At 55.9% G+C, this 53,669-nt stretch carries 46 protein-coding genes, 4 tRNA genes and 1 other annotated feature (1 of these 51 running past the window's edge); of the genes, 24 read left to right on the top strand and 26 right to left on the bottom strand.

The features are described 5' to 3' along the window. Nucleotides 1–244: 244 nt before the first annotated feature. Nucleotides 245–1,651: an NADP-dependent phosphogluconate dehydrogenase gene (gene gndA / locus INF73_RS15930; protein ID WP_028013772.1), complete on the top strand. Its 1,407-nt coding sequence runs from the start codon at nucleotides 245–247 to the stop codon at nucleotides 1,649–1,651. A 224-nt stretch (nucleotides 1,652–1,875) separates the two neighbouring features. Next, nucleotides 1,876–3,042, top strand: coding sequence for a UDP-glucose 6-dehydrogenase (gene ugd, locus INF73_RS15925; RefSeq protein ID WP_041909161.1), 1,167 nt, complete (start codon nucleotides 1,876–1,878; stop codon nucleotides 3,040–3,042). Between the two features lie 51 nt (nucleotides 3,043–3,093). Here the strand turns inward: ugd and INF73_RS15920 are convergent, their stop codons facing one another. After that, complete coding sequence (locus INF73_RS15920; RefSeq protein WP_193542009.1) at nucleotides 3,094–4,098, bottom strand: NAD-dependent epimerase; 1,005 nt, start codon at nucleotides 4,096–4,098, stop codon at nucleotides 3,094–3,096. 194 nt (nucleotides 4,099–4,292) lie between these two features. Here INF73_RS15920 and wzzB point away from each other — a divergent pair, with 194 nt between their 5' ends. Beyond that, nucleotides 4,293–5,273, top strand: a complete 981-nt coding sequence (gene wzzB / locus INF73_RS15915) for an LPS O-antigen chain length determinant protein WzzB (protein ID WP_193542011.1) — start codon at nucleotides 4,293–4,295, stop codon at nucleotides 5,271–5,273. 40 nt (nucleotides 5,274–5,313) lie between these two features. Here wzzB and hisIE read toward each other — a convergent pair whose 3' ends face one another. From hisIE to hisL, 9 genes are all read right to left on the bottom strand, one after another. Next, the gene (gene hisIE / locus INF73_RS15910) at nucleotides 5,314–5,925 is read right to left on the bottom strand and encodes a bifunctional phosphoribosyl-AMP cyclohydrolase/phosphoribosyl-ATP diphosphatase HisIE (protein WP_193542013.1); all 612 of its coding nucleotides are present in this window, start codon (nucleotides 5,923–5,925) and stop codon (nucleotides 5,314–5,316) included. Further along, nucleotides 5,919–6,695, bottom strand: a complete 777-nt coding sequence (gene hisF, locus INF73_RS15905; protein WP_193542015.1) for an imidazole glycerol phosphate synthase subunit HisF — start codon at nucleotides 6,693–6,695, stop codon at nucleotides 5,919–5,921. Before hisF ends, hisIE begins: the two co-directional genes overlap by 7 nt. Continuing rightward, the gene (gene hisA / locus INF73_RS15900; protein ID WP_193542017.1) at nucleotides 6,677–7,414 is read right to left on the bottom strand and encodes a 1-(5-phosphoribosyl)-5-[(5-phosphoribosylamino)methylideneamino]imidazole-4-carboxamide isomerase; all 738 of its coding nucleotides are present in this window, start codon (nucleotides 7,412–7,414) and stop codon (nucleotides 6,677–6,679) included. Before hisA ends, hisF begins: the two co-directional genes overlap by 19 nt. After that, entirely contained in the window at nucleotides 7,414–8,004 is a 591-nt protein-coding gene (gene hisH / locus INF73_RS15895; RefSeq protein ID WP_192987625.1) for an imidazole glycerol phosphate synthase subunit HisH, read from the bottom strand. Before hisH ends, hisA begins: the two co-directional genes overlap by 1 nt. Then, nucleotides 8,004–9,071: a bifunctional histidinol-phosphatase/imidazoleglycerol-phosphate dehydratase HisB gene (gene hisB / locus INF73_RS15890; RefSeq protein WP_028013764.1), complete on the bottom strand. Its 1,068-nt coding sequence runs from the start codon at nucleotides 9,069–9,071 to the stop codon at nucleotides 8,004–8,006. Before hisB ends, hisH begins: the two co-directional genes overlap by 1 nt. Next, a complete protein-coding gene (gene hisC, locus INF73_RS15885; RefSeq protein ID WP_028013763.1) occupies nucleotides 9,068–10,129 on the bottom strand; it encodes a histidinol-phosphate transaminase in 1,062 nt (353 codons plus the stop codon). The genes hisB and hisC overlap by 4 nt, the downstream gene beginning before the upstream one ends. Continuing rightward, nucleotides 10,126–11,430 (bottom strand): histidinol dehydrogenase, encoded by a 1,305-nt coding sequence (hisD, locus tag INF73_RS15880; RefSeq protein ID WP_193542019.1) that lies wholly within the window; start codon nucleotides 11,428–11,430, stop codon nucleotides 10,126–10,128. Before hisD ends, hisC begins: the two co-directional genes overlap by 4 nt. Before the next feature lie 5 nt (nucleotides 11,431–11,435). Next, nucleotides 11,436–12,335: an ATP phosphoribosyltransferase gene (gene hisG, locus INF73_RS15875; protein WP_000886595.1), complete on the bottom strand. Its 900-nt coding sequence runs from the start codon at nucleotides 12,333–12,335 to the stop codon at nucleotides 11,436–11,438. A gap of 45 nt (nucleotides 12,336–12,380) precedes the next feature. Further along, nucleotides 12,381–12,504: a sequence feature (His leader region), on the bottom strand. Continuing rightward, complete coding sequence (gene hisL / locus INF73_RS15870; protein ID WP_001364200.1) at nucleotides 12,480–12,530, bottom strand: his operon leader peptide; 51 nt, start codon at nucleotides 12,528–12,530, stop codon at nucleotides 12,480–12,482. (Overlaps the previous feature by 25 nt.) A gap of 175 nt (nucleotides 12,531–12,705) precedes the next feature. Between hisL and INF73_RS15865 the strand changes: the two genes are divergently transcribed. The 4 genes from INF73_RS15865 (at nucleotide 12,706) to plaP (ending at nucleotide 16,131) form a co-directional block, all read left to right on the top strand. After that, nucleotides 12,706–13,530: an SDR family oxidoreductase gene (locus tag INF73_RS15865; RefSeq protein ID WP_193542021.1), complete on the top strand. Its 825-nt coding sequence runs from the start codon at nucleotides 12,706–12,708 to the stop codon at nucleotides 13,528–13,530. Between the two features lie 41 nt (nucleotides 13,531–13,571). Next, nucleotides 13,572–14,501: a LysR substrate-binding domain-containing protein gene (locus INF73_RS15860; protein WP_049137393.1), complete on the top strand. Its 930-nt coding sequence runs from the start codon at nucleotides 13,572–13,574 to the stop codon at nucleotides 14,499–14,501. A 219-nt stretch (nucleotides 14,502–14,720) separates the two neighbouring features. Next, the gene (gene yoeI, locus INF73_RS15855; RefSeq protein ID WP_099458931.1) at nucleotides 14,721–14,783 is read left to right on the top strand and encodes a membrane protein YoeI; all 63 of its coding nucleotides are present in this window, start codon (nucleotides 14,721–14,723) and stop codon (nucleotides 14,781–14,783) included. Further along, on the top strand, nucleotides 14,773–16,131 hold the full coding sequence (gene plaP / locus INF73_RS15850) for a putrescine/proton symporter PlaP (protein ID WP_193542024.1): 1,359 nt from the start codon (nucleotides 14,773–14,775) through the stop codon (nucleotides 16,129–16,131). Before yoeI ends, plaP begins: the two co-directional genes overlap by 11 nt. 58 nt (nucleotides 16,132–16,189) lie before the next feature. Here the strand turns inward: plaP and sbcB are convergent, their stop codons facing one another. Beyond that, nucleotides 16,190–17,626: an exodeoxyribonuclease I gene (gene sbcB, locus INF73_RS15845; RefSeq protein WP_370567540.1), complete on the bottom strand. Its 1,437-nt coding sequence runs from the start codon at nucleotides 17,624–17,626 to the stop codon at nucleotides 16,190–16,192. A 198-nt stretch (nucleotides 17,627–17,824) separates the two neighbouring features. Here sbcB and dacD point away from each other — a divergent pair, with 198 nt between their 5' ends. The 4 genes from dacD (at nucleotide 17,825) to INF73_RS15825 (ending at nucleotide 21,229) form a co-directional block, all read left to right on the top strand. After that, nucleotides 17,825–18,991, top strand: a complete 1,167-nt coding sequence (gene dacD / locus INF73_RS15840; RefSeq protein WP_028013757.1) for a serine-type D-Ala-D-Ala carboxypeptidase DacD — start codon at nucleotides 17,825–17,827, stop codon at nucleotides 18,989–18,991. A gap of 119 nt (nucleotides 18,992–19,110) precedes the next feature. After that, on the top strand, nucleotides 19,111–19,584 hold the full coding sequence (gene sbmC, locus INF73_RS15835) for a DNA gyrase inhibitor SbmC (RefSeq protein ID WP_028013756.1): 474 nt from the start codon (nucleotides 19,111–19,113) through the stop codon (nucleotides 19,582–19,584). 92 nt (nucleotides 19,585–19,676) lie between these two features. After that, nucleotides 19,677–20,735: an FUSC family protein gene (locus INF73_RS15830; protein ID WP_028013755.1), complete on the top strand. Its 1,059-nt coding sequence runs from the start codon at nucleotides 19,677–19,679 to the stop codon at nucleotides 20,733–20,735. A 158-nt stretch (nucleotides 20,736–20,893) separates the two neighbouring features. Next, complete coding sequence (locus tag INF73_RS15825; protein WP_028013754.1) at nucleotides 20,894–21,229, top strand: DUF496 family protein; 336 nt, start codon at nucleotides 20,894–20,896, stop codon at nucleotides 21,227–21,229. A 163-nt stretch (nucleotides 21,230–21,392) separates the two neighbouring features. On the opposite strand, the gene INF73_RS15820 is transcribed toward INF73_RS15825, so the two are convergent. Further along, nucleotides 21,393–21,468 (bottom strand) — tRNA-Asn (locus INF73_RS15820). Between the two features lie 161 nt (nucleotides 21,469–21,629). Here INF73_RS15820 and emmdR point away from each other — a divergent pair. Both emmdR and INF73_RS15810 read left to right on the top strand, forming a co-directional pair. Further along, entirely contained in the window at nucleotides 21,630–23,084 is a 1,455-nt protein-coding gene (gene emmdR / locus INF73_RS15815; RefSeq protein ID WP_120266864.1) for a multidrug efflux MATE transporter EmmdR, read from the top strand. 103 nt (nucleotides 23,085–23,187) lie between these two features. Beyond that, nucleotides 23,188–23,263 (top strand) — tRNA-Asn (locus INF73_RS15810). A gap of 142 nt (nucleotides 23,264–23,405) precedes the next feature. Here the strand turns inward: INF73_RS15810 and INF73_RS15805 are convergent. The 3 genes from INF73_RS15805 to shiA all read right to left on the bottom strand — a co-directional run bounded on the left by INF73_RS15805 (nucleotide 23,406) and on the right by shiA (nucleotide 28,035). Next, the gene (locus INF73_RS15805; protein ID WP_193542026.1) at nucleotides 23,406–25,172 is read right to left on the bottom strand and encodes an aminopeptidase P family protein; all 1,767 of its coding nucleotides are present in this window, start codon (nucleotides 25,170–25,172) and stop codon (nucleotides 23,406–23,408) included. An 18-nt stretch (nucleotides 25,173–25,190) separates the two neighbouring features. Continuing rightward, nucleotides 25,191–26,645 (bottom strand): AMP nucleosidase, encoded by a 1,455-nt coding sequence (locus INF73_RS15800; protein WP_041909184.1) that lies wholly within the window; start codon nucleotides 26,643–26,645, stop codon nucleotides 25,191–25,193. 73 nt (nucleotides 26,646–26,718) lie between these two features. Then, nucleotides 26,719–28,035: a shikimate transporter gene (gene shiA / locus INF73_RS15795; RefSeq protein ID WP_193542028.1), complete on the bottom strand. Its 1,317-nt coding sequence runs from the start codon at nucleotides 28,033–28,035 to the stop codon at nucleotides 26,719–26,721. Between the two features lie 254 nt (nucleotides 28,036–28,289). Here shiA and pagP point away from each other — a divergent pair, with 254 nt between their 5' ends. Continuing rightward, a complete protein-coding gene (gene pagP / locus INF73_RS15790; protein ID WP_028013749.1) occupies nucleotides 28,290–28,865 on the top strand; it encodes a lipid IV(A) palmitoyltransferase PagP in 576 nt (191 codons plus the stop codon). On the opposite strand, the gene INF73_RS15785 is transcribed toward pagP, so the two are convergent. Genes INF73_RS15785 through INF73_RS15775 form a run of 3 tightly spaced genes read right to left on the bottom strand, consistent with a single transcriptional unit; the run spans nucleotide 28,862 to nucleotide 33,971 of the window. Beyond that, complete coding sequence (locus INF73_RS15785) at nucleotides 28,862–29,827, bottom strand: acyltransferase (RefSeq protein WP_045629806.1); 966 nt, start codon at nucleotides 29,825–29,827, stop codon at nucleotides 28,862–28,864. The genes pagP and INF73_RS15785 overlap by 4 nt on opposite strands. Then, entirely contained in the window at nucleotides 29,824–32,886 is a 3,063-nt protein-coding gene (locus tag INF73_RS15780; protein WP_193542030.1) for an efflux RND transporter permease subunit, read from the bottom strand. The genes INF73_RS15785 and INF73_RS15780 overlap by 4 nt, the downstream gene beginning before the upstream one ends. Next, the gene (locus tag INF73_RS15775) at nucleotides 32,886–33,971 is read right to left on the bottom strand and encodes an efflux RND transporter periplasmic adaptor subunit (RefSeq protein WP_193542032.1); all 1,086 of its coding nucleotides are present in this window, start codon (nucleotides 33,969–33,971) and stop codon (nucleotides 32,886–32,888) included. Before INF73_RS15775 ends, INF73_RS15780 begins: the two co-directional genes overlap by 1 nt. Nucleotides 33,972–34,367: 396 nt before the next feature. Here INF73_RS15775 and INF73_RS15770 point away from each other — a divergent pair, with 396 nt between their 5' ends. The 3 genes from INF73_RS15770 (at nucleotide 34,368) to ldtA (ending at nucleotide 38,498) form a co-directional block, all read left to right on the top strand. Then, nucleotides 34,368–34,799, top strand: a complete 432-nt coding sequence (locus INF73_RS15770; protein WP_028013745.1) for a universal stress protein — start codon at nucleotides 34,368–34,370, stop codon at nucleotides 34,797–34,799. A gap of 47 nt (nucleotides 34,800–34,846) precedes the next feature. Continuing rightward, on the top strand, nucleotides 34,847–37,540 hold the full coding sequence (locus INF73_RS15765) for a cation-transporting P-type ATPase (RefSeq protein WP_048959409.1): 2,694 nt from the start codon (nucleotides 34,847–34,849) through the stop codon (nucleotides 37,538–37,540). 61 nt (nucleotides 37,541–37,601) lie between these two features. After that, nucleotides 37,602–38,498, top strand: a complete 897-nt coding sequence (ldtA, locus tag INF73_RS15760; RefSeq protein WP_045260382.1) for a L,D-transpeptidase — start codon at nucleotides 37,602–37,604, stop codon at nucleotides 38,496–38,498. A 135-nt stretch (nucleotides 38,499–38,633) separates the two neighbouring features. On the opposite strand, the gene INF73_RS15755 is transcribed toward ldtA, so the two are convergent. Then, nucleotides 38,634–38,709: transfer RNA gene (locus INF73_RS15755), tRNA-Asn, on the bottom strand. 320 nt (nucleotides 38,710–39,029) lie between these two features. Here INF73_RS15755 and nac point away from each other — a divergent pair. The 3 genes from nac to INF73_RS15740 all read left to right on the top strand — a co-directional run bounded on the left by nac (nucleotide 39,030) and on the right by INF73_RS15740 (nucleotide 42,444). Further along, complete coding sequence (nac, locus tag INF73_RS15750) at nucleotides 39,030–39,947, top strand: nitrogen assimilation transcriptional regulator NAC (protein ID WP_028013742.1); 918 nt, start codon at nucleotides 39,030–39,032, stop codon at nucleotides 39,945–39,947. A gap of 96 nt (nucleotides 39,948–40,043) precedes the next feature. Further along, entirely contained in the window at nucleotides 40,044–40,994 is a 951-nt protein-coding gene (cbl, locus tag INF73_RS15745; protein ID WP_028013741.1) for an HTH-type transcriptional regulator Cbl, read from the top strand. Nucleotides 40,995–41,157: 163 nt separating this feature from the next. Continuing rightward, nucleotides 41,158–42,444, top strand: coding sequence for a hypothetical protein (locus INF73_RS15740; RefSeq protein WP_193547306.1), 1,287 nt, complete (start codon nucleotides 41,158–41,160; stop codon nucleotides 42,442–42,444). 160 nt (nucleotides 42,445–42,604) lie between these two features. Here INF73_RS15740 and INF73_RS15735 read toward each other — a convergent pair whose 3' ends face one another. Next, on the bottom strand, nucleotides 42,605–43,525 hold the full coding sequence (locus INF73_RS15735; RefSeq protein WP_048998855.1) for a LysR family transcriptional regulator: 921 nt from the start codon (nucleotides 43,523–43,525) through the stop codon (nucleotides 42,605–42,607). Nucleotides 43,526–43,666: 141 nt separating this feature from the next. Here INF73_RS15735 and INF73_RS15730 point away from each other — a divergent pair, with 141 nt between their 5' ends. From INF73_RS15730 to INF73_RS15715, 4 genes are all read left to right on the top strand, one after another. Continuing rightward, a complete protein-coding gene (locus INF73_RS15730; protein WP_193541502.1) occupies nucleotides 43,667–44,056 on the top strand; it encodes a RidA family protein in 390 nt (129 codons plus the stop codon). Between the two features lie 48 nt (nucleotides 44,057–44,104). Then, nucleotides 44,105–45,064: a zinc-binding alcohol dehydrogenase family protein gene (locus INF73_RS15725; protein WP_193541500.1), complete on the top strand. Its 960-nt coding sequence runs from the start codon at nucleotides 44,105–44,107 to the stop codon at nucleotides 45,062–45,064. Between the two features lie 277 nt (nucleotides 45,065–45,341). Continuing rightward, on the top strand, nucleotides 45,342–45,599 hold the full coding sequence (locus INF73_RS15720) for an antitoxin (RefSeq protein WP_041909206.1): 258 nt from the start codon (nucleotides 45,342–45,344) through the stop codon (nucleotides 45,597–45,599). Further along, nucleotides 45,600–45,932 carry a type II toxin-antitoxin system PemK/MazF family toxin gene (locus tag INF73_RS15715; RefSeq protein ID WP_049138518.1) on the top strand — a complete coding sequence of 111 codons (333 nt, stop codon included), beginning with the start codon at nucleotides 45,600–45,602 and terminating at the stop codon, nucleotides 45,930–45,932. 54 nt (nucleotides 45,933–45,986) lie between these two features. On the opposite strand, the gene INF73_RS15710 is transcribed toward INF73_RS15715, so the two are convergent. The 6 genes from INF73_RS15710 to INF73_RS15685 all read right to left on the bottom strand — a co-directional run. Continuing rightward, a tRNA-Asn gene (locus INF73_RS15710) sits at nucleotides 45,987–46,062 on the bottom strand. Between the two features lie 164 nt (nucleotides 46,063–46,226). Then, nucleotides 46,227–48,416, bottom strand: a complete 2,190-nt coding sequence (locus tag INF73_RS15705; RefSeq protein ID WP_028013734.1) for a TonB-dependent siderophore receptor — start codon at nucleotides 48,414–48,416, stop codon at nucleotides 46,227–46,229. A 26-nt stretch (nucleotides 48,417–48,442) separates the two neighbouring features. Continuing rightward, entirely contained in the window at nucleotides 48,443–49,768 is a 1,326-nt protein-coding gene (locus INF73_RS15700; RefSeq protein WP_193541498.1) for a lysine N(6)-hydroxylase/L-ornithine N(5)-oxygenase family protein, read from the bottom strand. Then, nucleotides 49,765–51,507 carry an aerobactin synthase IucC gene (gene iucC, locus INF73_RS15695; protein WP_370567539.1) on the bottom strand — a complete coding sequence of 581 codons (1,743 nt, stop codon included), beginning with the start codon at nucleotides 51,505–51,507 and terminating at the stop codon, nucleotides 49,765–49,767. The genes INF73_RS15700 and iucC overlap by 4 nt, the downstream gene beginning before the upstream one ends. Next, nucleotides 51,504–52,451: a GNAT family N-acetyltransferase gene (locus tag INF73_RS15690; protein ID WP_028013731.1), complete on the bottom strand. Its 948-nt coding sequence runs from the start codon at nucleotides 52,449–52,451 to the stop codon at nucleotides 51,504–51,506. The genes iucC and INF73_RS15690 overlap by 4 nt, the downstream gene beginning before the upstream one ends. After that, on the bottom strand, nucleotides 52,451–53,669 hold the 3' portion of the coding sequence (locus INF73_RS15685; protein WP_193541496.1) for an IucA/IucC family siderophore biosynthesis protein. 524 nt of this gene lie beyond the right edge of the window; the window shows 1,219 of its 1,743 coding nt (coding positions 525–1,743); its start codon lies beyond the right edge, outside the window; it ends in the stop codon at nucleotides 52,451–52,453. The genes INF73_RS15690 and INF73_RS15685 overlap by 1 nt, the downstream gene beginning before the upstream one ends.

Here is a 53,669-nt window from a genome sequence, read left to right as displayed (position 1 = left end):
TGTTGCTTTTACATTGGCGTTAATTTTTTGCTTTTTTTCGATAACCTATTTATTTTTAAGTTGATAAAGAAATTGAAGTTAAGAAATGCTTAATTAATAAAATTAACATTCCTCAAATTTAACAATGTCTATTAAGAAATAAATCTAGAATAATGCTATTCAAAAGCGTCTAAAATAGGTTAACATCATGACAACAATTACCTGCGTAATGAATCGCAGTGACCACACCTGACAGGAGTATGTAATGTCCAAGCAACAGATCGGCGTTGTCGGTATGGCAGTGATGGGGCGCAACCTGGCGCTCAACATCGAAAGCCGTGGTTATACCGTCTCCGTTTTCAACCGCTCCCGTGATAAGACTGAAGAAGTGATTGCCGAGAACCCAGGCAAGAAGCTGGTTCCTTTCTATACGGTGAAAGAGTTCGTTGAGTCTCTGGAAACGCCTCGTCGAATCCTGCTAATGGTGAAAGCGGGCGCAGGTACCGATGCAGCTATCGACTCCCTGAAGCCTTACCTCGAAAAAGGCGACATCATCATTGATGGCGGTAACACTTTCTTCCAGGACACCATTCGTCGTAACCGTGAATTGTCCGCTGAAGGCTTCAACTTCATCGGTACCGGCGTTTCCGGCGGAGAAGAGGGCGCGCTGAAAGGTCCATCTATTATGCCTGGCGGCCAGAAAGAAGCGTACGAGCTGGTTGCGCCAATTCTGACTAAAATTGCTGCCGTTGCTGAAGATGGCGAGCCTTGTGTGACCTATATAGGTCCGGACGGTGCGGGTCACTATGTCAAAATGGTGCACAACGGCATCGAATACGGCGATATGCAGCTGATTGCAGAGGCATACTCCCTGCTGAAAGGCGGCCTGAATCTCTCTAACGAAGAGCTGGCTGAAACCTTTACCGAGTGGAATAAAGGCGAGCTTAACAGCTATCTGATCGACATCACCAAAGATATCTTCACGAAGAAAGATGAAGAAGGTAAATACTTGGTTGATGTGATTCTGGATGAAGCAGCGAACAAAGGTACCGGTAAATGGACCAGCCAGAGCTCTCTGGATCTGGGCGAGCCGCTGTCTCTGATCACCGAATCCGTCTTTGCGCGTTATATCTCTTCTCTGAAAGAGCAGCGCGTTGCGGCTTCTAAAGTGCTGTCAGGCCCACAGGCTAAACCAGCCGGTGACAAAGCTGAGTTCGTCGAGAAAGTTCGTCGCGCCCTGTACCTGGGTAAAATCGTCTCCTACGCGCAGGGCTTCTCACAGCTGCGTGCGGCGTCTGACGAGAATAACTGGGACCTGAACTACGGCGAGATCGCGAAGATCTTCCGCGCGGGTTGCATCATTCGTGCGCAGTTCCTGCAGAAAATCACCGATGCCTATGCTGAAAACGCAGGTATCGCTAACCTTCTGCTGGCACCGTACTTTAAGAAGATTGCAGACGAGTACCAGCAGGCGCTGCGTGACGTGGTTGCCTACGCTGTACAGAACGGTATCCCGGTTCCAACCTTCTCCGCTGCGGTGGCGTATTACGATAGCTACCGCGCTGCCGTTCTGCCTGCCAACCTGATTCAGGCACAGCGTGACTATTTCGGCGCGCATACTTACAAGCGCACGGATAAAGAAGGCGTGTTCCACACCGAATGGATGGAATAAGTTAACTTACTCGCTTTCATCAAACCCGGAGCCTGTCTCCGGGTTTTTTTATGCAAAAATGCCGCGCATTATTCGAAGTAGTCTGAATCTCATTCCCCTCGTTGTGATTACTCCTGGTTTGCCTTGACAGTGCTGTTTGCCAGGAGGTACAAAGCCCAACAGTTATGTTTATCGCGATGGTCTGCTGGCCATCAATACAGTTAACTAAAAGAAGTCATTAGCGAATGAAAATAACAATTTCCGGAACAGGGTATGTCGGTCTTTCTAACGGCATTCTGATTGCTCAGAACCATGAAGTGGTTGCGCTGGATATCGTGCAGGCCAAAGTGGATATGCTCAATCAGAAGAAATCGCCGATTGTCGACAAAGAAATCCAGGACTATCTCAGCAACAAACCGCTGAATTTCCGCGCCACGACAGATAAAGAAGATGCATACCGCGATGCGGATTACGTCATCATTGCGACGCCTACTGACTACGATCCAAAAACCAACTACTTCAACACCTCAACCGTAGAAGCGGTTATCAAAGATGTTATTGCGGTCAATCCTGATGCGGTGATGGTTATTAAATCAACCATTCCTGTCGGCTTTACCAAATCCATAAAAGAAAAGTTTGGTATCGATAATATTTTCTTCTCGCCTGAGTTCCTGCGTGAGGGGAGAGCGCTTTACGATAACCTGCATCCTTCCCGTATCGTTATTGGCGAACGCTCTGAGCGCGCTGAACGCTTTGCCGCACTGCTGCAGGAAGGCGCGGTGAAGAAAGATATTCCGGTGCTGTTCACAGACTCCACCGAAGCGGAGGCAATTAAGCTTTTCGCAAATACCTATCTGGCAATGCGAGTCGCTTACTTCAATGAGCTCGACAGCTATGCAGAAAGTCTTGGGCTTAACACCCGCCAGATTATTGAAGGGGTTTGCCTCGACCCGCGTATTGGTAACCACTACAACAACCCGTCATTTGGCTACGGCGGTTATTGCCTGCCAAAAGATACCAAGCAGCTGCTGGCAAACTACCAGGCTGTGCCGAATAACCTGATATCGGCGATTGTTGACGCTAACCGTACGCGTAAAGATTTCATCTCCGATTCTATTCTTGCGCGCCAGCCGAAAGTGGTCGGCGTGTATCGTTTGATCATGAAGAGCGGTTCCGATAATTTCCGCGCCTCTTCCATTCAGGGGATCATGAAGCGCATCAAGGCGAAAGGCGTTGAAGTTATTATTTATGAACCGGCCATGCAGGAAGATCAGTTCTTCAATTCCCGCGTGATCCGCGATCTGGATGCTTTTAAGAAGGAAGCGGATGTCATCATCTCGAACCGCATGGCCGAAGAGCTGGCTGACGTCGCTGACAAAGTCTATACCCGCGATCTGTTCGGTAGCGACTAATTCTATTACGTTAAAATAAAAAACCCGGCTGATTTGCCGGGTTTTTTATTTTCAGACCTTGTAAAACTCGCGGTACCAGTCAACGAAGTTCTTCACGCCGTCTTTAACCGAGGTTTGCGGTTTGAAACCGATCACGTCATAGAGCGCTTTCGTGTCGGCGCTGGTTTCCAGGACGTCGCCCGGCTGGAGTGGCAACATATTTTTCTCAGCTTTCTTACCCAGCGCCTCTTCCAGCGCGGTGATGTAGTCCATCAGTTCTACTGGCGAACTGTTACCGATGTTGTAAACGCGGTAAGGTGCTGAACTGGTTGCCGGTGTGCCAGTCTCGACGGTCCAGTTTACGTCAGGATGGGGAATAACATCCTGCAGGCGGATAATTGCTTCAGCGATATCATCGATGTAGGTGAAATCGCGCTTCATCTTGCCGTAGTTATAGACATCGATGCTTTTGCCTTCAATCATCGCCTTAGTAAACTTAAACAGCGCCATGTCCGGGCGTCCCCACGGACCGTATACGGTAAAGAAGCGCAGTCCGGTGGTCGGCAGGTTGTAGAGATGCGAATAGGTGTGCGACATCAGCTCATTGGCTTTTTTGGTCGCGGCATAAAGCGAGACCGGATGATCCACGGAATCGTCGGTGGAGAACGGCATTTTGCGGTTGAGGCCATATACTGAGCTGGATGAAGCATACAGCAAATGTTGAATATTATTGTGGCGGCAACCTTCCAGCACGTTGAGATGGCCAATTAAGTTGGCATCCGCATAGGCGTGCGGATTTTCCAGGGAGTACCGGACGCCAGCCTGTGCGGCCAGATGAATGACCCGATCAAACTTCTCACCGGCGAAAAGCGCAGCCATCCTTTCCCGATCGGCTAATTCCATCTTGTGGAAGGTGAAACGCTCCGATTGTAGCCGTTCAAGACGCGCCAGCTTCAAATTGACGTCGTAGTAATCATTCAGGTTATCAATACCGACAACCTGATGGCCGGCCTCAAGCAGGCGTTTACTGACATTAGAACCGATAAAACCAGCTGCGCCCGTTACCAGAAATTTCATATCTTCCCTCATAAACCCAGGTTCTTGCAGATGCGATAACGCATTACATGGTGTCTATGATAACGCGAAGGGAGGCGAGTTACATAACGCATCTTTCCGATATAACTCATCGGATTCTTATAGAAAAATCCCCAGCAATAGATACACTATGCAAACATAATTATGTTTGCCCTTTTTCATCAGTTAGGGATTGTATGACGCAAAACAACAATAGCCAGGTCAGCCGAAGCAATGAGCCTGAGCAAATTGATTTACTTGATATAGTGCTGCAGCTGTGGCGTGGGAAGTGGATGATAGCAACCTTTGTTGTTGTTTTTATTGCCCTAGCTATTGGTTATCTTTCTGTTGCGAAAGAGAAGTGGACCTCAAGCGCGATTATTGCCCAGCCTGATGCCGCCCAAATAGCGACCTATTCAAATGCATTGAACATCCTCTATGGCAGTGCTGCCCCTTCAATGCTGGATATTCAAACGCGTGCGATTGGCCGTTTCAACTCTTCCTTCTCGGCGTTATCGCAGGCGCTGGACAATCAGGAAGTGCCAGAAAAACTGACTATTGAGCCTACTGTGAAAGGACAAACGCTGCCTTTAAGCGTCTCCTATACCAGTACATCTGCCGAAGCTGCGCAAAAGCAGCTGGCGCAGTACATTCAGCAGATAGATGAGCAAACGGCTAAAGAACTTGCCCTTGACCTTAAGGACAATATTAAAGAGCAGGTTAAAATCCTGAACGATTCCCTGGTAAACCAGGAGAAGGTTGCTCAGGAGCAGAAAGATCTGCGTATCAAGCAGATCGTTGAGGCGCTGAAAAATGCTGAAGCGGCGAAAATCTCCTCGCCGCAGCTCCAGCAAACCCAGGATGTGACTCAGGAGACGATGTTCCTGCTGGGAAGCGAGGGGCTGAAATCAATGATTCAAAACGAAGCCTCTCGTCCGCTGGTCTTTTCTGCGGCTTACTATCAGACCAGGCAAAACTTGCTGGACATTCAAAATCTGAACGTAAACCCGGATACTATCCACGTCTACCGTTACGTCATGAAGCCGGATCTGCCCGTTCGTCGCGATAGCCCGAAAAAAGCCATTGTTCTGATCCTTGCCGTGCTGCTGGGCGGAATGATTGGTTCAGGTGTGGTACTGGCGCGTAACGCATTGCACAACTACAAACCAAAAGCCTGATTTGCAGATTAAAAAAAACCGGGGAAATTCCCCGGTTTTTTTATTTATGACGCTTTCGAAGATTCTCTACCACCGCCGTCAAATCCAGTTCCTGATCCTGCAGCAGCACCAGCAGGTGATATATCAAATCCGACGCTTCATTCGTCAACTCTTCCCGGTCATGTACTGTCGCGGCCAGCGCCGTCTCAACGCCTTCTTCACCCACCTTCTGCGCAATACGCTTAGTCCCGCTGGCATACAGCTTCGCGGTATAGGAGCTCTCAGGATCCGCGGATTTACGCTCCGCCAGGAGTTGCTCAAGCTGATACAGGAACAGCCACTGGTGGCTCGCCTCGCCGAAGCAGCTGCTGGTGCCCTTATGGCAGGTTGGTCCGATCGGATTGGCCAGCACCAGCAGGGTGTCGTTATCGCAGTCTGGCGTCATGCTGACCACGTTCAGGAAGTGCCCCGAGGTTTCCCCTTTGGTCCACAGGCGCTGCTTCGTGCGCGAGAAAAACGTCACTTTGCCGCTGTCGATTGTTTTTGCCAGCGCGTCCTGGTTCATGTATCCCAGCATCAGCACTTCGCCTGAGACGGCATGCTGTACAACCACCGGCAGTAATCCGTCAGTTTTTACCCAGTCCAGCTGCGCCTGTTGTTGCTCTGTTAACATACCCTGATCTCCACGCCCTGGTCGGCCAGGTACGTTTTTAACTCGCCAATATTGATAATCTGTTTGTGGAACACGGACGCGGCCAGCGCGCCGTCCACGTTTGCATCGCGGAAGGCTTCCAGGAAGTGTTCCATGGTGCCCGCGCCGCCGGAGGCAATCAGCGGAACGTGGCACACCGCGCGAACTTTCTGCAGCTGCTCGAGATCGTAACCGTTACGCACGCCGTCCTGGTTCATCATGTTCAGCACAATCTCACCTGCGCCGCGCTTCTGCACTTCCTCTACCCAGTCGAGCGTTTCCCACTGCGTCACGCGCGTCCGGCTTTCATCGCCGGTATATTGGTTAACGTGATATTTGCCGGTCGCGGCGTCGAACCAGGTATCAATCCCTACCACTATGCACTGCACGCCAAAGCGATCGGCCAGGCGGGTAATCAGTTCCGGCTCGGCCAGAGCAGGGGAGTTGATGGAAATCTTGTCGGCGCCAAAAGAGAGAATTTTGGCGGCGTCATCAGCAGACTTAATCCCGCCCGCCACGCAGAACGGAATATCAATCACTTCCGCCACGCGCGCGACCCAGCTTTTATCGACAACGCGGCCATCGCTGGAGGCGGTGATATCATAGAAGACCAGTTCGTCAGCGCCTTCATCAGCATAGCGTTTTGCCAGCGGGACGATATCGCCAATGATCTCGTGGTTGCGGAACTGCACGCCTTTCACAACCTGACCATCGCGCACGTCAAGACAAGGAATTATCCGTTTTGCCAGCATTGAATCGCCTCCGTCACCGTAAATTTACCTTCCAGCAGGGCCCGGCCCACAATCACGCCCTGTACCCCCGTTCCGCGCAGCGCGGCGATATCGGCTAAGTCACCGATGCCGCCAGATGACTGGAATGCCACCTGCGGATAACGGGCGCAAACTTCTTCATATAAAGAAACGTTGGAACCCGCCAGCGTGCCGTCGCGCGAGATGTCCGTGCACAGCACGTGCTTCAGGCCCACAGGGAGATACGTTTCGACCAGCGCTTCCAGCGTTACGCCGGAATTTTCCTGCCAGCCGCTGACCGCCACCTGTTTATTACCCTGTTCGTCAATGCGCACGTCCAGCGCCAGTACCAGGGCGTCGGCGCCAAAGCGGCGGAACCAGCCCTTCACCGTCTCAGGCTCTTTCACGGCGGTTGAACCGACCACCACGCGCGCCACGCCCGCATCCAGCAGAGCCGCCACGTCGTCTTCGGTGCGCACGCCGCCGCCGACCTGCACGGGCACGTCAACACCAGCAACCAGTTTTTTCAGCAGCGGGATCTGGCGCTTCGCCGGATCTTTCGCGCCCGTTAAATCCACCAGATGCAGCACCTGTGCACCCTGGGCGGCATAATCCTGCAGGCGCGGCAGCGGGTCCTTTCCGTAGTCGCGCTGTCGACCGTAATCGCCCTGATGAAGACGGACAACCGTGCCGTCAATTAAATCTAACGCGGGAATAATCATCACATCTCCAGGAAGTTTTTCAGCAGCTGCGCGCCCGCGGCGCCAGAGCGTTCCGGGTGAAACTGCACGCCGAAGAAATTGTCTTTCTGCACCGCCGCGGTAAACGCCTCGCCATAATTGCACTGGGCGATGGTATTGACGTTCACCGGCATGGCGTAACTGTGCACGAAGTAAAAGTACGCGCCGTCTTCGATGCCGCGAAACAGCCGGTCACCCGCTTTGGCGTAAACTCGGTTCCAGCCCATATGCGGCAGAGGCAGGCCGTGGTCGGTCATTTTCGGTACGTCTTCGTCGATAATGCCCAGCAGGTCAACGCCGTTGCTCTCTTCGCTGCGGCGGCCAAGAAGCTGCATGCCCAGGCAAATCCCCAGCACCGGCTGGGTACAGGCTTTGATCAAATCGACCAGATCGCGTTCGCGAATCTGGTCCATCGCCGCCTGTGCGGTGCCAACGCCCGGCAGGAAAAGCTTGTCAGCGCGCAATACAATGTCCGGATCGCGGCTCACCACCGGCTCATAGCCGTGGCGCGCGATGGCCGATTTCACGGAGTTGAGGTTGGCGCATCCGGTATCCAGAATCACCACGTTCATTACAGCACTCCTTTCGACGAGGGCAGGGCATCGCCTTCCACGCGGATCGCCTGGCGAAGCGTACGGCCAAAGGCTTTAAACAGGCTCTCCACGCGGTGGTGATCGTTTTTGCCTTTGGTTTTCAGGTGCAGCGTCAGTCCCATGGTGTAGGACAGGGAACGGAAGAAGTGCTCCACCATTTCGGTGCTAAGATCGCCGACGCGCTGGTAGGTGAAATCAGCTTTGTATTCCAGGTGCGGACGACCCGAGATGTCCATGGCGCAGCGCGCCAGGCACTCGTCCATCGGCAGGACGAAGCCGAAACGGTTGATGCCGCGCTTGTCGCCGAGCGCCAGCTTCAGGGCTTCACCCAGCGCCAGGCCGGTATCTTCCACGGTGTGGTGATCGTCAATATAAAGGTCGCCTTTTACCGCGATCTCCATGCGGAAACCACCGTGGGTGGCAATCTGGTCCAGCATGTGGTCAAAGAAACCGACGCCGGTGTGGATCTTGCTGCCGCCTTCACGGTCCAGCCATACCTTTACATCAATCTGCGTCTCTTTGGTGTTACGCTCAACGTGGGAATAGCGGTCGCGTTTTGTCAGTTGCTCGCCAATCTTTGCCCAGTTAAGGTCGTTACGATCGTAGCGCAGCCCCGCGATGCCCATGTTTTCCGCCAGCGTAATATCGGTGATGCGATCGCCGATGACGTAGCTGTTGGTTTTATCCAGCATATCTTCGGCCAGATAGCGCTCAACCAGTTTCACCTTTGGCTTACGGCAGTCGCACTCGTCGGCTGGCATGTGCGGGCAAATCAGCACTTCATCAAATACCACGCCCTGAGAGGTCAGCACCTGCATCATCAGGTTATGCGGGCCGTCAAAGTCCGCCTGCGGGAAACTGTCCGTACCCAGACCGTCCTGGTTGGTAATCATTACCAGCTTATAGCCCGCTTTCTGAAGCTTAAGCAGTACGGGGATGACGTCCGGTTCAAAAGCCAGCTTGTCGAAACGATCGACCTGGAAATCGGCTGGTGGCTCCGAAATAAGGGTGCCGTCACGATCGATGAAAAGGATCTTCTGGGTCATACTTTCTCCGCTTTCAGGGCGTCAATGACGCGCTGGCTCTCTGCGCGGGTGCCTACGGTGATACGTAAACAGCCACTCAGGGAAGGTTGTTTATTCTGGTCTCGTAAGATAATGCCCTGATCCCATAAAGATTTAAATACGGCACTGGAGGCGGTGAAGCGCGCCAGGATGTAGTTGGTTTCCGAGTCGAACACCTGCTCGACGCAAGGGATGTCTTTCAGCGCGGTGACAAGGTACTGACGTTCCTCCAGGATCTGCGCCACGCGTTCGCGCATCGCGTTGATACCCTGAGGCGTCAGCGCCTGTGCCGCAATATCGGCAACCGGCGTTGAGAGCGGGTACGGGGCGATCACTTTCAGCAGCAGGTCGATAACCTCTTTATTCGCCAGCGTAAACCCGCATCGCAGGCCCGCGAGGGCGAAGGCTTTTGACAACGTGCGCAGCACAACGAGATGCGGATACTCTTCCAGCCAGCCCGTCAGCGTCGCCTGCGGGCAGAACTCGATGTAGGCCTCGTCGGCCACCACCAGCGCTTTACCACGGGTCATCTCCAGCAGGGTGCGGATATCCTGCGGGTTAATAATCTGCCCGGTTGGGTTATTTGGGCTGCAGACGAAGACGACCTTCACGCCGTCGAGATTGTCGGCAATGCCCTGTAAATCGAGCTGCCAGTTCTCCAGCGCCTGGACGTTGCGGCACGCCACGCCGAAGGTTTCGGCGCTGACGCTGTACATGCCATACGTGGGCTGGCAGTACATCACCGCGTCTTTGCCCGGCTCGCAGAACGCACGGATCAGCAGTTCAATGCCCTCATCCGCGCCGCGGCTGACCAGTACCTGCTCCGGCTTCACACCCGCGTACTGGGCGTAGTTTTCAATCACCGCTTTTGGCTGACACTCCGGATAGCGGTTCAGCGTTTGCTGCGACAGCTCAAACTGCACCGCAGTCGGGAATTCGTTGGCGTTCAGCCAGACGTCCCCGTTTCCGCCCAGACGACGCGCAGACTGGTAAGGCGTCAGGCGGCGGACATTTTCGCGGGCTAATTCTTCAATGTTCATGCTTGCTCCTTCAGGGCGGCAACGCGCAGCGTCACGGCGTTTTTGTGGGCGGTCAGACGCTCGGCGGCGGCCAGGGTTTCAATAGTAGAAGCCAGTGAAGCAAACCCCTCGCGGGACAGCTCCTGCACGGTCATGCGTTTCTGGAAATCCGCCAGGCCGAGGCTGGAACAGGTAGAGGTGTAGCCATACGTTGGCAGCACGTGGTTGGTGCCGGAGGCGTAATCCCCTGCGGACTCCGGTGACCAGTCGCCGAGGAACACCGAGCCCGCGCTGATGATGCTGTCGACCAGATCGCGCGCGTTGCGGGTCTGAATAATCAGGTGCTCCGGGCCGTACTGGTTGGAGATGGCGATGCACTGCTCGAGATCGCGCGCCACAATCAGGCGGCTGGCCGCTAACGCCTGACGTGCCGTGTCGGCGCGGGGCAGGTCGGCAAGCTGGCGTTCAACGGCTTCGCCCACGCGTTTCGCCATATCGGCATCCGGCGTCAGCAGGATGACCTGCGAGTCCGGGCCGTGTTCTGCCTGTGAAAGCAGGTCGGAGGCCACGAAGTCCGGCGTTGCGCCGCTGTCGGCAATGACCAGCACTTCAGACGGACCAGCAGGCATATCGATGGCCGCACCGTCGAGACGCTGGCTGACCTGGCGCTTGGCTTCGGTCACATACGCATTTCCCGGGCCAAAGATTTTGTCGACTTTAGGAATGGACTCCGTCCCGAACGCCAGGGCGGAAATCGCCTGCGCGCCGCCCACTTTATACACCGCCTGCACGCTGCAGAGTTTTGCCGCGTAGAGGATCTCATCGGCGATCGGTGGCGGAGAGCACAGCACTACTTTCTGGCATCCGGCGATACGCGCCGGCGTGGCGAGCATTAATACGGTCGAAAACAGCGGCGCTGAACCACCAGGGATATAAAGTCCCACTGACGCAACCGGGCGCGTCACCTGCTGGCAACGCACGCCGGGCAGGGTTTCGACATCCACGGTCTGCAGCTTCTGCGCGGTGTGGAAGGTATCAATGTTTTTCACCGCAACGGCCATCGCCTGCTTGATGTCGTCACCCAGACGATTACTGGCATCAATGATTTCCTGCTCCGTAACCTGCAATGCGCCGACTTCCGTCTTATCAAACTTTGCACTGTATTCACGCAGGGCGTCATCGCCACGGGCTTTGACGTTATCCAGGATCTCCGCCACGGTGCGGGAGATGCTTTCAGAGGCGGAAATCGCCGGGCGCATCAGCAGCTCGCGCTGTTGCTCGTCGCTACAATTATTCCAGTCGATGATTGTGTTAAAGCTCATGGCCATTACTCCATCATCTTCTCAATTGGCAGCACCAGGATGGAGCTTGCGCCCAGCGCCTTCAGTTTTTCCATGGTTTCCCAGAACAGGGTTTCGCTGCTCACCATGTGCATCGCCACGCGCTGCTGATCGCCCGCCAGCGGCAGGATGGTTGGGCGCTCAGCGCCCGGCAGCAGGGCAATCACTTCATCAAGACGCTCGGTTGGGGCGTGCATCATGATGTATTTGGACTCACGCGCCTGAATCACGCCCTGAATACGGGTCAGCAGCTTGTCGATCAGCTGCTGTTTGGCGTCGGCCATCTCGCCGTCGCGCTGAATCAGGCACGCTTTAGAGCGGTAGATGACTTCCACTTCGCGTAGCCCGTTCGCTTCCAGGGTGGCACCAGTGGAGACGAGGTCACAGATGGCGTCCGCCAGACCCGCACGCGGTGCCACTTCAACGGAGCCGTTAAGCAGGCAGGATTTAAACTGCACGCCTTTCTGGTCGAGATAACGCTTCAACAGGTGAGGGTAAGAGGTGGCGATACGTTTGCCGTTCAGCGCGGCCGGGCCGTCCCACGCTTCATCAACCGGCGTTGCCAGCGACAGGCGGCAGCCGCCGAAGTCCAGACGACGCAGGGTGAAGTAACGCGGGTCTTCACCCTGCGCGCGGCGGGTCAGCAGCTCTTCTTCCAGCACGTTTTCACCGATGATGCCGAGGTCAACGACGCCGTCCATCACAAGGCCGGGAATATCGTCATCACGCACGCGCAGAATGTCGATCGGCATGTTTTCAGCCAGAGCAATCAGGCGCTGGGTGTGCAGGTTGATTTTGATCCCGCAGCGGGCCAGCAGTTCGCGTGAATCGTCACTCAAACGGCCTGATTTTTGAATAGCTATGCGTAAACGTGAGTTATCTAACATTCTTTATTCCTCGTTAACCTGTTTTAACCTGTCTGAATTTGGTCCAAAAAAAAGCCCCCGGAAGAAGATCTTCCGGGGGCTTTTTCATGCGTTCATGCACCACTGGAAGATCCAAACGTCTTCCAGCACACATCGCCTGAAAGACTAGTCAGGATGATGGTGATGATGGTGGTGTTTAAATTGAACGCGTGTCATATAAATTCTCGATGAATGCTTATTCATTTGATGTCTTTTAACCTAAACCAGTTGTACGACATATTGCAAGGGCTTTTTTTGATCATTAATTCATTTCATATTGATGCTATGAATTGTGTGTTCTGACGGGCTGGCGTAGCCTTATGAAAGACGAGTGAGAGTCAGGAGAATTCGCATGAAAAAGGTCGCGATTGTCGGTTTAGGATGGCTGGGAATGCCGCTGGCGATGTCATTAGCCGCGAAAGGCTGGCAGGTGACCGGGAGCAAGACCACCCGGGATGGGGTCGAAGCGGCACGCATGTGCGGTATTGATGGCGTTGAACTGCGTCTGGAGCCGGAGCTGGTGTGTGATGCGGAGGATCTGGACACGCTGATGAACGTAGATGCGCTGGTGATTACGCTACCCGCACGGCGCAGTGGCCCGGGCGAATCATTCTACCTGCAGGCGATGCAGGAGATTGTCGACAGCGCGCTGGCGCATCACGTCCCGCGCATAATTTTTACCAGCTCGACGTCGGTTTATGGCGATGCTGAGGGCGTGGTGAAAGAGAGTTCCGAGTGCCGTCCCGTAACCGCGAGCGGTCAGGTCCTGAAAGAGCTGGAAGACTGGCTGCATAACCTTCCCGGCACGCAGGTCGATATCGTTCGTCTGGCGGGGCTGGTTGGCCCGGGGCGTCATCCGGGGCGCTTCTTTGCCGGTAAGACGGCACCAGACGGTCAGCATGGCGTGAATCTTGTGCATCTTGAAGATGTTATTGGCGCGATTGAGCTACTCTTACAGGCTCCAAAAGGCGGACACATCTATAATATATGTGCACCGTCTCATCCGGCGCGCAGCACGTTTTACCCGCTCATGGCACGCCAGCTTGGGTTGGCTCCGCCGGTTTTTGGTGAGGCAAAGAACGAAAGTAAAGGCAAAATTGTTGATGGCAATCGCATTTGCCATGAGCTGGGGTTTGAGTATCAGTATCCCGATCCGCTGGTGATGCCCATGGAATAAGACCCTCAGCGGAGACAATCGCACACCGGAAGGGGGCGAGCATGAAACCGCTGCTGGATGTTCTTATTATTCTGGATGCACTGGAAAAAGAGGGGAGCTTTGCGGCTGCCTCGGCAAAGCTTTACAAAACCCCTTCGGCCCTGAGCTATACCGTTCAAAAACTGGAAAGCGACCTCAATATTCAGATCCTCGATCGCTCCGGGCACCGCGCGCGGTTTACCCGCACCGGGCAGATGCTGCTGGAAAAAGGCCGTGACGTTCTTCATACCGTTCGCGAGCTGGAAAAGCAGGCCGTCAAGCTCCATCAGGGATGGGAGAATGAGCTGGTGATTGGCGTGGATGATACCTTTCCGTTTTCTCTACTGACGCCGCTCATTGAAGCGTTTTACCAGCATCACAGCGTCACCCGGCTGATCTTCATCAACGGGGTGCTGGGCGGCTCCTGGGAGGCTTTAACCCAGGGCAGGGCGGACATCTTTGTCGGTGCCCTGCACGAGCCTCCCCAGTTGAGTGACTTTGGTTTTGCCCGCCTGGGCGTGCTGGAGCAGGTATTTGCCGTGGCGCCCCATCATCCGCTGGCTCAGGAGCCTGATCCTCTTAACCGCCGCGTTATTAAGGGGTACCGCGCAATAGTAGTCGGGGACAGCTCGCGCCCCGAATGTGCGGTTTCCTCGCAGCTGCTGGATGAGCAGGAGGCCATTACCGTTTTTGACTTTAAAACCAAGCTGGAGCTGCAAATTAGCGGCCTGGGCTGCGGCTATTTACCGCGCTACCTGGCGCAGCGCTTTATTGATAGCGGTGCGCTTGTTGAAAAACAGGTGCTTGCGCAAAGCAGTAACGAATCGGTGTGGGTCGGCTGGAATGAACAAACCGCCGGGCTGGCCAGCGCCTGGTGGCGGGACGAAATTTTAGCAAATAGTGCTATCGCCGCAGTTTACTCTCAGGGGAGCGCCGAGAAATCAGCCAGTTAGAAAAAAGAAAATGACCCGGTGCGTTGCAAAGTATTGCCTTTTGTATCCGATGTGGGGCAAAATGCCGCCGCTGCAACCAAATGAATAATCGACGATATAAAAGGCGTCGGTTATTTTTTTTTGCATGTACGAAACGAAACTAAAAACCAAGAGGCCGGGCTTCGTACCGGATAGATATTTACTAAAATCCGACAGTTGTTGTCGCTGAGGAAGAAAGAAATGGGGCAATTTTTCGCTTACGTGGCGGTTATCACCGTAAAGGAGAATAACTATGTCGCATAACGCAACTCCAAACACCTCTCGCGTGGAATTACGTAAAACGCTTACGTTGATTCCGGTTGTTATGATGGGCCTTGCCTATATGCAACCGATGACGCTGTTCGATACATTCGGTATCGTATCGGGCCTCACTGACGGTCATGTGCCGACGGCTTACGGCTTTGCGCTGATTGCGATCCTCTTTACCGCGCTGAGCTACGGTAAACTGGTGCGTCGCTATCCGTCTGCAGGTTCCGCCTACACCTATGCCCAGAAATCCATCAGCCCGACGGTTGGCTTTATGGTGGGCTGGTCTTCGCTGCTCGACTACCTGTTCGCGCCGATGATCAACATTCTGCTGGCAAAAATCTATTTTGAAGCGCTGGTGCCATCGATTCCCTCGTGGATCTTCGTCGTGGCGCTGGTAGCCTTTATGACGGCCTTTAACCTGCGCAGCATCAAGTCCGTTGCCAACTTTAACTCCGTTATCGTTGTGCTTCAGGTTGTCCTGATTGCCGTGATTCTTGGCATGGTGATCTATGGCGTATTCCACGGCGAAGGCGCGGGCACCCTGGCGAGCAGCAAACCGTTCTGGTCTGGTGATGCGCATGTGATCCCGATGATTACCGGGGCGACGATTCTGTGCTTCTCCTTTACCGGTTTCGACGGGATTAGCAACCTGTCTGAGGAAACGAAGGATGCAGAGCGCGTGATCCCGCGTGCCATCTTCCTGACGGCGCTGATTGGCGGTCTGATCTTTATTTTCTCGACCTATTTCCTGCAGCTGTACTTCCCGGATATCTCGCGCTTCAAGGATCCGGATGCGTCTCAGCCGGAAATCATGCTCTATGTGGCGGGTAAAGCGTTCCAGGTCGGCGCGCTGATCTTCTCCACCATCACCGTACTGGCGTCCGGTATGGCCGCGCATGCAGGCGTTGCGCGTCTGATGTACGTAATGGGTCGTGATGGCGTATTCCCGAAAAGCTTCTTCGGCTACGTGCATCCAACCTGGCGTACCCCGGCGATGAACATTATCCTGGTCGGTGCGATCGCGCTTCTGGCGATTAACTTTGACCTGGTGATGGCAACGGCGCTGATTAACTTCGGTGCGCTGGTGGCGTTCACCTTTGTTAACCTGTCGGTTATCTCTCAGTTCTGGATCCGTGAAAAGCGTAACAAGATGCTGAAAGATCACTTCCAGTATCTGTTCCTGCCGATGTGCGGTGCCCTGACCGTGGGCGCGCTGTGGGTTAACCTGGAAGAGAGCTCGATGGTGCTTGGCCTGATTTGGGCAGGTATCGGTCTGGTGTACCTGGCCTGCGTTACGAAGAGCTTCCGTAACCCGGTTCCGCAGTACGAAGACGTTGCTTAAGTCTTAACGTTTCAAAAAAAACCGGAGACAAGGGTCTCCGGTTTTTTTATATCTCACTTCAGACTATCTCTTGCGCGTACTGGAACAGGGCTTTTAACAGGATCTGTTTTTCTGCGTTGCCTTCATGCTGGTTGTATAACGACTCAAGCTCCTGCGCGTAATGCTGCAGATACTCTGGCGTAAACACGTTTCGGCGGTGCTGCAGCCAGCGCGCCTGTTCTGCTTCATCCAGCGTGCCGGGATAATTGCGCGCCCGGTAGTTAAACATCAGCTTTTCGATGCGCTTATCGGCGAAGGTGATGTCCAGCGCAGGTAAGTTACGCGGCTCGGTTTGCAGAACAATATTCATGGCTGCGCGGTCGGCATCGCTGAAGAAGCCGTTGTAGAGCTGGGCATCCACGTTTTCGGACGGCACGAACGGCTCCGCCTCGGCGAAGATGGCGACCACTTTCTCGCGCACCTGCGGGTTATCGCGAAGCACTTTCAGGTTATCCAGGCAGTGCTGACGGTTTATGCCCAGCCTGTCGGCATCTTCCGGACGCAGCGTGTTCGCCTGCGCCAGCACCGGACATTTATTGATGTGCACCAGCTTAACCGGCACCGCAGGCAGATCCCCGAGTTCATTTTTCGGGGTGTAAAGCCGTTCGCGCAGGGTATCGCTGTCAAGCTCCAGCAGCGGCGAAATATCGCCCGCCAGGTCCACCATGATAACCGCATTACGGTTATCCGGGTGCCACGCCAGCGGCGCAACCCAGCTGGTATTGCCGCGCCAGGCGCCAAACATGCCGGAGATATGCACCAGGGGCTTCATCTGCGGTACGTCGATAAGGGTCATGAGCTTCTGCTTGCTTCGGTGGCTCAGCAGATATTCAAACAGCCGGGGCTGTGCGGTTTTCACCAGCTTCGCCATGGCAATGGTGGCATAAACGTCTGCCATCGCATCGTGGGCATTGCTGTGCTCGATGCCGTTGGCGCGCGTCAGGTGTTCCAGCCGGAAGCTGGTCAGCCCTTCCTCATTTTCCGGCCAGTTAATGCCTTCAGGGCGCAGGGCATAACAGGCGCGCATGATGTCGAGCAGATCCCAGCGTGAATTGCGGTTCTGCCAGCTCCAGGCGTACGGATCGTAGAAGTTGCGATAGAAGATATTGCGCGTCACTTCATCATCGAAGCGGATGTTGTTGTAACCGACCACGCAGGTATTAGGCACGGTAAACAGATCGTGGATGCGGCGGGCGAACTCTGCTTCGTTAACGCCTTTTTCCCGTGCTTCCTGCGGCGTGATCCCGGTGACCATTACCGCGCCGGGCTGCGGCAGGTAGTCATCAGCCGGTTTACAGTAAAAGACCTCAGGCTCGCCAATGATGTTGAATTCGTCATCGGTGCGGATGGCGGCAAACTGCGCCGGTCGGTCCAGCGCCGGATGCGTGCCAAAGGTTTCGTAGTCGTGGAATAAAAAAGTCGGGCGTGCGGCAGAGTCAGACACCAGTAATACCATCCTGTTAAAAAATGACGTCACTATGGTAAACGATCGTGCGGGTCAGACCGAATAAAAAGCGCCGCCGCGTCGCAAATTTGCGAGACCGCTTCCGCGTAAAACCTGCGTTCTGTCACATTTTTTTGCAATTAAGCCAGGTAACGACATCAGAAGTCCCGTAAAAAGGTCATCGATTTTTAATGACCTGAGGATATACCGTTGAAACGCCGTCTGTTTATTGCTGTTTCTTTACTCGCATCGAGTGTCTCATCTGCTTTTGCGGCCGAACCACTGGACTTTTCGCCGCAGCCTCCGGCCATTCAGGCTGGCTCCTGGGTGCTGATGGATTACACGACTGGTCAAATTTTAACGGCGGGCAACGAACATCAGCAACGTAACCCGGCGAGCCTCACCAAGCTGATGACGGGCTATGTGGTGGATCGGGCCATTGACAGCCATCGCATTTCGCCGGATGACATTGTCACCGTAGGGCGTGACGCATGGGCAAAGGGCAACCCGGTTTTTGACGGTTCGTCGCTGATGTTCCTGAAAGAGGGCGATCGCGTCACCGTGCGTGACTTAAGCCGCGGTCTGATTGTCGATTCCGGCAACGATGCCTGCGTGGCGCTGGCCGATCACGTGGCGGGCGGGCAGCCGCAGTTTGTGAAGATGATGAACGACTACGTGCAGAAGCTGAACCTGCGTGATACTCACTTTGAAACCGTCCACGGTCTGGACGCGCCAGGCCAGCACAGCTCGGCCTATGACCTGGCCGTGCTCTCCCGGGCCATCATTCACGGTGAGCCAGAGTTTTATCATATGTACAGCGAAAAGAGTCTCACCTGGAACGGCATCACCCAGCAAAACCGTAACGGCCTGCTGTGGGATAAAACCATGAACGTGGACGGCCTGAAAACGGGGCATACCTCAGGAGCAGGCTTTAACCTTATTGCCTCCGCGGTGGACGGTCAGCGTCGTTTGATTGCGGTGGTGATGGGAGCGGACAGCCCGAAAGGGCGCGAGGACCAGGCGCGCAAGCTCCTGCACTGGGGACAACAGAACTTCGATACGGTGCAGATCCTGCATAACGGTAAAAAAGTCGGAACAGAGCGTATCTGGTACGGCGATAAAGAACAGGTGAAACTGGGCACCGACCAGGACTTCTGGCTGGCCCTGCCGAAAGCGGAAGTACCGAACATCAAAGCCAAATACGTGCTGGATAAAAAAGAGCTGGAAGCACCGATTGCCGCGCATCAGCGGGTCGGGGAGATCCAGCTCTATGACCGCGACAAGGTCGTGGCGCACTGGCCTCTGGTCACTCTGGAAGCCGTTGATAAGGGAGGCGTATTCTCACGCCTGAGCGATTATCTTCACCACACGCTTTAACCGCTGATGGGCAGACTGGCAGGGTTGCGAGTCTGCTCACATAATAAACACTCCTCGTTTGCCGATAATAGAAATCCTGCTTTATAGTGTATAAATATACAGTGCTAATCGGAGGCAGCATGGACTACAGCATCAAGCAGCAACAGAAACGTAAGATTGCGGGTTTTCATCTTGTTGGGCCGTGGGAAAAAACGGTCAAGCAGGGTTTTGAACAGCTGGTCATGTGGGTAGACGGGCGTCACATTGAGCCGCTGGAGTGGGTGGCGGTCTATTACGATAACCCCGATGAGGTTCCGGCAGAAAAACTGCGCTGCGATACGGCCGTTACCGTACCGGATGATTTCGTCATCCCGGAAAACAGCGAAGGGGTGATGATGACGGAAATCGCGGCCGGTGATTATGCCGTGGCGACGGCGCGCGTGGAAAACTACGACTTTGCAACCCCGTGGTATCAGTTCTTTAATTCCCTGCTGCAGGATAATAAATATCAGATGGCGCTTAAGCCCTGCTTTGAGCGCTATCTCAATGATGGCAACGCGGACGGCTACTGGGATATTGAAATGTTTATCGCGGTTGAGCACAAAACGGTTTAAGCCTGCTTAATGAAGGGTTTTTCAGCCGGGAGCGATCCGCCCGGCTGAAAACACAGTACAATTGTGATTTGCCGTGTTGCTGGAGAGCGGGTGTGCGTCCCGACAAATCATTAACCCCTTTTGAAATTCGCTTATATAAACATTACCGCGTGGTGCACGGGTGTCGCATCGCGCTGGCGTTCGTGTTGACCTTTGTACTGGTCAGGTTGCTGGATATACCGGAAGGAACGTGGCCGCTGATCACGCTGGTGGTGGTGATGGGGCCAATCTCATTTTGGGGAAACGTTGTCCCGCGCGCCTTCGAGCGGATAGGTGGCACCGTGCTTGGCTCTGCCCTGGGGCTGATTGCCCTGAAGCTTGAGCTCATCTCATTTCCAGTGATGCTGGCATGGTGCGGTGCCGCCATGTTCCTGTGCGGCTGGCTGGCGCTGGGCAAACGTCCTTATCAGGCGCTGCTGATTGGTATCACTCTCGCGGTCGTGGTCGGCGCGCCAGCAGGGGATATGACCACGGCGATGTGGCGAAGCGGGGATGTTATTCTGGGCTCGCTGCTCGCCATGCTGTTTACCGGCATCTGGCCGCAGCGGGCTTTTCTGCACTGGCGTATCCAGATGGCTAACTACGTCACGGCGTTTAACCGCGTTTACCAGGCGGGGTTTTCACCGAATCTGGTTGAGCGTCCCCGGCTGGAAAAGCATCTGCAAACCATCCTCAACGACGTGGTCAAAATGCGCGGCCTGATAGTACCAGCCAGTAAAGAGACCCATATTCAGAAAGCGATTTTCGAAGCTATCCAGACGGTCAGCCGCAATCTGGTGTGCATGCTTGAACTGCAAATCAATGCGCACTGGGCCACGCGTCCCAGCCATCTGTTGATGCTTAACGCCCAGACCCTCAAAGAGACGCAGATGATGACGCAGCAGACCCTGCTGACCATCGCCCATGCGCTCTATGAAGGCAACCCGCAGCCTGTGCTGGCGAACAGCGAGCGGCTCAATGAAATCGTGGCGGAACTGAAGCAGTTAATCAACGAGCGGCAGGGCGATAACGTGGCGGAAACGCCCATTCACGGCTATGTCTGGCTGAGCCTGGAGCTAGCGCGACAGCTTGAGCTGCTATCGCACCTGATTTGTCGGGCGCTGCGCAAATAAAACGCGGATGTGACGCCTGCTGCTTCGATTCAGCAGCAATTGGGGTTATGATAGCTTTAAACGATATAGCCATTGTCATTCGCAGCCGCTGTCAGTAAGGTTATTGTTACAACGGTTGCTTTAACGAATCCGAATCTCACATTATCAGGGGTGTAAAAATGGAAACTATCAAGCCTTCGTTCCAGGATGTTCTGGAATTCGTCCGCCTGTTCCGCCGCAAAAACAAACTGCAGCGTGAAATCCAGGACGTTGAGAAGAAGATCCGTGACAACCAGAAACGTGTTCTGCTGCTCGACAACCTTAGCGACTACATCAAGCCGGGCATGAGCGTTGAAGCTATTCAGGGCATCATCGCCAGCATGAAGAGCGACTATGAAGACCGCGTTGATGATTACATCATCAAAAATGCCGAGCTGTCCAAAGAGCGTCGCGACATCTCTAAAAAGCTGAAAGTGATGGGCGAAATCAAAAACGCCGAAGCTAAAAGCGAATAATCGCAGCGAATTGTGAAAAAGGCTCTCTGGTGACAGGGAGCCTTTTTTATTTGACGATCAACGGTCCGCTGATTTGTAGGTCGGGTCAGGCGCAGCCACCAGCCGACAATTCTACCCGACGCAGAAAAGCAAAAAGCCTGCTACAAAGCAGGCTTTTTAAATTTGGCTCCTCTGACTGGACTCGAACCAGTGACATACGGATTAACAGTCCGCCGTTCTACCGACTGAACTACAGAGGAATCGTTGTGGAGGCTTATCTTAGCGGCGAAAAAACTTTTGTCAAACCTGATCTTAGGGAAAATCGACTGATTGCCGATTCTGTCGTCAGTTTGTTGTAAATACACACATCTTTTTCAGGAAAATACTTTGCAGGATTAGCATTTCTCCCCCATCATTTGAAATGGAGTTTCAACTATTCTCGCTAAGGTCCATTTTGAACGTCACTGCCCCTCTGCGCCAGGCGATCGTGCGCACGCCATGGTACGCAAAACGTAAAAGCTATCGTGTTCTGTTCTGGCGTGAAATCACCCCTCTTGCCGTGCCTATTTTCCTGGAAAATACCTGCGTTCTGCTGATGGGAGTGCTGAGCACCTTCCTGGTAAGCTGGCTGGGGAAAGAGGCGATGGCGGGGGTCGGGCTGGCAGACAGCTTTAACATGGTGGTGATGTCATTCTTTGCCGCCATCGATCTCGGGACGACGGTTGTGGTGGCCTTTAGTCTCGGCAAGCTGGATCCCAAACGCGCGCGCGAGGCTGCACGTCAGTCGCTGATGATCATGACCCTCTTTTCGATTGTTCTGGCGGCGGTGATCCACTATTTCGGTAAAGAGATTATCGATTTTGTCGCCGGGGAAGCCACGAACGAGGTGAAGGAACTGGCGCTGACCTATCTCGAAATGACCGTCTTAAGCTATCCGGCGGCGGCCATCGCGTTGATTGGCAGCGGCGCGCTGCGCGGGGCAGGTAACACCAAAATCCCGCTGTTGATCAACGGTGGAATGAATATCCTGAATATCATCATCAGCAGCGTGCTGATCTACGGCGCGTTCTCGTGGGATGGTCTGGGGTTCGTCGGGGCCGGGCTGGGATTAACCATATCACGCTATATCGGTGCGGCGGCCATCATCGGGGTGCTGATGACGGGGATTACCCCCTCGCTGCGTCTTACGCTTAAGAGCTATTTCCGGCCCTTTAATTTCGCCATTATCTGGGAAGTGATGGGGATTGGTATTCCCGCGAGCATTGAATCCGTGTTGTTCAACGGCGGGAAGCTGCTCACGCAGATGTTTGTCGCCGGAATGGGCACCGACGTTATCGCCGGTAACTTTATCGCCTTCTCCATCGCCTCGCTGATTAACCTGCCGGGTAACGCCCTAGGGTCGGCATCAACCATCATCACGGGTAAACGTCTCGGGAAAGGGCAGATAGGCCAGGCGGAGCGGCAGCTGCGCCATGTGTTCTGGCTGTCGACGATTGGGCTGACGCTGATCGCCTGGGGCACAGCGCCGTTTGCCGGGCTGATGGCCGCGTTCTATACCCACGAAGATGACGTGAAAGAGGTGGTGAAGATCCTTATCTGGCTCAACGCCGCCTTTATGCCCATCTGGGCGGCATCCTGGGTGTTACCTGCCGGGCTGAAAGGGGCGCGCGATGCCCGTTTTGCCATGTGGGTGTCCATGCTTGGCATGTGGGGGTGTCGCGTTGTGGCGGGCTATACGCTGGGCGTGGTGCTGGGCTGGGGCGTGGTGGGCGTCTGGCTGGGGATGTTCCTGGACTGGGCCGTACGCGGGGCGCTGTTCTACTGGCGCATGGTCAGCGGGCGCTGGCTGTGGAAATATCCGCGACAAAATGCCTGACAATTGCGCGAAATGGAGAATAATTCGGCAAACGATCGGAAATATGCATTCTGCCTTTGACATCATCGGGGAGCATCGATAATATGCGCCCCGTTCACACGATTCCTCTGTAGTTCAGTCGGTAGAACGGCGGACTGTTAATCCGTATGTCACTGGTTCGAGTCCAGTCAGAGGAGCCAAATTTGAAAAGCCTGCTTTTGAAGCAGGCTTTTTGCTTTTCTGCGTCAGGTAAATGCAAAACGGCAACCTTGTTGCCGTTTTTAGTGTTTTCACCCTCTCCCACGGGAGAGGGATGGGGTGAGGGCATCAGACCGCACGAAATTACACACGAACCGGCGCCGTCGCCGCCTCCAGCCACGAACGCGCCTCGCTATTCACCAGCGGCGTCAGTGCCTCACGTACCTGCTGATGATACTCATCCAGCCACTGCTTTTCCTGCTCGCTCAACAGATCCAGCTCGACCTGGCTTAAATCAATCGGGATCAGCGTCAGAGAAGCAAACTTGCAGAACCCCGGACGGCTCTCCACTATCTCCACCTGGTTTTCAATACGGATACCGTGGCTATCGCCCAGATAGTATCCCGGTTCAATGGTCATGATGTTCCCTGCCACCAGCGGCCACGGGTTGACCTTTTTGGCGATGCGATGCGGGTTTTCGTGGATCAGAAGCTGGTGGCCCACGCCGTGCCCGGTACCGTGATCGTAATCCAGCCCCATCTCCCACAGCGGACGACGCGCGAAAGCATCCAGCTGGTGCCCCTGCGTACCGGAAGGGAACTGCAGGGTAATCAGCGACAGGAAGCCTCTCAGCACGGCGGTGTAGTGCAGACGCTGCTGCGAGGGGACATTACCCCACGCCAGCGTGCGCGTGGCATCGGTGGTGCCGTTAGCGTACTGACCGCCCGAATCGTTCAGGTAAAAATGGTTATGGCCGATGGGCTTGTTGCTGGCCTCGCTTGAATGATAGTGGCACATCGCCGCATTGCTCGAAGAGGCGGAAATAGTCGCGAAACTCTGCTCGATAAAACCGGGCTGCTGTTTGCGCAATGCCAGCTGCTGCGCCTGCACTTCCAGCTCCGTTAGCGGTTGTCCCGCCGCCGCACGCAGCGGCACTTCGCGGCTCAGCCAGGCCAGGAAGTTGACCCACGCGGCGCCGTCCTGGAGATGGCACTCGCGATACCCTGCCAGCTCGACCGGGTTTTTGGTAGCCTTAATGAGGGTAATGGGATCGGTTCGCCAGACAATTTCACCGCGCGGTTCAATGGCAAAGCGCAGGGCCACCGGCGCGGAGTCGGCATCAACCATCACCCGCTTCCCTTCAGCAAGTTGCTGACAGCGTTCAATAAAGGTGTCCTGTGGCGCAATCGTGAAGGCGTTCAGAACTGCATCAGGGAGTTCTGCGAGCTTATTGTCGTTAACAAACCACTCAACGCGGCCGTCGCGACCGAGCAGGGCAAATGAGAGCGGTACCGGACTGGTGGGGATATCTGAGCCGCGCACGTTGAGTAGCCACGCAATGTTATCCGGCAGCGTAACGGCCAGGTAGTCAGCGTTGTTCGCGGCCAGCACGGCGGCAACGCGCTGACGTTTGTCTTCGCTGCTTTCACCGCTTATCGCAACCGGCATCTCACGGATAAGCCCCGCCGGTGCGGCAGGGCGATCGGCCCATAAAGCGTCAAACGGTGACGCATTCAGCGGCACGAGCGCGCACGGTGTGGCAGACAGCTGCGTAAACTCGGTATTCGTCATCAGCATTGGGTCAAAACCGATGCGCGTGCCCGCCGCGACGTTGGCCGTCAGCCAGTCTGCCAGCGGCTCGTTGTGCAGATGGTGGATCTCAACCTCATCCATATTCACCTGAACGCGGGCCTGCACCTGATAGCGCCCGTCGACGAACAGCAGCGCTTTATCCCTCAGTACCAGCGCGACGCCAGCAGAGCCGTTAAAGCCTGTCAGCCAGGCCAGCTTTTCGTCGTTCGACGCGCAATTCTCGCTTTGCCAGGCATCGGTGCGCGGAACGATCATCCCGTCGAGGCTGTTTTCCTGAAGCCACTGACGCAGGGCAGAGAGCGGAGTAGGGGGGTGCATGGTTTTTCCTTATTGTTATTAGCGGAACGGCGGCTCGTTGAAGGTGCGCAGCTTGCGCGAATGCAGTCGGTCGCCTTCCGCCCGCAGCAGGTCGATGGCGCGAATGCCGATCTGCAAATGTTCGGAAATCGCCCCTTCATAGAAACGGTTGGCCTGACCCGGCAGCTTAATTTCGCCGTGCAGCGGCTTATCGGACACGCACAGCAGCGTGCCGTAAGGAACGCGGAAGCGATACCCCTGGGCGGCGATGGTGGCGCTCTCCATATCAATCGCCACCGCTCGGCTCAGGTTGAAGCGCAGCGCGGAGGCGGAGTAACGCAACTCCCAGTTGCGGTCATCCGTTGTCACCACCGTACCGGTACGCAGGCGCTGCTTCACCTCTTCACCCGGCATGCCGCTCACCTCTTTGGTGGCGTCGTAGAGCGCGCGCTGTACTTCGGCGATGCTCGGGATTGGGATATCCGGCGGCAGTACCGCATCCAACACGTGGTCGTCGCGCAGATAGGCGTGGGCCAGCACGTAATCGCCAATCAGCTGGCTTTCACGCAGGCCGCCGCAGTGGCCAATCATCAGCCACACGTCGGGGCGCAGCACCGCCAGATGATCACAGATGGTTTTGGCGTTCGACGGGCCGACGCCGATGTTGATCAGGGTGATCCCCTGACCGTCGGCGGTGATCAGGTGCCAGGCGGGCATCTGGTGTTTTTTCCACGCCAGATCGGAGATGGCCTGCTCGGGCGCTTCGGTCTCGGCGGTGATCCAGATCCCGCCCGCGCAGGAGAGGGCGATATATGGACTGTCCGGATCGAGGATTTGGCTACAGCCCCAGCGAACAAACTCGTCCACGTAGCGGGTGTAGTTGGTAAACAGCACAAACGGCTGGAAATGCTCGGCGGGCGTGCCGGTGTAGTGGCGCAGGCGCGCCAGGGAGAAATCCACCCGACGGGCGTCAAAGTGCGACAGGGGGGAAAACTCTGCCGGGTGATAAATCCCGTCAGCCGTCTCATCGCCAATCTGTGACAGCTCGGTCGTTGGGAAGTGGCGGGTCAGTCCCGCGCTCATGGAGCGGTCAAGAGTCAGCGCCGAACCGTCAATCACGTACGGGTACGGGATCTCATGCTGCGAAGGCTCCACGGCAATGTGCGCGCCGTAATCCTGATACAACAGCGTTAGCTGCTCTTCCAGATAGGGGCGGAACAGTGCAGGGCGGGTGACGGTGGTGCTGTAACAGCCGGAGTGGGTAAAACGGGCGTAGGCGCGGGTTTTCGGCGTCGTGCTTGCGCTGCCGTCCCAGGTCACAGAGAGCGATGGATAAACAAAAAGGCCTTCGTTTCTGGCCTTTTGATCGGGAAGTTTCCCCGTTTCGATGTATTCGCTGATGGCGCTGCGCAGCGCGTTGACGGACTGTTCATACAGCGCGTCGAGTTTTTCCAGCGCCTGAGCCGGGGTCAGGCTGGAGCCCTTATTATTCATCTCTGTCTCCTTGTTCCACAGGTGTGCGACTCTATCCGATAGTATGTCACACGCCTGTGAAACAAAAGGGAGATCAGCGGTGGCTCGTCTCTTTCATTAACAGCGCCGTCGCTGCCGACAGCAGGCAGCCGGCCAGCAGATAAATCGCCACGCTGTGCCAGTTACCGCCGGAGAAGGTCACCAGCGCGGCGGCAATAAACGGCGTAAACCCGCCGCCGACCACGCTTGCCACCTGGTAACCCACGCCCGCGCCGCTGTAGCGATAGCTCGCGCCAAACAGTTCGGTAAACATCGGCTGCTGCACGCAGACCACCATATCGTGGGCGATGTTGGCGAGCATGATGGCGAAGAAGACAATCCAGAAAACCGACTGCGCCTCCAGCGCCATAAAGAACGGCCAGGCGCTGAGGGTGCCAATCAGCGCCCCGGTAATATAGACGCGACGGCGGCCAAACCGGTCCGCCAGCCAGGCGAAGCAGGGGATGGTCAGACAGCTGATCCCGCCGACCAGCAGGCCGATATTCAGAAACAGTTCGCGCGGCAGGCCGAGGTTCTGCGTCGAGTAGTTCAGCGCAAAGGCGGTAACGATATACATCGTCAGCAACTCGCACAGGCGCAGGGCGATGATTTTCAGAAAAGCGCCAGGGTGCCGAATCAGGGCTTCCATCACCGGCAGCCGTTTTTTGACGGACGGCTCCTTACGCTGCTGCTGTTCGAACTCTGCCGACTCATCCATCCCGTTGCGGATCCACAGCGCGGCAATCACCAGCACGATGCTGAAGATAAACGGGATGCGCCAGCCCCAGCTCAGAAACTGCGCGTCGGTGGTGAGCTGGCTGATTAACGACACCAGCCCTGTGGAAAGTAACAGCCCGACGCCGTACCCGACCTGCACGCCGCTGCTGTAAAACGCTTTCTTGTTTTTTGGCGCGCTCTCAACGGATAACAGCGCCGCGCCGCCCCATTCGCCGCCCACGGCGAAGCCCTGAATGGCGCGCAGCGTCACCAGCAGCACAGGCGCCCACCAGCCAATAGCGGAAAACGAAGGAAGAATGCCAATCAGCGCGGTGGCAATCCCCATCATCCAGACGGTAAGCATCAGCATCCGCTTGCGGCCAAGCCGGTCGCCGAAGTGGCCGAAAATCACCCCGCCCAGCGGGCGAAACAGAAAGCCGACGCCGAAGGTGGCAAACGCGGCGAGGGTGCCCATCGCGGGGCTAACCTGAGGGAAAAACTCGCGGTTAAACACCAGCGCGGCGGTGATGCCGTAGAGCAGAAAATCATACCAGTCGACGACGGCACCTGCGAAGCTGCCGAGTGCAGCGCGGCGGGCGCGATTGAGCGAAGGTATCTCCTCGTTGGGACGATCGGAGATGAGGGTGGAGTCCATAGTTATCCTGTCCGTACTGTTTTTATTATTGGTATAAGAAAATTTCACTCACATTGCGTCCGTCATATAAACGGAACCTATGAGACTACCGCGACAAAACGCCTGAGAAAACGTTTTTATCTTTCCGGAAGGAGCTGGATAAATAAATTTCATCTTCCCCTGCCTCGAGATAAATCAGTCTGTTTGGCTCCGGTTCGTGCTGAATGGATTACAGTAATAGATACCGCTGCGTGACTAAAGCTGAGGGAAAAACGATGCAACGTAACTTTTCGGCATTCTGGATGGTCCTGTTTTTATTCGCCGCACCGCTTCATGCCGAGCCGAAAGTCTATGGCGAACAGCGTATTAGCGGCTGGTGGAATGCGCTGACGGATGATATATCCCAGACCTGGGAAGAGCCGCAACGTTACGATCTGTACCTGCCGTTTCTGAGCTGGCACGCCCGCTTTATGTACGATAAAGAAAAAACCGACAATTACAACGAAATGCCGTGGGGCGGCGGCCTGGGCGTGTCCCGCTATAACGAAGAGGGCAACTGGAGCGCGCTTTTCGCAATGATGTTCAAGGACTCGCACAACGAATGGCAGCCCGCGATGGGCTATGGCTGGGAGAAGGGCTGGTATCTGGATAATGCCAAAGATTTCCGCCTTGGGCTCGGTGCCGCCGCGGGCATCACGGCGCGAGATGATTTTGCGAACTATGTGCCTCTGCCGTTCATCTTCCCACTGTTTTCTGCCGGCTATAAGCGCGTTACCGTCCAGTTCACCTATATTCCCGGAACGTATAACAACGGCAACGTGCTTTTTGCCTGGCTGCGCTTAGGCTTTTAAAGGGTGATCACCTTTTTTGCCACGGCGTTAGACAAGACCAGCATGGAGAATAGAACAGAGGTGACGAACGTAAGCACAATCAGCGCCAGCTTCATGCCGAGAGAGGTCACCGGTATCAGCGCCGTCAGCAGATGAAACACCGAGTAGTGCACAATATATACGCCGGTCATCGTTTTGCTGATGGCGGCCAGAATGGACTCCTTTAATTCAGCATTGCGGCGAAAGCGAACGCCGTTCGCCGCAATCACCAGGGCAATAATCAGGATGTAGATCTGCGAGCCGGTGAGAATAAAGGCGTTTCTGTCGGCCTTAAACAGGGCAAAAAAGAAGTGGCGCTCGTAAAACCAGGTGAAGAGATAGATAAACGGGATGGCGACAACCGCCGCCCGAACCACGTTTTTGCGGCTTATCCACTCGGCGACTTTTGGGTCGCAGAAGAGCTGCCCGGTCAGATAAAACAGCAGCCATGTCCACAGCCGATACTGCGGCGAAAGCGAAAGGACGTGCGTTTCAGGATAAAGCGCCGATAGCAGATCGTATCCGTAGGAAAAGCACAGCAGAGCAGCAATCGCGCCGCAGAACAGCGATCTCCGCTGGCTAAGCCACTCCACCGCCGGGTGGAAGGTGTAAATCACGACAAATGCGAATACGAACCAGGGCTGAATTAAATACCCGCGCTGATAAGGCTCCCACAGGTAGTAGATCGTTATCCAGAACAGAAAAACAATCACCAGACTTTTTATTTTACCCAGCTGCCAGCGTGTGCCGTGCCGGGATTGCCCGTCGAGATAGCCCGACACCACAAAAAACAGCGGCGTGGCGATGGTCGAGATAAAGGTTAAAAAGCCCAGGATCCAGTGATAGTCATAGTCATAATGATCCCAGGTATTGTAGATGGTGAAGAAGGTGACCGCCGTCATACAGCCCAGCGTCTTGATAATGTTCAGCCCTGTCGCATTCATTGTTGTTTGGCTTCGTCCTTACGATGGAAAACCGCATAGATCACGGGGAGTACCAGCAGCGTCAGGATTGTAGCAAACCCCAGTCCAAACATAATCACAACGGCCATGCTCTGGAAGAAAACATCCAGCAGCAGCGGTGCCAGGCCAAGTACGGTCGTGAACGCGGTGAGCAGGATAGGGCGCAGGCGCGAGGTGGCGGCATAAACGATCGCGCTGTGCTGATCCTTGTGCGTTTTCTGCTGTTCAATCTCTTCCACCAGCACGATGCCGTTGCGGATGAGCATTCCGCTCAGGCTCAGCAGACCAATCAGCGCCATAAAGCCAAAGGGAATGCCGGTAATTAAAAATCCTGGCGTGACGCCAATCAACGCCAGCGGTACGGTTAGCCAGATCGCGACGGCATTTTTTACCGAGCTGAACATCAGCACCGTAATGATAAACATCACCAGATACCCGAGAGGTAGCGTAGTGAACAGCCCTTGCTGCGCTTCGCTGGAGTTTTCCGCGTCGCCCCCCCACTCGATGCTGTAGCCGTGTGGCAGGGGAAGGGCATCCACCTGCGGCTTCACGCGGGCGAGAATATCACCGGAGGTTTGCTGGCTCAGCGGGTCCGGATCCGTCTGAACCGTCAGTACCCGCGAGCGGTCGCGTCGAAGGATGAGCGGATCTTCCCACTCCAGCGTGAAGCTGCTGACGACGTTACTCAGCGGGATATACTGCTGCCGCGCCTGGCTCCACACCAGCACGTTGTTCAGGTGGCTGGCGTCCAGCCTTTCGCTTTCTGGAGGCCTCACCACCACGGGCAGCAGGTCACTGCCTTCCCGATACAGCCCCGCACGGCTGCCGGAGAAATTCATCTCCAGCGCGTTGTCGACGTCCTGCTTATCCACGCCAAGCTCGCGTCCCAGCGCGGCGACGTACTGTGGACGGATCACTTTGCTGCGGTTTTGCCAGTCGTTTCGGACGCTCCCCGTGGCCGGGTCGCGCGCCAGGATATCGTCCACCTGGCTGGCAATCAGACGCAGCCTGTCAGGATCCGGGCCTTTAATGCGCACTTCAATGGCGCTGTCGCCGGAGGGCCCAAACATCACCCGTTTCGTGCTGGCGTTGACCTGCGGGTAGTTACGCGTGATGTACTCATCCACGTAGCGCGTCAGCGCGGAGATGCTGCGCTGGTCATCCATACGCACCATGATCTGCGCGTAGTTGCTGTACTGCCGCTGTCCGCTGTAGGTCAGAATAAAGCGCATGCTCCCCTGACCGATGGTCGAGACGGTGGTTTCCACGCCGGGCCGTCCCTTGATGGTTTTCTCAATATCGCCGGTCATTTTCTCGGTCCATTTGATATCGGTGCCGTAGGGTAACCAGAGGTCGACAAAGAAAATCGGCGTATTGGACGACGGGAAAAAGTTTTGCCGCACCGCGCCAAACCCCCAGACAGACGCGGCCAGCAGGGCGGCCATCACTACCAGCGTAGGCGCTTTATGGTGCAGCAGTGCGTTCAGCAGGTGCTGGTAGAGGCGGTAGAGACGTTTGTCGTAAGGATCTGACTCGTCAGTGGCATCCGGCGCGCTGTCGTTTTTAAACAACCACCACTTAATCAGCACCGGGGTAAGGGTGAGCGCCGAGAACCAGCTCAGCATCAGGGAAATCAGCAGCACCTGGAATAGAGATTTACAGTATTCCCCGGTGGAATCCTGCGATAGCCCGATAGGGGCAAACGCAAGAATGGCGATCACCGTCGCCCCCAGCAGCGGCAGGGCGGAGCGGCGAATGATGTTGTTAACGGCGGTTAACAGCGGGGAGCCCTGCTGCCGGGCAATCAACACCCCTTCGACAATCACGATGGCGTTATCCACCAGCATGCTGAGGGCGATAATCAGCGCCCCGAGCGAGATGCGCTGTAGCTCAATGCCACACAGATACATAATCAGCAGCGTGCCCAGAACGTTAAGGGCGAGAGAAACCGCGATGATGATCCCGCTGCGTACCCCCATAAAGATCAGCAGCACGCCGATGACAATCGCCAGCGCCATCAGGAAGTTAATAATAAAACCGTTAACAGAATGGCCCACTTCGGCTGCCTGATCGTAAAACAGATCTATCTGTATGCCTGCCGGTTTTTCCGCCGACATCTGGTTTAGCTTCGCCTCCAGCGCGTGGCCCACGTCGATCACGTTCACGCCGGGAATAAACGAGACGCCCATGGTGACGGCTTTTTTGCCGTTGGCATGGTAGATACTGGCGGGCGATTCGTTCAGCCCGCGCGACAGCGTGGCGATATCCCGCAGGCGCGTCGCCGCCCCGGTGCCGGAAGGCGCGATGATGAGATCCGCCAGTTCATCAAGATTCTCGAACTCACCGGTGGGGTGCAGACGAATGGATTCGCTGCCGGAGGTGATTTCTCCGGCGCTGGAAACGACGTTGAGCCTGCTGAGCAGGGCGGAAAGCTGGTTCAGCGTAATGCCGCGCGCGGCCATTTTGGTCAGGGAAATATCGATGTTGACCTGTTGGCTAATGGCCCCGCCGATGGCGACCTTCGCGACGCCGGGAACAAGAATCAACGCGCGGCGCAGCTGCTCTGCATATCTCACAAGTTCAGGATTACTGAATTCATCCCCGGAAATGGCGAAGAAGAAGCCGAAGACGTCGCCGAAATCGTCATTCACAAAGGGCGTGACGACGCCGGGCGGGAACTGACGCGAGGCATCGCCCACGCGGCGGCGCAGCTCATCCCAAATCTGCGGCAGTTCGTTCGAGTGATAGCGTGAAGCGATATTGACGGTGATTTGCGACAGCCCGTTTGAAGAGATGGAGCTTACGTTGTCCAGATAAGGCAACTGCTGAAGGGCATTCTCCAGCGGCAGCGTCACCTCTTCTTCAACCTGTTGAGCGGATGCGCCGGGGTAGTGGGTGACCACCACTGCGGTTTTGATGGTAAAGGCGGGATCTTCCAGCCTGCCGATATTCAACAGGGCGAAAATCCCCCCAATGCCCAGCAGCAGAATCGTTAGCCAGACGCGAACCGGGTTATTAATAAATTGACGAGTGATATCCATTACAGTCCCCGTTCACGCGTCCAGATACGCACCGGCTGGTTAGCATGGAGCTCTCCCACGCCTGCGGCCACCACGCGCTCGCCCGCCTTAAGCCCGCTGGTGATCGTCACGCCTTCGGTTATCACTTGCCCCACGCTGACCTTGCGGTCTTCAAGATGGAGCGTGTCGCCTTCTCCCGCCACAACCCAGACGTGCGGCTCATTGCGTGGGCTGTTGTCCGGGTTAAAGACGGCCTCAACCGGTACAACCAGCGCCTGAGCGCCCGCGCCAGCCGGGAGGTTGGTTAAATTGATGGTCACCGTACCGCTTACGCCACCGACGGCGGGAAAATCATCTGGTCGCGGCATGGTCAGTATCACCTGCCAGGTCAGGGTATTACTGTCGCTGCTGCCCGAGTGCTCTTTGTAGACGGCGGTAAATTCCCGATCCGGAATGGCGTTAATTCTCACGACCGGACGATACTGCGCGTTGCGGATATCAAAGGTCTTAAACAGGTTTTCAGGGATGCTGAACACCACGTCAAGCAGATCGGTGCGGGTTAACGTCGCGATGGGCTGACCAGCAGACACCACCTGATGGTTTCGGACATGTACGCTGGCCACCGTCCCGCTGAAGGGGGCGACGAGCGTCATCTGATTCAACTCTTCTCGGGCAATCTGCAGCGCCGCATTCGCCGAATCGCGGTTCGCACGCTGCACGTCCATTTCGGCTTTCGAAATCGCCTGGCGGCCCGCCAGCGTCTGGAAGCGATCGAACTGCCTCTGGGCCAGCGTCGCCGCCGTCTGCCTGTCGTTAACCCGCTGCTGGGCTTCACGGGCGTTCAATCTTGCAAGCTGTTGGCCCTGCTTGATGGCTGCGCCCTGACGCACATCGAGCGCTTCAATTTGACCAGCGCGCTTGAAGGAAAGGTCTGTGGCATCGCCCGATTCAATGCGGGCGGGAAAAACGCGCTGCTGGGCATGACCGGAAACCGTCACCTCCGCCACTTTAACCATTCTGGGCAGGGGGGAGGCTTGTTCAGGTTTAGGATCGCACGCCGTGAGCGTTAACAAAACGAACGGTAAAAGAGAGAGGTAGCGGTTCACTGTATTCCCCTAATAAATAACTGTTTTATTTATTCCATAACCTGGACAGGGGTGACACTATTCTGCCAGAACAGTGACGACCATATAGGTAAATAAACCAATCGCCGTGCTGGCGATAATGGCAAGCGCAATAAACATACCCAGTCGGATCAGGCTTATGCCATACATACATTCCTCCATGAGCCGGAAGCGGTAACTCACTATGAGCATAGTCGGCGAAAAGATAAATGTTAAATAACCATTAGCAGTGGGGACGCGCTAAACCTGAAATTCCTGTGCTACGTTTAATATTATTCATCTCTTTTACCGTAACTGGCATTAAGGGCAACCCCCTGCATTTAATGCGTTTTTTTTGCTTCATTCACTCTCATGTTGGTTATAAAAAGGATGCTCGATATGTATAAAAACATTCTCGTTCCGGTGGATGTCTACGAGACAAGCCTGGCGGATAAAGCGTTGCAGCATGCACAGTTTCTGGCGCAAAGCGCATTGGGTGACATTCATTTGCTGCACGTCATGCCAAAATTTTCAGCCGAGCTGACGCGCGGTTTTATTTCAGATGCGCGAAAGATGGATGAATATATGATTAATAATTCAAAAGAAAAACTGTCTGACCTGGTCAAAAAATTGAATTTGCCAGAAGAGCGCGTTCACCTCCATGTTCGCAGCGGAAATGTTCGTGATGAGGTTATTAAGCTGGCGGATGAACTTGCTGCTGGCGCGATTATCGTCGGCTCCCGCAATCCAAATATTCAAACCCATTTGTTAGGATCGGAGGCGGCAAGTATTGTTCGTTACGCCCATGTTCCTGTTTTCGTTATTCGTTAATTTCATGAAAGCAAGGTGATTTCTGAATAGAACCTGAGGAAGTAACAATGAAAACAGGAAAACCTGAACGTCCGTATTATCAACAAACCGTTGATGAAACCCTGTCGAATATCCACTCCACTCTGGAAGGACTTAGCGGCACTGAGGCATCAGCCCGACTTCAGCAGCATGGTGAGAATGCGTTACCGCAAAAAAAGGGCAAACCCGCCTGGCTGCGCTTCCTGGCGCATTTTAACGATGTACTGATTTACGTTCTGCTGGTGGCCGCGTTGCTCAAGCTCTTTATGGGCCACTGGGTAGACATGTTTGTGATCCTTGGGGTTGCCATCATTAACGCGCTGATCGGCCATATCCAGGAGAGCAATGCTGAAAAATCGTTGCAGAGTATTCGCAATATGCTCTCCAGCGAAGCCGTGGTGGTACGACAGGGGAATCATGAAACGATCCCCACTACGGCGCTGGTCCCGGGCGATATCGTGGTGATCCGCGCCGGGGATCGTATCCCTGCGGACCTGCGCGTGATTGAGGCGCATAACCTTCGCGTGGAGGAGGCCATCCTGACTGGCGAATCCACCGTTGTTGAGAAAAACAGCGATGCGTTAAGCGGGGAACTGCCCTTAGGCGATCGCTATAATCTGCTCTACTCAGGCACCACCGTCAGCTCCGGCGGCGGTAAAGGCGTGGTGGTGGCAACCGGGGGCGAGACCGAGCTTGGCCACATCAATCAGATGATGTCCGACATTGAAAAGCACCGCACGCCGCTGATGGTGCAGATGGACAAGCTCGGTAAGACTATTTTCATCACTATCCTGGTGATGATGGTAGCGCTGTTCGTCTTTAGCCTCCTGTTCCGGGATATGCCGGTTTCTGAACTGGTGCTGTCGCTTATCAGCCTCGCCGTTGCCGCCGTGCCGGAAGGCCTGCCGGCCATCATTTCCATCATCCTTTCGCTTGGCGTACAGGCCATGGCGCGTCGTAAGGCCATTATTCGCAAGTTGCCCACGGTGGAAACCCTGGGTGCAATGACGGTCATCTGCTCGGATAAAACCGGCACCCTGACGATGAATGAAATGACGGTCAAAGCGGTGATTACCGCTGACACGACCTATCGCGTGGAGGGCGACAGTTACGAACCGGTGGGGAATATTCACCCTGTAGATGACCCGACGCCCGTCAGCGTGACGCAGGGTTCCCTGCTGGAACGCTACCTGCGCACCATTGACCTCTGCAATGACAGCCAGCTGATCAAAGACGAGCAGGGGCTATGGAAAATCACCGGAGGGCCAACCGAGGGCGCCCTGAAGGTGCTGGCGGCGAAAATCCCGCTCCCACCGCTTGATACGGAAATGCGCAGTAAAATCCCGTTTGATTCGCAGTATAAATACATGTCCACGCTCTACCGACTGGGTGAAGAAGAGGCGATTTTAATCACCGGCGCGCCGGACGTCCTGTTCCGCCTCTGTCAGTACCAGCAGACGAATGACGGACTGCAGCCGTTCGATCAACCTTACTGGGAAGGGAAGATTGAAGAGTATGCCCGGGAAGGGCTGCGCATGGTGGCAGCGGCCTGGAAACCTGCCCGCGAGGGACAGCGCGAGCTGGATCACCCGGACCTCCATGATGGCGTGATCCTGCTGGGTATTGCAGGAATGATGGATCCGCCGCGTCCGGAGGCCATTACCGCGATTGCCGACTGTCTGCAGGCCGGAATTCGCGTGAAAATGATCACCGGCGACCACCCGCAAACGGCCATGAGCATCGGGCAAATGCTGGGGATTGGTAACGCCGCAAGCGCGATCACCGGACGCGAGCTGGAGGCGATGGACGACCGTCAGCTGAGCGACGCCGCGCAGCAGTACGATATTTTCGCCCGAACCAGCCCGGAGGATAAATTCCGCCTCGTGCAGGCTCTGCAAAGTAAACAGGAAGTGGTGGGCATGACCGGGGATGGCGTAAACGATGCCCCGGCGCTCAAGCGGGCGGATGTGGGTATCGCCATGGGGATTAAGGGGACTGAGGTCACCAAGGAAGCCGCCGACATGGTGTTAACGGATGACAACTTTGCCACCATTGCCAGTGCGGTCCACGAGGGACGGCGGGTTTACGATAACCTGAAAAAAACGATTCTGTTCGTTATCCCGAGCAACATCGCGCAGGCCCTGCTGATCATCATCGCGCTGCTGGCGGGGAACCTGATTCCGCTGACGCCGGTCCTGATCCTGTGGATGAACATGGCGACGTCAGCAACCCTGTCGTTTGGCCTGGCGTTTGAAGCGGGTGAGAAGGACATCATGAATCGGCCACCGCGCAAGGCGAATCTGCATGTGATGGACGGCTACGCTATCTGGCGCGTGGTGTTTGTCGGTCTGATGATTGCCATTAGCGCCTTCGTGCTGGAAGCCTGGCTACAGCCGCGCGGCTACTCGGCGGAATTCATCCGCACCGTGCTGCTGCAAACCCTGGTGACCGCGCAGTGGTTCTACATGCTCAACTGTCGCGTTAATGACGGCTTCTCGCTGAGCAAAGGTCTGCTGGCGAATAAAGGGATTTGGATCGTGAGCGGCGTACTGCTGGCGCTACAGCTTCTTATCATTTACGCCCCGTTCATGCAGATGCTGTTTGGCACCGAAGCGCTGCCGTTCCGCTACTGGGTCATTACCTTCCTGATTGGTTTTGTGATGTTCCTTATTGTCGAGGCGGAAAAAGTGCTGACGCGCAGATGGCGTAAAATCGAAGCGTAATAGCGTAAACTGAGAAAGCCTGCCTGAGTCCAGGCTTTCTCTTTTGTGAGCACAGGAAATTATGATGCGACTTACCTGGTTCGTCCTTACGCTGTGTGCCGCTGTTCCGAGTGCGTTTGCCGTAACCTATACCCTACCGCCGGAAGGCAGTCGGCTGGTGGGAACCCCGATTACCATCACCGTTCCCGAGCGCAATACGTTACCGCTTGAGGCCTTTGCTGCACAGCACGGGCTGGGGCTCAGCAATATGCTGGAAGCGAACCCGGGCGTGGATCCGTTTTTGCCGAAATCCGGCACCCGGCTGGTCATTCCTCAGCAGTTGATTTTGCCCGACACCGTGCGCGAGGGGATTGTCGTTAACGTGGCGGAAATGCGTCTCTACTATTATCCGCCGGGCAGCAATACCGTCGAAGTATTGCCCATCGGCATTGGTCAGGCCGGTCGCGAAACCCCGCGTAACTGGGTCACGGCGGTTGAGCGCAAGCAGGAGGGCCCCACCTGGTCACCTACGCCGAACACGCGTCGTGCCTATGCGGCAGAGGGGAAAACGCTGCCCGCCTTCGTGCCCGCCGGGCCGGATAACCCGATGGGGCTGTATGCGATATATATCGGCAGGCTATATGCCATACACGGCACAAACTCCAATTTCGGCATTGGGCTGCGGGTGAGCCAGGGTTGTATTCGTCTGCGTAACAATGACATTAAATATCTTTTCGATAATGTCCCCGTGGGCACCCGCGTGCAGCTTATCGATCGGCCCGTTAAGGTGACCACGGAGCCGGACGGCAGCCGGTGGGTGGAGGTTCACGAACCGCTGTCGCGTAACCGGGCGGAATTTGAATCGAGCCGGAAAGTGCCTCTGCCCATCTCCGCCGCACAGCAGACACAGTTGATAAACGAGGGGGCGGGCGCTGAACTGGAACGGCGGTCGGGGATGCCGGTTAAAATCGGCATGTGAAGCCCTTTTCGCCCGGTGGCGCTGCGCTTACCGGGCCTACAGTCCCGTAGGTCGGGTAAGGCGAAGCCGCCACCCGACAATTCTACCCGACGCAGAAAAGCAAAAAGCCTGCTTTAAAAGCAGGCTTTTCAAATTTGGCTCCTCTGACTGGACTCGAACCAGTGACATACGGATTAACAGTCCGCCGTTCTACCGACTGAACTACAGAGGAATCGTGTGAACGGGGCGCATATTATCGACCTGCGTTCGCCTTGTCAAAGGGTGGATCAACGCCTTTTGATCGTTTGCTGACAAAATCGGCAAAATGATGTTTTTGACAGCACAATGCACCGTAATGGTGCGGATATACCTCTAATGGGGCAGATCGTAAACTGCTGTTTCAGTAATAAATCACCCCTCCATGATTAGGTTTCCTTATTTTCAGGCGGTTAGCGAACAATTCAGACCGCACGGTAAAAGTGGCATTCATATTGCAAAACCTGTTCAACAACGACAGCCGGTTCCGGCAATGCATTTCGAACAGGGGGCAAAATGAACTTAAGACGACTGAAATACTTCGTAAAAATCGTCGATATCGGCAGCCTGACTCAAGCGGCAGAAGTGCTGCACATCGCGCAGCCTGCGCTGAGCCAGCAGGTGGCTACTCTGGAAGGCGAGATGGATCAGCAGTTACTGATCCGCACCAAACGCGGCGTCACGCCAACGGAAGCAGGCAAGATCCTGTATACCCACGCCCGCACTATCCTGCGTCAGTGTGAACAGGCGCAGCTGGCGGTGAACAACGTGGGCCAGACCCTGAGCGGGCACGTTTCTATCGGGCTGGCGCCGGGAACGGCGGCGTCCTCTATCACTATGCCGCTTCTGCAGGCCGTGCGCGCTGAGCTTCCGGAAGTGCTGGTCTATCTGCATGAAAACAGTGGCTCTGTACTGAATGACAAGCTGCTCAACGGCCAGCTGGACATGGCGGTCCTTTACGATCGCTCCCCGGTTGCCGGGATCACCAGCCAGCCGCTGCTCAAGGAAGATCTCTACCTCGTGGGCACCCGCGACTGTCCGGGCCAGAGCGTCGATCTTACCGCCGTGGCAGAGATGAACCTCTATCTGCCGCGCGACTACAGCGCCGTGCGCGTGCGTGTGGACGAAGCGTTCTCCCTGCGCCGTCTGACGGCCAAAATCATCGGCGAAATCGACTCAATCTCCACGCTGACCGCGGCCATTGCCAGCGGAATGGGTGTCACCGTACTGCCGGAATCCGCCGCGCGCTCGCTGTGCGGTGCGGCAAACGGCTGGATGGCGCGGATCACCACGCCTTCGATGAGCCTGCCGCTGTCGCTGAACATGTCCGCTCGCGGCTCGCTTTCGCCGCAGGCGCAGGCGGTAAAAGAGATTTTAATGTCGCTGGTCAGCAAGCCGTCGCTTGAGAACCGTGAGCTCCAGCTCGTGAGCTGATATTCCAGAAAAGCATAAGATGCTGGTTTTTATTATTTGTTCTGCAGCTCGGCTGACTCTAACAATAGAGCTATGTCAGATGCGCCGGAGTGAATCGTGAATTTCCAGCAACTTAAAATTATCCGTGAGGCGGCCAGGCGGGACTACAACCTGACCGAGGTCGCCAATATGCTTTATACCTCTCAGTCCGGCGTCAGCCGCCATATCCGCGAGCTGGAAGAGGAGCTGGGCATAGAGATCTTTATCCGCCGCGGCAAGCGGCTGCTCGGCATGACGGAGCCGGGTAAAGCATTGCTCACCATCGCTGAGCGGATCCTCAACGAAGCCAGCAACGTGCGGCGTCTGGCGGATCTCTTCACCAACGATGCCTCGGGCGTGCTCACCATCGCCACCACCCACACCCAGGCGCGCTACAGCCTGCCGCCGGTGATTAAAGCCTTCCGCGAACTTTTCCCTGACGTCCGTCTGGAGCTTATCCAGGGCACGCCCCAGGAAATTGAAGTGCTGCTGCAAAACGGTGGGGCAGATATCGGCATCGCCAGCGAGCGGTTGAGCAACGACCCGCTGCTGGTGGCTTTCCCCTGGTTCCGCTGGTACCACAGCTTACTGCTCCCGGTCGATCATCCGCTGAATCAGGTTTCCCCCCTGACGCTGGAAGACATTGCGAAATGGCCACTCATTACCTACCGCCAGGGGATCACCGGACGCTCGCGCATTGATGAAGCCTTCAACCGTAAAGGGTTAACGCCGGACATCGTGCTGAGCGCGCAGGACTCTGACGTGATCAAAACCTACGTCGAGCTGGGTCTGGGCATTGGCCTGGTGGCGGAACAGTCCAGCGGAGAACGCGAAGACGGGAACCTGGTGCGCCTGGATACGCGGCATCTGTTTGACGCCAATACAGTGTGGCTGGGCCTGAAGCGCGGGCAGCTGCAGCGCAACTATGTGTGGCGCTTTATCGAGCTGTGCAATGCCGGGCTGTCGGTGGACGAGATCAAACGCCAGGTAATGGAGCCGGAAGAAGTGGCGATTGATTATCAGATTTAATAATGCAACTTAGACAAGCAGTCTGTTATCGTTTATGCCCGGTGCGTTAGTATCGCGGCATAAATTTTATGAAGTATGCATGCAGGAATAAATACCGAATATATTGATAGCAAAAGCTTATGCGTGTTAAAAATGGAGGCTACGTCGATGCCGGGAGGGCACAATGGCAAATGTTATTCATGATTTTATTTATGATATCTGCCACTCAGGAAATCTTGAGGCAGCTGTTCAACAATATGCACTCTATTACCACTATCTTGACGATTATACCTTCATTTTTGCAGCGGAGAAAGGTGCGACTCCGGGCTTATCGGTTAACAGGAATTTCAGCAGTGGTTCTGCCGTGCGTAGCTTATTCAAAACGCCGCATGTGTTTATTCTTACACCAGACATATTCAGAGAAATGTTTATCTCTGGTAACCGCGTTACATTTCCCATCGACTATTCTATCTCGCTCGATACGCAGGTATTAAGTTATCTTAAGCCTTTCTTTGAAGGGCAAAGATCTCGACTTCCTGATGATTTTGAAGAAATTTTTGACTTCATCGCCAGAGAGGAAGTCAATGTTGATCCTTTGCTGTATGAACTCGAAAATCTTTGTAATTTTAGCGATCTCAATAAACAGGAAAAAATCTTCGAACGCATTCGAGCTTATGAGATGTTACGCAACCTGGATGTTGCGGCTTGGCAGCAGCATAGGCAGTTAAAATTTAATGTGTCTAAACAGGAAATTATAGTTAAAACGCAGCAATATATGGCACGTAAAAATTATGAGTTTATAAATAAGTCGCTAATGGAAGAGCTGGCTCGTGACTATAATCGCTTATATGTATATGTGTTAAAAATGTGCGCGATTCACCTGCGGAACCCAAAAACAAGTGCTAAGCAGGTGCAGGAAAAATTACTCGAACTGCTAGAATTTACTCACAATGAAGCCCATTTCTTTGGCATTAGAGAGATTTTGCTCGCTAAGCGTTTTTTTGAAAATGGTTCTAAGGAAGCCTTTTTTCACAAAGTGAACCGTAATACGGCGGGATTTTGGGAGTACGTTAGAGGTATGGCCTGGGATCTTCGCCATCAGCGCTTTCTCGAATTTGTTATTACCTTAAATATTGATAAAAACGCGGCATTCTTTTTTCCCGCAATCTTAACCTGTGATAAAAAATTCATTGAAGTTCTGGATGCTCATAGCGTCAAAGTCATCGTTTTTAATAACAAAACTAAAGAAATTCTTCCATTTTATGATATTGATTTTATTGAAGAGATAGCGTCATGCGGTGAGCGAGTCAAAGAACGATTAACTTTGCTCTCTACCGAAGAATACCAGTTACAACGTCGCCAGTATCAGGAAGGGCCAGACTATCTTCAATCGTTGGTTAAAACACTCGAAGCCGAACTTGAGGGCATTTGCGGTATTGCCTGTGAAAAGAATCCGCTTGGTAACTATTAGTGGGTCACAGATGCAAAAAGCCGGCTTCAAAAGCAGGCTTTTCAAAAATGGCTCCTCTGAATGGGTTCGACTTTGCCAATAACAAACAAATAAATATTTCCCTTTCTGTCAAAACCGCCTGAATGACCACCAATCGGCGGTGATGAGCGAATAGATATAGTCACTTAATGGTAGAAGTAGGGACATGCTGCTGCATCAACTCAACGATCCAGTCAATAAAAACGCGCAGTTTAGCGTTGACATGGCGGTTAGGCGGGAATGCCAGGTACAGGGGCATTGGAGCGATACGCCAGCGTTCAAATAGCGGAATCAAGGCACCGCGAGCCTGATGTGCTGCCGCCATATAGACCGGCAGCGCAATCACGCCCAATCCCGCTAGCCCAGCTTCGAGGTAAGCATTGCCATCATCCACAGCAAGCACATAGTTGCCCGTAATTTCAATGCGTTCACTCTCACCGTGCAGCACCAGAGGATCAATCTTACCGGTGCGTGAGGACAAGAATCCCACGATGCGATGGTCCGTGTTTTCCAGCTCTCGCGGATGCGCGGGGGCGCCGAGGCGTTCCACATAACTCGGTGCAACGTAAACACCGATTTGCAAATCGCCGACATGGCGTGCGATCAGGGACTGGTCGTTGATTTCGCCACCCCGCAGGACGCAATCCACGTTGTCGCCAATCAGATCCACCACCCGGTCACTTACGCCCATGTCGAACTGGATATCAGGGTAGCGCGCGTGAAAAGCCGGTAGCGCGGGCACCAGCACAAGGCGGGCGAGAGGAGTGGGCACATCCACCCTTAGGCGTCCCCTGGGCGTCATCGCCGCACTGGACAGGCTGTTTTCTGCATCTTCCATGTCCGCCAGCAGGCGGATAACGCGCTCGTAGTAGACCGCGCCATCGGGAGTGACGCCGAGCCTGCGGGTGGTGCGATGGAGCAGCTTGACGCGCAGGCGCGCTTCCAGCTGCTGAATAAGCTGCGTCACCGTGGTTTTGCTCATATGGAGCGTTTGGGCAGCCTTTGTGAAGCTGCCTGCCTCCACCACGCGAGCAAAGGCGCGCATCGCATCAAAACGATCCATCCCATGTCCTCTCTTTTCACCGATTGTTTGGATATTACAAACAATGATGGACAAAGTCGCTTGTTTATCCGCCCGATCTGGCGCCTGTAAAGTGTCTGTATGTTCAACGGGCAGAGTTCGCCCCATTACAAAGGTACACATATGACAATACGCGAAGCCGTTTTTCCCTTCGGGCGCCAGGCGCTCTATGAGCGCAATCGCTATTCACCCGCCATCAAATCTGATGGCTTCTTGTTTGTTTCGGGGCAGGTGGGTAGCCGGGAAGATGGTTCGCCTGAAGAGGATATAAAAGCGCAGATTCGTCTGGCGTTTGATAACCTTAATGCTGTTCTCACGGCTGCGGGCTGCACGTTCGATGACGTGGTTGACGTTACCCTTTTTGTTGTCGATCCCGAGTCAAACCTCGACGCTATCTGGAGTGTCCTGCCAGAATACTGGGGGGAAGCACCTTACCCAACCTTGACCGGGATCGGCGTGACGTGGCTGTACGGATTCAAGTTTGAGATTAAGGTGATTGCCAGGCTACCCTGAGCGTTACGGATCTTTCCGACGGTCAAACGGCAAGTCAGAGGAAAATTTATGAAGGCAGCGGTTTATGACGTGGAAGGCGCTCCCGGCGTCCTGCAATATGTCGATGTTCCGGATCCGGTCGCAGGGCCTGACGATGTCCTGATTTCTGTCGAGGCTATCTCGATTGAAGGGGGAGATCTGATCAACCGACGTTCAACTCCGCCGCCTTTTCCTTCATGGATCGTTGGCTACGCGGCCGCGGGGACGGTGGTTGCCGTCGGGTCGAAAGTCCGTAGCCGCAAGGTTGGAGACAGAGTGACTGCTTTTAGCATGCAGGGATCGCATGCGGAACGTTGGGCTGTGCCTGCGGAACGAACCTGGCTTATACCAGACGGAGTGGATGCAGCAGAAGCGGCGGTGGTACCGATCTCCTTTGGAACAGCTTATCACTGCCTCTTCACACGAGGCATGCTCCGGCACGGAGAAACCGTTCTGATTCAGGCTGCAGCGGGTGGCGTGGGGCTCGCGGCCGTTCAGCTTGCCTCACAAGCTGGCGCGACGGTCATCGCCGTGGCAAGCGGAACGCAGCGAAAAAACCGGTTGCTGGAACTGGGGGCCGATCATGTTGTGGATCGTGTAGAGAATAACGTCGTGGAGAGTGTCCGACAGGTCACTCGTGGCACCGGTGTTAACCTCGTCATCGATCCGGTAGGGACGACGTTGCCTGCGTCGCTTTCTGCACTCGCGCCGGAAGGGCGTCTTGTTTTCGTCGGTAATGCGGGCGGTGGCAGCCTGACAGCCGACTTATGGCCGGCAATGCAGTCTAACCAGACGCTCATGGGGGTATTCATGGGCCCCCTTTTTGAAGGGCCCGAGGTTCGGGCAAGCGTGGACGAGATGTTGCAGGCTGTAGCGGCAGGGCGCATCAGGGTTGTCATTGACCGCATCTTCCCCCTGGCTGACGCCGCCGCGGCCCATGAATACGCGGAGACAGCGAAACCGCTTGGCCGTATTGTTATGAAGCCATGATGGGGGTCGACCTTAGCCTGGCCCCCACAATGCTCCCGATGCGGAAGCCGCCTCGCATTTCGTTTATCCGAACCGCCATAATTCTTTTAACCGTAAAAACAGTTTTTTATTATCAGCCTTCTTAGTGACGCAATTCGTTCCCACCAGCGCTGCCCTTCGATGGATAACAGCTCTCTGCCCACTTAATTACGAAAAGGAAATCACCATGAATCTGATGAATAACTGCGCATCTCCTGGCATAAATGTTATATTAAAATATAATATTAGGAGGTGCGCTATGTATAAAACTCGCCTGAAAAAGGTCGGCGGATCCATCATGTTGGCGGTTCCTCCCGCCGTGTTGAAAACGCTGGAGCTGTCGACGGACAGCGAAGTCGGCATGACCATTAACAATGGCTGCCTGATCATTGAACCCCAAAAACGGCCTCATTATTCGCTTGAGGAACTGCTGGCGCAGTGCGATCCGCACGCTGAAATGAGTGAAGAGGATCGGGAATGGATTGATGCGCCTGCGGTAGGAAAGGAGATCCTGTAAATGGACAGAGGGGAAATCTGGCTTGTTTCACTGGATCCGATTGCTGGCCATGAGCAAAGCGGAAAACGTCCGGTTCTCATCGTGTCGAAGGCATCGTTTAACAAGCTGACCCGGCTACCGGTAGTGGTTCCCGTCACCAGCGGCGGTAACTTTGCTCGCACGGCAGGTTTCACCGTTTCACTGGAAGGGGCGGGGACAAAAACGATGGGCGTTATTCGCTGCGACCAGCCCAGAACTATTGATATGGCTGCCCGAAACGGCATGCGGCTGGAACGCATACCTGATGCTGTTATAAATGAAGTGCTTGCCAGGCTGGATGCAATTCTGAGTTAGCATCAGAGACGCAGAAAAGCAAAAAGCCTGCTTCAAAAGCAGGCTTTTCAAATTTGGCTCCTCTGACTGGACTCGAACCAGTGACATACGGATTAACAGTCCGCCGTTCTACCGACTGAACTACAGAGGAATCGTGTGAACGAGGCGCATATTATCGACCTCGGTACGCCTTGTCAAAGGGTGAAAACGCGCTTTTTGTTCGTTTGCCGACTATTTCAGCAAATCGCTGATTTTATAGCAAATTCGCGTTGAAATTACACAACGACATGCGCCGCCCGCAGGCGGCGCGAAGGATCAGAACAGCACGGAGTAGTTCAGACCAAACGTCCGTCCGCGGCCTTTATAGGTGTACAGGCCCGGTGCACCGTAGGTTGGGCTATACAGCCCCGGCGCGCGCTGGCCCCAGGCGGTGGTGTAGTCTTTGTCCAGCAGGTTTTCCACGCTGAAGCTGACTTTCCCCACCGGCAGGGCGTAGCTGCCCAGGAAATCGACCGTGTTATAGCCATCGATCTTCTTGCCGTCAGCGTCAGACACGTCAAAGGTCTGCGTGCTCTGCACGCGCAGGGTCCAGTCGCCCGGCGCCCAGTTGACCCATGCGCTGGCTTTCGACGGGCTGGCGCTGTCGACCGTCAGCTTCTCCCACTTCCCGTTTTCGCGGGTTTCAGACTTGATGGCGTTAAAGTTCGCGCCGGTGCTCCAGTCGCTGTCGGTAAAGAAATAGTCCACCTGGCCTTCAATCCCGTAGATACGACGCTTGTCGTCTTCCAGGTTGATGGTCATATCCGTCTTGTTGATGGTGATGGTTTTATCCGAGAGCGAGTAATACGCCGCGACCTGCGTGCGCAGGTTGTCACCGGTGAAGCGCCAGCCCAGCTCGTAGGCGTTGACCTTGATGCCGTCCAGCGTTGAGTCGTTGACGTTTACGCTGTTCAGCAGGCGATAGTGGCCGTTGCTGAGTTGGTAGGTGCCGGAGCCGTAGTACTTCGCCAGGTCAGGAATTTCAAAGCCCTGGGAGAAGTTAAACCACAGCTGCTGCTGTTCGGTCAGACGACCGAGGATCCCGGCGTTAAACAGGAAGTTGTTGTAATCGGTTTTCCCGCCCGGCACCGCGTCGGCGGAGGTGGCTTTCCCGGTGGCGATGGCTTGCTGCTGGGCGTAGCCAACAAAATCATCCACCTTGTTTTCGGTGTACTGGTAGCGCACGCCGCCGCTCAGGGTGATGGCGTCAATGTCATAGCTCGCCTGCAGGAACGGAGCGAGGTTGGTGATGCTGTAGCCCGGATAACGGCCCACGTTGTAGGCGTTGTCCAGCTCCATGCCGCCGCTCGCCGCCGCTTTGCTCAGGTCAAAGAACTGCTGGTTGGCATCGAACGTTTCGTGGTCGGCATCAACACCCCAGGTCAGCGTCAAATCGTCCACCGGCTTGCTGTTCAGCGTCAGCTTGCCGCCGTAAAAATCGGTTTTCTGCTGCGACGCGCCGATGCTGCTCACCACGCCTTTGGTCAGGGTCGGGAACGGGTAGTAGGTCAGGCTCTCGTCACGGTAGTAAATCTGCGCGACAAGATCCTGGCCCCAAAAATCAGTATTAGAGTACTGCAGGTTAATCAGATGGCGCTCGGTGCCCGGCACGCGGTCAGAGTCGAGATTATCCTTGTTGTACGCGGTGGCATCGCCCGTGACCGCCGAGAAGTTCTTCCCGAGATACAGCCCATGCTTGCCGTCGGATTCGCTCTTGTAGTACTGGGTAGTGAGCTGCAGCTGCTGGTGATCGTCGATGTTGAGGGTGCCTGTGCCCATCACGTCAATACGGTCGGAATACTGTAGGCCGGTCTGGGTGTTGTCGATGATCACCTCGTCGCCGTTGCCGTCATACCAGCCGCCGTAGCGCTGATACGACACCGACAGACGACCGGAGGCGTTGTCGTTGCCGCCGCTGACCGCAGCCGACACGTTCTCATCGTGGTCGTTGTGGCTGTTAAACCCGCTTTTTGCTCCGGTCTGGAACTCAACTTCGGTCTCCGGCTGGCCTTTTTTGGTGACGATGTTCACCAGGCCGCCGGTGCTGCCGCCGCCGTACAGTGACGTGGCGCCGGAGATGACTTCGATGCGGTCAATGTTGAACGGGTCGATGGAGTCGAGCTGGCGGCTGTCGCTGCGGGACGAGTTCAGGCGCACGCCGTCCACCATCACCATCATGGAGCGGCCGCGCAGGTTCATGCCGTAGTTGGTACGCCCCTGGCTGCTGACGTCCATACCCGGGATCAGCTGCGCCAGCACCTCTTTAATCTCTTTCCCGCCCTGAACCTGCTGCTCGATCTCAGAGCGTTCAATGACCCAGGTGGTCTGCGCCATCTCGGCTACGCTACGGTGCGCGCGGCTGGCAGAGACCACGATATTTTCTTCCTTTTGTTCTTCCGCCCACGCAGAGGTAGAAAGCATTGCAAGCAAGCAAGGATTTAAAACCCAAAGATGAGAACGTTTCATTGTTATGATGATCCTGATTGTGTGTGTCAGTACTCAGTGGTTTTTGCTAACGATTTAAAAACCTGGCTGTTCTCCGGGCTGGTGGTGCTTCGCCAGTGGATAACGCCAGGGGTGGTGGCCAGTTCAAACGGCTCGTCGGCATGTGCGCGATTCAGAATTCGCGCCGCGCGCCAGGCCATCAGGCTGAGCTGGGGTTCGGCAATGCCGAGACGGTGCATCCCGGCGTTCACGGCGAACAGGCGGTTGCTCTGCGGACCGTCCCATTCGAGGGTGAAATCGTTGTTAATGCAGAACGCTTCGTCCGCATCCAGATGCAGGCGGTGAGACAGCGGCGCGAGGAACGCGGGCTGCACGGCGCGGTAGCCGGTGGCAAAAATCACCACGTCGCTCTCCAGCTGCTCATGGCCGCCGTCGAGGTGATGCTGAATGCTCAGGCGATGTCCGGTTTCCTGACGCGTCAGGGCCGTCACCGAGCGGGACGGCATCAGGTGCGCCCAGGGTTTTTCACGCAACACTTCGAAGCGGTGGTACATGGCGCGGTAAATCGCCAGCAGGGACTCGGTGGTGATGCCGTCGGAGGTCATCTTCTGCTCGTGCAGCATCTGACGACGCGCCTCTTCACCGAGCGTGGAGAAGCTGTCCACATACTCCGGCGTGAAATACTCGTTAGCAAAGGCGGCTTCATCCAGCGCGTTGTAGTTGTTGCGGCGCGAGACCCAGTTCAGGCTCCGCGGCTGGCCCCATTCGCCGCGGAAAATATTCAGGAACAGGTCGGCGCCGCTCTGGCCGCCGCCGACAACGGTAACGCGCTTGCCGGCGAGGTCCGGCGAGCGCAGCATCATCTCGCTGGCGTGGAAGCAGGTATCGTCCTGCGCCGTGACGCAGTCAGGCAGGTTGATCTGTTTGCCAATCCCCACGCAGACGTGGCGCGCCAGGAAGCGGTCGCGCTGGGTCACCACCTCAAACAGGCCGCGTTGCTCATCAAAGCTCACCTGCTGCACCTGCTGGCTGAAGGCGAGATTGGTGAGGTTGTCCGCCGCCCAGCACAGGTAGTCGGCAAACTCTTCGCGGGAGACGGTGCGCTGCTCGGTGGTCAGGAAGCGGTAGAACTTTTTGCGCTGCACCAGGTAGTTCAGGAAGCTGTGGCGGTTGGTCGGTTCCACGGCGCTGACCAGATCCTTCAGGAAGCTGGTCTGCATGTGGCAGTCCGGCACCATCATGCCCGGGTGCCACGAGAAGTGCGGTTTACGCTCAAGGAACAGCGAGCTAAAGCCGTCCAGACCTTCTGCGAGGGCGGCGACGCTGAGGTTAAACGGGCCAATACCAATGCCGATGAAATCATAGGTTTTCATTGCGCGGACTCCCGGGAGGCCAGAAAAAGAGGGTTATCAAGATCGGTAACGTAGTTCGGCAGCATGCGGCTGCCGCCGTCGTGTTCGGAGAAGGTCAGTTTGACCGGGTTAAGGATCACGCGAATAATCTGCGGCTTAAACAGATCGAATTTCGCAAAGCGCTCCGCAAGCTCCGGATGCGCGGCCATATAGCGGTGCAGCACCCCGGCGAGGATCTGATAGAAGCGGTTTTCGCTGACGCCGCTTTGCAGCGTGAGGCGTGAAATAAAGCGCAGCACCGTCACAAAGTTGCCGGTTTGCAGGTCGTGAATGATGTAATCCGCGCTCAGGCGCGCCGTCACCGCTTTTACCTGCTCCGGCAGGCTCTGCGCCTGCGGGAAATCCTCGTCCACCAGGCGCATATCGCCCTGGAAATCCTTCAGCAGGATGCGCTGCGGGACGTAGTCCTTCATCACCAGCGTCACGTTCTGGCCGTGGGCAATCAGCGCCACGCCGTAGCGGCAGAGCAGGTGGTAGAACGGGATCACCGTTGCCTCAAACAGCTTTTCCAGCCACGCTTCGGCGCTTAACCCCGAGCGCGTGATCCACGCGTCGATCAGCGGACGCCCGGCGTTGTCGGTTTCCATTAGCGCCGCCATCAGCACCGCCTGTTCGCCATCCTGCAGATAGCAGGATGGGTTCTCGCGCCAGATCACGCCCAGCATCTCCTGATAGCGGTAGGGCGCTTTCGGCAGCGCCGCGTAGCCCGGATGCGACAGATACCCGGCGGCGGGTTCGCCCAGCACCTGCGCGCCAGAGCGGGCAAGCGTGGCGTCAGCGGCGAACTGCTGCTGCAGCCAGCGCGACGCCAGAGGACCGGCGGCAATGTACTTGCCCGGAATGCCGCGATAGCAGGAGGTGTTGTAGATGGTCAGCGGCAGCTTGATGTCGTACGGCGCGCGACGGCTGGCGTTGGTGAGCGTGCGCAGGGACTGCTGGGCCAGGTACTCATCGCCAAACTCGCCCAGCTCAACCATTTCACCGCGCGCCAGCTGCGCAAGAAAATGAATGGCAATTTTTTGCTGCCACTGCCACGGGTGCAGCGGCACGGGCAGCCAGCCGTCGTCGAGACCCAGCGCCTGCCAGCGAGCGTCAAACCGGGCGCGCTCGGCATCGTCCATGGTGCTGGCCAGCAGAGCGTGAATGTCGCAATCGGCGTCGCTGCTCCAGACCAGATGTTCACGCTGGACGGCGACCCAGTGCAGGAGGAAGCGCCCACGGTATTCCGGCGCGTACAGGCGCAGCGCGTCCAGACCCCAGCCGCGGCGGCCTTTGTTGAAAATAAACTTCGGGTGGCCGCTCATCAGACACTGTAATTCGTCCGGGTCGAGGTGGATCAGCGCGTCCGCGTCCAGCGCTTCACGCGCCTGCAGCAGCTGCATGTCGCCGCGCAGCGTGGCGTAGAGATCTTCCATGTGCTCCGCCGTTTGCGCGTCGCTCATCTCCAGCACCGTCGCCAGCTGCAGCAGCGCGCTTTCCGCTTCCATGGCGGCGCCGCTGGCGGTGGTCAGGCTGTCCGGGTCGATATGCAGCCAGCCCCATATCCCGCGCGCGGCGCGAAACTGCCAGGACTCGTTGCCCATGACGATGCGCCAGCCGTCCGGCGAAACCGGCTCTGCGCGCAGGGTGCGTTCGTATTCCAGCTCCGCGAGGATCTTCGCCACCATCTCGCGGTTCACTTTCTGCCAGAGCGCGTTCACAGGCCCACCTCGCTGAAGAAGCGGTGACGCTGGCTCATGATGAGGCGCGAGCGCTTGTGCGGGAAGTCGAACTCTTTCACCGTGTCGAAACCGGCGGAGGCCAGATGGCGGAACAGGCGCTGGTTGTCGAAGCGCGGCTCGGCCACGATGCGCGCGGTGCGCGGTTCATCGAGATACAGATAGTGGCTCAGGCCGCGCAGCCAGCTGCGGATATACTGCGCGCCGCGCCAGTTTTCTTCGCCCACCAGCATGTGCAGCCCGCGGTCAAACGGCTGCCAGCGGTAGTGGCGGCCAATTCGGTCTTCTGCCGCCCAGTAGAGTTCAAAATAGCCAAACGGCTGGTCGTCGAAGCAGCCGATAACCGGGTAGCAGTAGGTCGAGTCAAGCTGGCGGCGCAGGTAGTTTTCCTGCTCGGCCTGCGGGCCCGCCATCTCCCAGAAGGCGTTCACGCGCGGGTTATTCATCCATTGAGTGAAACGCTCGCCGTCCAGCGCCACGTCTGCCACGCGGAAGCTCAAAGTGCGCTTGATTTGCGGATCGTAACGGCGATAGACCTCGCCCTGCGGGCGACGAGGACGCAGCGGGAAGTACAGTTGGCGGCTCTCATCAAACTGCATCCCGCCGCTTGCCTGCGGACGTTCGCCTTGCAGCCACAGCGGCAGCTGCCAGAAGGTTTCTCGCGCCAGATAATCCCCGTGGGCCTGGCTAAACAGCGCCTGCGCCTGGGGTTCATCCTGCCAGTCCGCCCACGGCAGGGTAATGCCGGTCAGGGCGGGCGCGGCAACAAACAGCTGATCGAGGGCTTCCACCAGCCAGCCGGCCGGGATCCCGGTCAGACGCTCCAGCACCGCGCTGCCGTCAAGACCCAGCGTCAGCGGCAGGTTTTGTTCCGTTGCGGTGCAGCGAAAGCCGTAGCCGGAATGGACGATATTCGCGATGGCCATCACGCCTTCTCCTTGTAAAACGGGTTGCTAAAGTCGAAATAGATCACCGCCGGATCGACGATGGTGTTCTCATTGCGATCGTGCAGGTAGCAGAAGAAGTTGCCTTTGCAGTTCCAGGTCGGGCTGTCGAGCACGTAGTCGAGGCAGCGGGTCTGCTTCGCCGTCGTGCGCAGCCCTGCCAGCGCGTCACGCACGCGGGACATCAGGTGCTCTTCGCTGTCGAAACCGGCGGCGGCGAGAGCGGCGGTGACCGCAAGGGTGGAGTTCAGCAGCAGGTAATAAGGGAAGTAGCGCAGCAGCTGGCTTTCACCGAAGCGGTTTTCCACGTCGGTTTCGCCCGCCTCTTTCAGCCACGCGTCGGCGCCTTCGGTCCACGCGCTGCCCTGGCAGTCGCGGTAGATAAGCCCGACCGGGAAATCCTGCTGCATCTCAACGAGGATATTTTGCTGGTGCGCCAGCAGGACCAGACCGTAGTCCGCCTCGGCGCTGAACAGCGGAAGTAACACGCGGTCGCAGTAGGCGTCCAGCCAGCAGCGGGCGGCCTGGGCGAGCGGTAAATCCAGACGCTGGCTAAGACGGCGCACCGCTGCGGCCAGCAGGCTGTCGCCGCCGTCCGGCGCGGCCTGCGTCAGGCTGACCAGCACGTTGGTCTGGGTGTCTGGCGTATCGAACAGCAGGTTAACGCGCAGGGCCATCAGGCTCTCTTCCTGAACGACGCCGTTTTCATCACGCAGTCCCGCCCAGCCGTCTTCCTGCATCACGCGCATGGTCGGGTAGCGGGCCTGTAAATCTTGCCAGCGTTCTGTTTTCGCCAGCCGCGCCAGGCGCATACCGCGCTTAACCTCTTTGACCGACAGCGTGCGCACGGAGTTGGTCAGGCGCACGCTGAGGGAGAATTTAATCATGTCGCTGTTGGTCTCGCTGTACAGCGAGCGTGAGGAGCTGGTGGGCAGCCACTGTGCGCCCGCTTCACCCAGATCCTGTAATGAACCGTTTGCCGCCAGACGCTGACACCAGTCCTGCTCCAGCAGATAGTCGGCCTGCCACGGATGCATCGGCAGCAGCCAGCGGGTGTCGGTGAAGTGGCCGAGCAGATCGGGTGCGCTCTGGGCGGCGAAGCGCAGCAGACGCTCGCGCAGGGAGACGTTCAGGCTGTCGCCGGCAACGAGCGTGCTCTCAACGGCAAACCAGCGCAGCGGGAAGCGGGAGCCGAAATCC

Origin of the sequence: Enterobacter cloacae complex sp. P6RS (assembly GCF_014982245.1) — a bacterium.
Taxonomy (GTDB): Bacteria; Pseudomonadota; Gammaproteobacteria; order Enterobacterales; family Enterobacteriaceae; genus Enterobacter; species Enterobacter bugandensis.
The sequence above is the reverse complement of the archived record's forward strand: the minus strand, read 5'-3'. Positions and strand labels throughout refer to the sequence as shown.

Bases quoted from the DNA above. Each gene is read 5' to 3' on its own strand.
- INF73_RS15730 (WP_193541502.1), top strand. From the start codon at position 43,667: ATGACAATACGCGAAGCCGTTTTTCCCTTCGGGCGCCAGGCGCTCTAT.
- wzzB (WP_193542011.1), top strand. From the start codon at position 4,293: ATGACGCAAAACAACAATAGCCAGGTCAGCCGAAGCAATGAGCCTGAG.
- INF73_RS15805 (WP_193542026.1), bottom strand. From the start codon at position 25,172: ATGCACCCCCCTACTCCGCTCTCTGCCCTGCGTCAGTGGCTTCAGGAA.
- hisG (WP_000886595.1), bottom strand. From the start codon at position 12,335: ATGTTAGATAACTCACGTTTACGCATAGCTATTCAAAAATCAGGCCGT.
- hisC (WP_028013763.1), bottom strand. From the start codon at position 10,129: ATGAACATTGAAGAATTAGCCCGCGAAAATGTCCGCCGCCTGACGCCT.
- hisD (WP_193542019.1), bottom strand. From the start codon at position 11,430: ATGAGCTTTAACACAATCATCGACTGGAATAATTGTAGCGACGAGCAA.
- sbcB (WP_370567540.1), bottom strand. From the start codon at position 17,626: ATGGTATTACTGGTGTCTGACTCTGCCGCACGCCCGACTTTTTTATTC.
- nac (WP_028013742.1), top strand. From the start codon at position 39,030: ATGAACTTAAGACGACTGAAATACTTCGTAAAAATCGTCGATATCGGC.
- INF73_RS15700 (WP_193541498.1), bottom strand. From the start codon at position 49,768: ATGAAAACCTATGATTTCATCGGCATTGGTATTGGCCCGTTTAACCTC.
- ldtA (WP_045260382.1), top strand. From the start codon at position 37,602: ATGATGCGACTTACCTGGTTCGTCCTTACGCTGTGTGCCGCTGTTCCG.
- INF73_RS15765 (WP_048959409.1), top strand. From the start codon at position 34,847: ATGAAAACAGGAAAACCTGAACGTCCGTATTATCAACAAACCGTTGAT.
- INF73_RS15705 (WP_028013734.1), bottom strand. From the start codon at position 48,416: ATGAAACGTTCTCATCTTTGGGTTTTAAATCCTTGCTTGCTTGCAATG.
- hisF (WP_193542015.1), bottom strand. From the start codon at position 6,695: ATGCTGGCAAAACGGATAATTCCTTGTCTTGACGTGCGCGATGGTCAG.
- INF73_RS15780 (WP_193542030.1), bottom strand. From the start codon at position 32,886: ATGGATATCACTCGTCAATTTATTAATAACCCGGTTCGCGTCTGGCTA.
- INF73_RS15720 (WP_041909206.1), top strand. From the start codon at position 45,342: ATGTATAAAACTCGCCTGAAAAAGGTCGGCGGATCCATCATGTTGGCG.
- INF73_RS15785 (WP_045629806.1), bottom strand. From the start codon at position 29,827: ATGAATGCGACAGGGCTGAACATTATCAAGACGCTGGGCTGTATGACG.
- pagP (WP_028013749.1), top strand. From the start codon at position 28,290: ATGCAACGTAACTTTTCGGCATTCTGGATGGTCCTGTTTTTATTCGCC.
- INF73_RS15715 (WP_049138518.1), top strand. From the start codon at position 45,600: ATGGACAGAGGGGAAATCTGGCTTGTTTCACTGGATCCGATTGCTGGC.
- INF73_RS15800 (WP_041909184.1), bottom strand. From the start codon at position 26,645: ATGAATAATAAGGGCTCCAGCCTGACCCCGGCTCAGGCGCTGGAAAAA.
- INF73_RS15735 (WP_048998855.1), bottom strand. From the start codon at position 43,525: ATGGATCGTTTTGATGCGATGCGCGCCTTTGCTCGCGTGGTGGAGGCA.
- INF73_RS15825 (WP_028013754.1), top strand. From the start codon at position 20,894: ATGGAAACTATCAAGCCTTCGTTCCAGGATGTTCTGGAATTCGTCCGC.
- emmdR (WP_120266864.1), top strand. From the start codon at position 21,630: ATGGAGTTTCAACTATTCTCGCTAAGGTCCATTTTGAACGTCACTGCC.
- hisA (WP_193542017.1), bottom strand. From the start codon at position 7,414: ATGATTATTCCCGCGTTAGATTTAATTGACGGCACGGTTGTCCGTCTT.
- hisB (WP_028013764.1), bottom strand. From the start codon at position 9,071: ATGACCCAGAAGATCCTTTTCATCGATCGTGACGGCACCCTTATTTCG.
- INF73_RS15740 (WP_193547306.1), top strand. From the start codon at position 41,158: ATGGCAAATGTTATTCATGATTTTATTTATGATATCTGCCACTCAGGA.
- gndA (WP_028013772.1), top strand. From the start codon at position 245: ATGTCCAAGCAACAGATCGGCGTTGTCGGTATGGCAGTGATGGGGCGC.
- INF73_RS15865 (WP_193542021.1), top strand. From the start codon at position 12,706: ATGAAAAAGGTCGCGATTGTCGGTTTAGGATGGCTGGGAATGCCGCTG.
- INF73_RS15920 (WP_193542009.1), bottom strand. From the start codon at position 4,098: ATGAAATTTCTGGTAACGGGCGCAGCTGGTTTTATCGGTTCTAATGTC.
- INF73_RS15690 (WP_028013731.1), bottom strand. From the start codon at position 52,451: ATGGCCATCGCGAATATCGTCCATTCCGGCTACGGCTTTCGCTGCACC.
- INF73_RS15725 (WP_193541500.1), top strand. From the start codon at position 44,105: ATGAAGGCAGCGGTTTATGACGTGGAAGGCGCTCCCGGCGTCCTGCAA.
- ugd (WP_041909161.1), top strand. From the start codon at position 1,876: ATGAAAATAACAATTTCCGGAACAGGGTATGTCGGTCTTTCTAACGGC.
- hisIE (WP_193542013.1), bottom strand. From the start codon at position 5,925: ATGTTAACAGAGCAACAACAGGCGCAGCTGGACTGGGTAAAAACTGAC.
- hisH (WP_192987625.1), bottom strand. From the start codon at position 8,004: ATGAACGTGGTGATTCTGGATACCGGATGCGCCAACCTCAACTCCGTG.
- plaP (WP_193542024.1), top strand. From the start codon at position 14,773: ATGTCGCATAACGCAACTCCAAACACCTCTCGCGTGGAATTACGTAAA.
- sbmC (WP_028013756.1), top strand. From the start codon at position 19,111: ATGGACTACAGCATCAAGCAGCAACAGAAACGTAAGATTGCGGGTTTT.
- INF73_RS15860 (WP_049137393.1), top strand. From the start codon at position 13,572: ATGAAACCGCTGCTGGATGTTCTTATTATTCTGGATGCACTGGAAAAA.
- shiA (WP_193542028.1), bottom strand. From the start codon at position 28,035: ATGGACTCCACCCTCATCTCCGATCGTCCCAACGAGGAGATACCTTCG.
- INF73_RS15770 (WP_028013745.1), top strand. From the start codon at position 34,368: ATGTATAAAAACATTCTCGTTCCGGTGGATGTCTACGAGACAAGCCTG.